The sequence below is a fragment of the Streptomyces sp. NPDC004561 genome, assembly GCF_053602155.1.
On record NZ_JBSGDB010000019.1, the window covers coordinates 1 to 41,399 of the forward strand.

Sequence of the window (41,399 nt, forward strand, 5' to 3'; positions counted from 1 at the left end):
CCGAGCACGAGCAGGATCAGCGCACCGGAGATGATGGCGTCGCGCTGGGTGGCGCCCCCGCGGTACGAGGAGTTCGCCGGGGCCGTGCGCGCCGTCTGCGACGACCTCGGGCAGCAGCTCATCCGGGACGCCGAGGGCGCCAGCAAGGACATCAAGGTCGAGGTGGTCAACGCGGCGACCGAGGAGGACGCCGTCGAGGTGGGCCGCTCCATCGCCCGCAACAACCTCCTCAAGTGCGCGATCCACGGCGAGGACCCCAACTGGGGGCGGGTCCTGTCCGCGATCGGCACCACGCGGGCCGCCTTCGAGCCGGACCAGCTCAACGTCGCCATCAACGGTGTCTGGGTGTGCAAGAACGGCGGTGTCGGCGAGGACCGCGAGCTGGTCGACATGCGCTACCGCGAGGTGCACATCGTCGCCGATCTCGCCGCCGGCTCCGAGACCGCGACGATCTGGACCAACGACCTGACCGCCGACTACGTCCACGAGAACAGCGCCTACTCCTCATGAGCACAGGAACGACTCGTAAGCACACCGCCCTGCCCAAGGCGCAGATCCTCATCGAGGCGCTGCCCTGGCTGACCCGGCACCACGGCAAGGTCGTCGTCATCAAGTTCGGCGGCAACGCCATGGTGGACGAGGACCTGAAGGCGGCCTTCGCCCAGGACGTCGTCTTCCTGCGGCACGCCGGACTCAAGCCGGTCGTCGTGCACGGCGGCGGCCCGCAGATCAGCGCCGCCCTCGACCGGCACGGCATCGTCAGCGAGTTCAAGGCGGGCCTGCGCGTCACCACCGAGGACGCCATGGACGTCGTACGGATGGTGCTGGCCGGGCAGGTCCAGCGCGAGCTGGTCGGCCTGCTCAACCAGCACGGCCCGCTCGCGGTCGGCCTCACCGGCGAGGACGCGCACACCATCACCGCCACCAAGCACCAGCCCGAGATCGACGGCGAACGGGTCGACATCGGGCGGGTCGGCGAGATCACCGCGATCGACACGGGCGCGATCGAGGCCCTGCTCGCCGACGGCCGCATCCCGGTCGTCTCCTCCATCGCCCGTAGTCAGGACGACGGACATGTCTACAACGTCAATGCTGATACGGCGGCTGCGGCACTCGCTGCGGCACTGGGGGCCGAGACCCTCATGGTCCTCACCGACGTCGAGGGCCTCTATGAGGACTGGCCGAACTCCGACGAGGTGATCAGCCGGCTCACCGCTTCCCAGCTGGAGAAGCTGCTGCCGGAGCTCAGCTCCGGGATGGTGCCGAAGATGGAGGGCTGTCTGCACGCCGTGCGCAACGGAGTGCACACCGCGCGTGTCATCGACGGCCGGGTCCAGCACTCCATCCTGCTGGAGATCTTCACCGACGAGGGCATCGGCACGATGGTCGTGCCCGACGAGAAGCCGGACGGACAGGGGGCGGCATGAGCAACGAGGAACTGACCGCGCGGTGGCAGGGCGCGCTCATGAACAACTACGGCACCCCGCGGCTGCCGCTGGTGCGCGGTGAGGGCATGACGCTCTGGGACGCCGAGGGCCGCTCCTACCTCGACTTCGTGGGCGGCATCGCCACCAACGCCCTCGGCCACGCCCACCCGGCGATCGTGGAGGCCGTCACCCGGCAGATCGGCTCCCTCGGCCATGTCTCCAACCTCTTCATGGCCGAGCCGACCATCGCCCTCGCCGAGCGGCTGCTCCAGCTCTTCGGCCGCGAGGGCAGGGTGTTCTTCTGCAACTCCGGCGCCGAGGCCAACGAGGCCGCCTTCAAGATCGGCCGGCTGACCGGCCGGACGCACATGGTCGCCACCGACGGCGGCTTCCACGGCCGGACGATGGGCGCCCTCGCGCTCACCGGGCAGCCCGCCAAGCAGGAACCGTTCCGGCCGCTGCCCGGCGACGTCACCCACGTGCCCTACGGTGACGCCCAGGCGCTGGCCGCGGCGGTCACCGAGGAGACGGCGCTGGTCGTCATCGAGCCGATCCAGGGCGAGAACGGGGTCGTGGTGCCCCCGGCTGGCTACCTCAAGGCCGCCCGCGCCATCACCGCCGCCACCGGCGCCCTGCTGGTCCTCGACGAGGTGCAGACCGGCATCGGCCGCACCGGGACCTGGTTCGAGTACCAGGCCCACGAGGGCGTGCTGCCCGACGTCGTCACCCTCGCCAAGCAGCTCGGCGGCGGTCTGCCGCTCGGCGCCACCGTGGCCTTCGGCCGCGCCGCCGACCTGCTCCGGCCGGGCCAGCACGGCACGACCTTCGGCGGCAACCCGGTCGCCTGCGCCGCCGGCCTCGCCGTGCTCGACACCATCGCCGGCGAGGGCCTGCTGGAGAACGTCAAGCGCCAGGGCGAGAAGCTGCGCGCCGGGATCGAGGCACTGAACCACCCGCTGGTCGACCATGTCCGGGGCGCGGGCCTGCTCCTCGGTATCGTGCTCACCGGGCCGTGCGCGCCGCAGGCGCAGCAGGCGGCCCAGGAGGCCGGGTTCCTGGTGAACGCGCCCGCCCCCGACGTCGTACGGCTCATGCCGCCGCTGAACCTGCGGGACGCCGAGGCGGGTGCCTTCCTCGAGGCGCTGCCGGGCATCCTCGACGCCAGCGGGGACGGACGATCCGGAGAATGAGACGACGATGAGCCAGGCGCAGGAACAAGACCAGCTGAACGGTGCCGGGCCCGCCGTACCGCAGACCCGCACCGCACGGCACCGCCGGATCGTGGACATCCTCAACCGGGAGCCGGTGCGCTCGCAGAGCCAGCTGGCGAAGCTGCTCGCCGACGACGGGCTGAGCGTCACCCAGGCGACGCTCTCCCGGGACCTCGACGAGCTGAACGCCGTGAAGATCCGCAACAACGACGGCGACCTGATCTACGCGGTGCCGAGCGAGGGCGGCTTCCGCACGCCCCGTGCCCCGCTGGGGGAGTCGGCCAAGGAGGAGCGGATGCGGCGCCTGTCCCAGGAGCTGCTGATCTCCGCGGAGGCCTCGGCCAACCTGGTCGTGCTGCGCACCCCGCCCGGGGCCGCCCAGTTCCTCGCCTCGGCCATCGACCAGGCAGAACTGCACGACATCCTCGGGACCATCGCCGGCGACGACACGCTGCTGCTGATCAGCCGGGATCCGAGCGGGGGACAGGCGCTGGCGGACCATCTGCTGCGGCTCGCGCAGAACGGGCACTGACCGGCATGCGAGGCCCGGCCCGGCGGCGGAGAATGGGAATGTGATCTTCCGCGAGGGGCGGGCAATCTCCTGGCGGCCGTCGGCCGTATACAGAAGTGTGTCGGGTCTGCGTTCCCCAGTGGGCCGGCTCCCGGACGAGGCTCTGCTGTCCGGACTGGCCACCGGAGATCCGGAACTGGCCGTCGTCTTCGTGCGGAGGTTCCAGCATCGGGTCTTCGGCGTCGCGATGGCCGTCACCGGGGACCGGCAGCTCGCCGAGGACGTCGCCCAGCAGACGTTCGAACGCGCCTGGCGGCATGCGCAGATATACGACTCGCGGCGTGGCTCGGTCACCACCTGGCTGACCACGATCGCGCACAACCTCGCCATCGACGCCGTGCGTGCACGGCGTACGGAGCCCGTGGCGCCCGAGGATCTCGATGGCCTCATCGGTGTCGTCACCGAGACCCCCGAGCAGTGGGCGCTGGCCGACGAGGCCTCCGCACAGCTCCGGGCCGCCGTGGCACGGCTGCCACGGGAACAGGCCCGGGCCCTCATGATGGCGGGCATCTACGGAATGACGGCCCAGCAGGTGGCCGACATGGAGCAGATCCCGCTCGGCACCGCCAAGACACGGATCAGGGCGGCCATGACGAAACTGCGCACCACACTGGCGGCTCCGAACCGAGGCGACCATGTCCAGTGACGCGAACTGCGAGAAGCTGAGGGAGATCGGCGCCGAGCTGGCGCTGGGCGTGCTGCCCGGCCGCGAGCGGGCGGACGCCGTCGCCCACCTGGACGGGTGCGCGGACTGCCGGGAGTCCGTTCGGCAGCTGACCCTGGTCGGCGACCGGTTGATCGGCCTGCTGCCGGAGGCTGAGCCGCCGCTCGGGTTCGAGACCCGGGTGGCGCGCAGCCTGACCCAGCAGGCGACGGCGCCGGAGGGACGCAGGTCCGCGTACGGCCGGGGTCCGGCGCTCCTGGGGCTGCGCGGCCGTGCGCGCCGGGCCAGGGTGCGCCTCGCGTCGGTGGCGGCCGCCCTCGCGGTCGCGGCGGGGTTCGCCGGCTGGGGGATCGGCAACGCCGTCGAGTCGGTCACCGCCTCGGCCCCGGCCGCCGTGGAGTCCGAGCCCATGCTGGTCGGGGACATGACCTCGACAGCGCTCGGCGGGCGGGCCGTCGGCGAGGTCTACGCCCACCCCGGCAGCCCCGGCTGGATCTTCGTGACCGTCGACGCGAGCCGGCACGGCTCCGCGTACAGCGGCACGGTCACCTGCCTTCTCGATCGCCGGGACGGTACGAGCGTCCGCGTCGGCGACTTCGCCGTGCGCAACGGACGCGGCCACTGGGGTGCCACCACCGCCCTCGACGCGACCGGGGTCTCCGGCGCCCGTCTGACCTCTGCCGACGGCACCGTCCTGGCCAGGGCCCATCTGCAGACGGCCCGGGTGCTGACCCGGCAGGCGCACCTGCTGATCCGGGAGGTGTGAGACCTCTCGGCGGCCGGCGTCAGCCGGGCAGTGTCCTCCTGAGGGCGGCGGCCAGTGCGGCGACCGTGGGCCGGGACGACGGGTCGGCCCGCAGACAGGAGTCGACCGCGGCGGCGAGAGCGGGCGGCAGGCGCCGCCGGGACGCCACCGGCGGGGCGGCGGCCTCCAACTGCGGATACCGGTCGTGCACGCCGTCCCCGCTCATGCGGACGTTCGCCTCCGACGCCGTCCTCGGGCGGCCGAACGGCGGCTCACCGCAGGCCACTTCGAACAGCGTGACACCGATGCCCCACACGTCGGCGGCGGCCGTGAGCGGTCCGCCCCGGGCCTGCTCCGGCGAGAGGTAGCCGTATGTGCCGAGGCCCGCGGGCGCGGGTCCCGGAGGCCTGGCGACACTCAGGTCCAGCACCTTGGCGTGGCCGCGGTCCACCACCACGTTGGACGGCTTGAGATCCAGGTGGAGCACGCCCCGGCCGTGGAGGTAGTGGACCGCCGAACACAACTGAACCCCGAGCAGCGCCACATCGGCCGCGGCCGGCCGCCGGCGCAACCGGTGCACGAGGTGGGACAGGGTCTCACCGGTCAGCGTCTCCAGGACGACCAGCGGCTCGGGCGACTCGAACGCCTCGTAGCCGCGGACCAGGTGCGGATGGGCGAACTCCCGCAGCCACCGCCCCTCGCGCAGCAGCCGCCGGCCCAGCCGCTCCTCGCCCCTGCGGTCCGGGCGCACCACCTTGACCACACAGCGGCAGTCCCGTTCCTCGCTCCAGGCGTCGTGGATGTCCAGCCAGCCGGTGCGCGTCAGATGCGCCAGGATCTCGTATCCCGGCGCGGGTCTCGCGCCCGGTGCCAGGGGCTCCGCGCCGCTCATGACAGCACCGCGCCCGCGCTGAGCCGGTGCAGCCGCGCGTACGCCCCGTCGCGCCCCAGCAGTTCGCCGTGCGCGCCGTCCTCCACGACCCGGCCGCGGTCGAGCACCACGATGCGGGTGGCGTCGCGGACCGTCAGCAGATTGTGGGAGATGACGACGGTGGTCCGCCCGGCCATGAGCCGGCGCAGCGGGTCCATGATCCGCCGGCCCGACCGGACGTCGAGCCCGGTGGTCGGCTCGTCCAGCAGCAGCACGGGCGCGTCCCTGATCATCGCGCGGGCGATCGCCAGGCGCTGGCACTGCCCGCCGGACAGGGTCCGGCCGCGCTGGCCGACCAGCGTGTCGTAACCGTCCGGGAGCCGCTCGATGAACTCGTGGGCGTCCGCGGCACGCGCCGCCGCGACGATGTCCGCGTCCGGCGCCTCCGGCCGGCCGTAGGCGATGTTCTCCCGCACGGTGCCGTGGAAGACGAGGGTCTCCTGGAGCACCACCGCGACGCTCTCCCGTACGTCGGACAGGCGCAGGTCCCGCAGATCGGTGCCGTCGAGCAGGACCGCTCCCCGCTCGGGGTCGTAGAAGCGCAACTGGAGCTTGGCGACCGTCGACTTGCCGGCCCCGCTCGCCCCGACCAGCGCCAGCGTCTCCCCGGGCGCCACCCGGAACGACACGTCCGACAGGGCCCAGGAGGAGGTGTCGGGGTAGCGGAACCAGACGCCGTCGAACTCCACCGCCCCGCGCGCCCGCCCGATCCGGCGGGCGCCCGGGGCCTCGGTGACCTGCGGCCGCTGGTCCAGCAGCTCGATGATCCGCTCGGCCGAGGCGGAGGCCGCGTACAGGGTGGTGCCGAGCCTGGACAGCCCGTGCACCGGCCCGTAGAGCTTGCCGATCAGGGCCAGGAAGACCAGCATCCCGCCCAGGGTGAGCTGCCCCTGGCTCAGCTTCCAGGTGCCCAGGCACAGCACCGCGATGCCGCCGGCCACCTCGATGAACTCGACGAGCGGGCTGTAGACGGCCCTGATCCGCGCCGAGGCCATCACCGCCCGGAACCTGCCGAGGCTCTCCCGCTCGAACCGGCGCTCCTCCCAGCCCTGCCGGTTGTACGCCTGCACCAGCGCGACGTTGCCCAGGACCTCCTCGGTGATCGCGCTGAGCGAGCCGCTGCGCCGCCTGCGTTCCCGCGACGCCTCCTTGATCAGCCGCGAGAAGTGCCGGGCGGCGCCCCAGAACAGCGGCACGATGACCAGCGCGAGGAGGGTCAGGTCCCAGCTCAGGTAGAAGAGGAGGCTGAGGAAGACGCCCAGGCTGATCACGTAGTACAGGGCGTCGGCCACGCCCGAGAGCAGGAACGTCTCCACCGCGTCGACGTCGCCCGTGACGCGGGACAGCACGTCCCCGAGCCGCCGGCGCTCGAAGAAGCCGAGCGACAGCCCCTGGACGTGCCGGAAGACGTCGGCGCGCAGGGAGAGCAGGAAGCGCTCGCCGACCCAGGTGGAGGTCACGTCGTCGGCGAACCGCAGGGCGCCGGAGCAGACGATGAGCCCCAGATAGGCCGGTGCGATCCACAGGAAGGGGCGCACGTCCCGGGGGACGAGCACGTCGTCGACGACGGTCTTGAACAGCCACAGCTCGGCGGCGTCGACGGCCGGGCCGGCCAGGCTGAAGAAGAGGAGGGGGACGAGCCAGCGGCGGCCGCCCCGGGTGTAGGGCCAGAACCGCCGGAACGCCTCGCGCGGCGGGACCACGGGAGCGGCCGCGACGACGGCGTCGGTGGTCTCGCCCACCGACAGCAGACGACGCAGGACATGCACCATGGGCCGCGTTCTTCGGGGATCGGCGGAGCGGACCGGTTCCTCCGGTTTCCGGTCCGCTCAGCCTGCCTGGTCGATCAGTAGCCGCCGTGGCCGTTGCGGTCACCGTTGCGGTCGCCGTGGCGGTCGCCGTGGCCGTGATCGCCGAAGTCGCCGTGGTCGCGACCGCCGAAGTCACCGTGGTCGCGACCGCCGTGGTCGTGGCCGTGTCCATGCCCCGAGGACTCGTCGCCGCGGCCGTGGTCCCGGTGCATGGCGGGCATGAGACTGCTGAAGATAGCCATAGCATTCCTCCCGAAACTTGCTGCACAGGAGATACGTCTCAGCACGGGTCTCGGATGCCTGTTTCGCGAAGAAAATGTAATTTTCATCCAAGTCGTGCGGCCAGACCCCCGGTGCACCGCACCTCGTCCCCGGCCGTGATCAGCAGGGCCTCCACCCCGGGCAGCGACTCCAGCCACGCCAGCCCGGCCCGCGAGCCCATCGCGAACGCGGCCGTGGCCCAGCAGTCCACCCAGGTCAGCCGGGGTCCCACCACCGTCACCGAGACCAGGTCCGTGACGGCCGGCCGGCCCGTGCGCGGATCCACGATGTGCGCACCCCGCTCGGCCGTGCCGGACGTGGCGACGGACAGCTCGGCCACCCCCGCCGTCGAGATCACCGCCGCGAGCCCGCCGGGGCGCAGCGGGTCGGACACGCCCACGCGCCACGGCCGCTGCGGCTCCGGGGTGCCGAGCAGCTGCACGTCCCCGCCGCCGTTCACGCTGACCCCGCACACCCCGGGCACCGCCGCCAGCAGCCGGGCCGCCCGCTCGGCGGACCAGCCCTTGACGATGCCGGTGGGATCGAGCGAGCCCTGGTACCGGGTGCTGAACCAGCCGTCGCTCACCCGCTCCGCCTCGGCCGCGAGGTCGAGCATCTCGGCCACCTCGGGAGCGCACCGGTCGACGGTCAGCTCTCCCCGGGCCAGCCGGGACACCTCGCTGTCCTCGCGGTAGGTGCTGAACAGCGCGTCCACCCGGTGCAGTCCGGCGACGGCCTCGGCGAGCGCCGCCCGTACCGCACGGGGTTCCCCGCCGCGGACGTCGATGGAGAAGACGGTCCCCATGACCTCCTCCGCGTGACGCACCGCGGCGGGAGCCTCGGCCTCGGCCACCGGGTCAGCCACCGGCCTGGTCCAGGGCCGACTGCAGCGACTGCCGGTAGCCGGTGCTGGTGTAGGTGGCGCCGGAGACGGCGTCGATCTTCGCGTTGCCGGCCACCACGGCCTCCTGGTTGAGCTTGGGGACGGCCATGGCCGTCTTCTGGTCGCTGAGTCCGCCCTTGGGCGCCTGGACCGCCTGTGCCTGGGTGATCTTCCTGTTGCTGACGGTGATGCGCACCTGCACCGGACCGTACTGGGTCTGCGCCACCTTTCCGGTGATCGTACGCGCCTGGGCGGCCCCCGAGGACGCCGAGGAGCCGGAGGACGACGACGATCCGGCGGACGCGGACTTCATCCTGTCCAGCGCCGACTGCAGCGACTTCTTGTACCCGGCGCTCGTGTACGTCGCCCCGGACACCGAGTCGATCCGCGCGCTCTGCGCCGCCACGGCCTCCTGGTTGAGCTTGGGGACGGCCATGGCCGTCTTCTGGTCGCTGAGTCCGCCCTTGGGCGCCTGGACCGCATGTGCCTGGGTGATCTTCCCCTTGCTGACGGAGATCCGTACCTGCACCGTCCCGTACTGGGTCTGCGTCGCGTCGCCGGTCACCGTGCCGGAGCCGGCGGAGGCCTGGGCGCCGCCCAGCTGGCCGCCCTGCGGCGACTCCTGTCCCGCCGCCGTCTGCTGCGGTGCGGCGCCCGCCGCCGACGCGGCCGCCGGATCCGACGCGGGCTTCAGCGACAGCATCAGCACGACACCGGACACGGTCGCCGCGGTGGCCAGTACGACCCGCCGAATGGGGTGGCTCTTCCTCATCTGTCCCTTGCTCCCGCTCACATCTCGAACGACTCGTGATGGATGCGGCGGGCGGGAACCCCCGCGCCGCGCAGTGCCTCGTACACCGACTGCGCGAACCCGGGGGGGCCGCACATGAAGACGTCGTGCCGGTCGATGTCCGGGATCTTCCGCTCGAGGTTCTCCGCGGAGATGTCCGGACGCTCGCCGTCGGGGCTGTTCACCGCGTACATCAGCCGGGCGCCCCGCTCGTCGGCGATCTTCGCCAGCTCGTCCCACAGGGCCAGGTCCTGCGTGGTGTTGGCCCGGTAGAGGAGGGTGATGTCCCCGGCCGCCCCGGGCAGCGTCTCGAACAGCGCGCGCATCGGGGTGATGCCGACCCCGCCCGCGACCAGCAGCACCTTGCCCCGGCTGCGGCGCTGCGCGGTGAGCGCGCCGTACGGGCCCTCGGCCCACACCCGGGTGCCGGGCGTCAGCTCGCGCAGCCGGGCGCTGTGGTCGCCGATCGCCTTCACCGTGATCCGCAGCATGTCCGGGCGGGGCGCGGCCGACAGGGAGTACGGGTGCGAGCTGAAGCGCATCCCCGGGGCCAGGAACCGCCAGCGGAAGAACTGGCCGGCCTCCGCGCCCATCCGGTGCAGCCGCCGCCCGCCGATCAGCACCGACACGATGCCGGGCGTCTCCTCGATGACCGCCTCGACATGCATCCGGTGACGGAGGTTCAGCCGGATGGGGGTGAGGATCCGGTACCAGACCACCAGCGCGGTGACCACGCCGTACAGGCCGTACCAGAAGGTCTTGGCGGCGGGCTCCACCGCGAAGTCGTTGCCGGTGGTGATCTGGTGCCAGAACGTCAGGAACACCGCCGCGTACGTCATCAGATGGACGTGGTACCAGGTGTCGTACGGCAGCCGGCGGCGAAACACGCCGATCGACGTCAGCCCGATGAGCACGAACAGACCGGTGCCGATGGCCGCCTTGCCCACGTCGGGCAGCTGGTTGATGGAGTCGATGGTCTGCTGGACGATGTCGGCGAGCGACTTGCCGGCCTGCCGCGCGTACCCCCACATGGTGAGGAAGACGTGCGCCACGATCAGGCAGAGCGTGTACCGGCCGCTCATCGCGTGCCAGCGGGCCACCCGGTCAGAGCCGACCCGCCGCTCCAGCGCCGGCACGCGCGCCATCTGGAGCACGACCAGCGCCATCAGATAGCCGGCCAACAGGCCGGTGATCCGGCCCGCGTTGAGGATCCTGCTGGTGTCGTCGGAGACCGCCGGCGTGTTGTGCCACCAGAGCCACAGCACGGCCGCCGCGCCCGCCCACACGGCGAGCAGCAGCGGAACGGCCGGGCTGCGGCGCGGGCGGATGCGGCGCATCGTCTGTCGGCGGGCGGCACGTCCGCCTGCGAGCGTGGTGGTCACGGTTCCTCCGTGGGGACTTGACCGTCGGCCCACTGGTACGTGCCGCGTGCGCCGTGTGTTCAGAGGCCCGCGGAGTCCAGTGCGGACTGGAGCGACTGCTTGTAACCGGTGCTGGTGTACGAGGCGCCGGACACCATGTCGATGTTCGCGCTCTGCGCGGCCAGCGCCTCGCGCCGCAGCTGCGGCAGCGCGTAGCTGTTGATCTCCTGGTCGCGCGGATTGTCCTGCGGATACTGAATCGGCGTCACCTCGGTGAGCCTGCCGCTCTTGATCGTCACCCGTACCTGGACCGGCCCCCAGCGGGTCTGGACGGTCTCACCGGTGACGGTCTTGGAGACGCTGGAGCCGGAGCCCCCGGACGAGCTGCCCGACGACCCGCTCGACGAGCCGCCGGACGACCCGCTCGACGACCCGCCGGACGAGCCGGACTGGGCCGGCGCGCTCGCGCTGCTGCGCGGCGCGGGGGCGGAGGCGCCGACGGCGAGCCCGGGGCTCGTGTGCGGCTTCAGCGACAGCAGCAGCACCATCCCGGAGACGGTGGCGGCACTGGCCAGCACGATCCGGCGGAGCGGTCGGTTCTTCTTCAACGCGTGCACTTCTGCGGCCTCACAGCTCGAACGACTCGTGGTGGATATTGCGGTCCGGAACCCCGGCCGCCCGCAGTGCCTCGTACACGTCCCGCGCGAAGCCGTGCGGCCCGCATATGTAGACGTCGTGGCCGCGCAGCCCGGGGAAGGTCGCCCGCAGGGACTGCGCGGAGATGTCCGGGCGCTCGCCCTGCGGCCCGTTCAGCGCGTACAGCACCCGGCCGCCGCGCCAGCGGGCGATCGCCTCCAGCTCGCCGCCCAGCGCCAGGTCCTCGGCGGAGCGCGCCCGGTACAGCAGGGTGGCCTCGCCGGGCAGCGTCTCGAACAGCGCCCGCAGCGGGGTGACGCCGACGCCGGCCGCGATCAGCAGCGAGTGGTGGCTGGTGGCCCGGTCGGCGGTCATGGAGCCGTACGGGCCCTCCGCCCACACCCGGGTGCCGGGCCGGAGCAGGGACACGGCCGCGCTGTGGTCGCCGAGCGCCTTCACCGTGATGCGCATCAGGTCCGGGCGCGGCGGCGCCGACAGGGAGTACGGCGTGGACGTCCAGCCCATGCCCTCGCCGAGGAACCGCCAGCGGAAGAACTGGCCCGGCCGCGCCCCCAGCTCGTCCAGGTGCCGCCCGCGGACGACGACCGAGTACACACCCGGCGCCTCCTGGTGGACCGAGTCCACGCGCAGCCGGTGGCGCCGGTTGAGCCGGACCGGGGCGAGGATCCGGAACCACACCACCAGCGCCGCGACCCCCAGGTACAGCGCGTACCAGACGGCGGTGGCGACCGGCTTGCCGTTGAACTCCTCGCCCAGCGCCAGCTGGTGGAAGAAGGCCAGGAAGACGGCCGCGTAGGTGAGCAGGTGGACGTAGTACCAGAACTCGTAGCTGGTACGGCGGCGGGCGGCCCGTATCGAGGTGACGCCGACCGCGAACAGGATCACCGTGCCGGCGGTGGCCATCAGCATGTCCGGGTAGTCCAGCACCACGGTGACCGCCTCGTGCCACAGCGAGGCCCGGTCCTGGGCGGCGTACCCGGCGAGGATCAGCGCGACATGGGCGACGAGCAGGCAGATCGTGTACCGGCCGGCCATCGCGTGCCAGCGGGCCACCCGGTCCGAGCCCACCCGGGTCTCCAGCAGCGGCACCCGGGCCATCAGGCCGACCAGCACCGCGCAGGCGTACCCGCACAGCAGCCCGGCGATCCGCCCGGCCCCGGTCAGCCAGCCCGCCGTGCCGACCACGGACCCGGTGTCCGCCCACCAGAGCGCGACCACGGCCGCCGCCCCCGCCCACAGCACGGCCAGCACGGGCCCCGCGGGGGAACGCCGTGCGGTCCCCGGCAGGGGCGGGGCCGTCCGCCTCGTATCCACGGTGGTCATCAGAGCCGTTCCCTTCGTCCGTCAGCCATGCCACTGTGCGGGCCGAAGTTCTGAGGGACCTCTGAAAGGGCCTCTCCACAGGGGTCTCGGAGCGGTTTCTCAGAGAGATCTCAGACACCCGCCCGGCCACTCAGAGGAAACTCAGAGGGGGCGGGGCGGCCGGTCGCCCCGCACAGGAGCGATGCTGGTAGGCGCGATGAACACGACCCGTTCCGGCCGCCCGGCCCTCACCCGCCCCGACGGCACCCCGCTGCGCGTCCTCGTCGTCGACGACGACCCCGACCTCGCGGAGGTGCTCACCGGCGCCCTGCGCTACGAGGGCTGGGAGGTGCGCGCCGCCGGCGACGGCGCCGCCGCGCTCGCCGCCGCGCGCGAGCTGCTGCCCGACGCCGTCATCCTGGACGTGATGCTCCCGGACACCGACGGCTTCGCCGTGCTGCGCCGTCTGCACGAGGCGAAGCCCGACGTGTGCGTGCTCTTCCTCACAGCTCGGGACGCGGTCGAGGACCGCATCGCGGGCATCACGGCGGGCGGCGACGACTACGTCACCAAGCCCTTCAGCCTGGAGGAGGTCGTCGCCCGGCTGCGCGGACTGCTGCGCCGCGCCGGCATGGCCCGCCAGCAGGAGGACGGCCCGCGGCTGGTCGTGGGCGACCTGGTGATGGACGAGGAGGCCCGCGAGGTGACCCGGGCCGGTGAGCTGGTCGAGCTCTCACCCACCGAGTTCGAGCTGCTCCGCTTCCTCATGCGCAACCCGCGCCGCGTCCTCAGCAAGGCGCAGATCCTCGACCGGGTCTGGTCCTACGACTTCGGCGGCCGGGCCCACGTGGTCGAGCTGTACATCTCCTACCTGCGCAAGAAGATCGACGCGGGCCGCACGCCGATGATCCACACCGTGCGCGGGGCCGGCTACGTGCTGAAACCGGTGACCGGGTGAACCGCCTGCGGGGCCTGCCCCGCCCCCGCACCCTGCGCGCCCGGCTCACCTTCGGCCTGGTGGTCCTGCTGGCCGTGAGCTGCGCCGCCGTGGGACTGGCCGCCGTCGTCGAGCTGAACGGATTCCTCACCCAGCGGCTGGACGAACAGGTCGCCCAGGTCGGCACCCGGTTCCCGGAGAGCCTGGAGCACAACGGGCTGGTGCGCAACGACCGCGACGGCGACGAGTACGGCGACACCCGCCGGATGGCCACCGGCACCTTCGGCGCCCGCCTGCTGGGCGGCGCCGTCACCAACAAGGGCCTCATCCGCTCCGGCGACCCCGCCGCGGACCTGAACGTGGCCCTGCGCGCGCAGGACGCCCGGCGGCTGGCCCGGGTACCGGCCGACGGCCGCCCGCACACTGTCGCGCTCTCCGCCCTCGGCGACTACCGGGTCGTCGCCTCCGCCGGCCGGGACGGCGACGTGCTGCTCGTCGGCCTCCCGCTGGAGCCGGTCGAGGCCACGGTCCACCGGCTGGAACTGGTCGCCGGGGTCGTCTTCGGGCTGGCGCTCGTGATCACCGGCGTGGCGGGCGCCCTCTGGGTCCGCTGGTCCCTGCGCCCCCTCAGCCGGGTCACCGCGACCGCCGCCCGGGTCAGCGAGCTCCCGCTCGCCAGCGGCGAGGTCGCGCTGCCCCCGCGTGCCCCCGACGCCGACCCGCACAGCGAGGTCGGCCAGGTCGCCGCGGCCCTCAACCGCATGCTCGGCCATGTCGAGGGCGCGCTGACCAAGCGGCACGCCAGCGAGGAGCGGCTGCGCCGCTTCGCCGCCGACGCCAGCCACGAGCTGCGCACCCCGGTCGCCTCGGTCCGCGGCCACGCCGAACTGGCCCTGCTGCACCCGGGCCCGGTGCCGCCGGAGGTCACCCGGGCCCTGGAGCGCATCGCCGCGGAGTCCTCCCGGATGGGCCTGATGGTCGACGACCTGCTGCTGCTGGCGCGCCTCGACGCCGGCCGCCCGCTGGAACGACGTCCGGTCGACCTGACCCGTCTGGTCCTGGACTCGGTCACCGACGCCCGGGCCGCCGGCCCCGAGCACCGCTGGACCCTGGACCTCCCGGAGGACCCGGTCACGGTGACGGGGGACGCCCACCGGCTGCACCAGGTGGTGGCCAACCTGCTGGCCAACGCGCGCCTGCACACACCCCCGGGCACGAAGGTCACGGTGACGCTGGAGAGCGCCGACGGCACGGCCCTCCTCCGTGTCCACGACGACGGCCCCGGTGTCCCCGAGGACGTCCGCCCCGGCGTCTTCGAACGCTTCACCCGGGCCGAGCACCGCCGCCGCCCCGACGCCTCCGCCACCGGGGCGGGCCTCGGCCTGTCGATCGTCGCGGCCGTGGTGGAGGCGCACGGGGGCGATGTGGCACTGGAGAGCAGGCCGGGGGACACGGCCTTCACGGTGCGGTTGCCCGCCTGACGGACGGCCGACGGGCTCAGTACCGGGTGACGGCCGTGGCGCCGCCGTCCGTGCCGATGGCGATGTGCGGCTTCCTGGCGGGGTCCGCCCACCGCAGGAGCTGCCGCATGGCGTCCTCGGGCACGGAGACACACCCGGCGGTGGCTCCGCGCCCGTTCACATGGAGGAAGATCCCGGCGCCGCGCCCCCGCACCGGCCGGTCGTAGTTGAAGCCGATGACGAGGCCGTACGCGTACTGGGCGCTGTAAGTGATCAGATGCTCGGACTCGGCGGCACGGCAGTCGGCCGCGAGGGGGTCGGTCCAGCGGTTGTACGCCGTCGAGTCGTTGTCCTGGCACCACCAGGAACCCTCCCGCACGGGCCGGTACGCGACCCTGGTCCCGTCCGGTGCCGCCTTGATCCCGAAGGCGAACGGAAGGCCGTACAGCCCGGTCGGAGTGGTGTTCGTGCCCTGCTTGCGCGAGCCGCCCTCGACGAGACCGCTCGCCCCGAAGCGGGCCGGGGCGGACCCGGCCCGCGCCCACTGCCCGTCCCGCAGGTCCCACCAGGTGAGCGTGCCCGACGTCGAGCCGGTGCCCGGGGCCTGAGCGGTGATCAGCTGACTGCCCCCGCCCGTGTCCGCCATCCGCGCGGGCAGCGGCTTCGGACCTGCGGCCGGCGCGGACCCGAGCAGGCCGAGGGAGGAGGTGGCGACGAGGGCGAGGACCACGGCGGGGCGCATGGCTCAGACGCTAGACGGCGGCAGCGGCAACGGCAGCCCGGGTAGTCCGTCCAGGCTCGTCGCGATGTGCTCCTTCTTCTCGAAGTACGTGCTCAGCGAGGCGTCGTCCTCGCGCGCGAAGCGCTTTCGGTGCAGGTCGCGGTCCTCCTCGTACGCCATGAAGGGGATGGCGTAGCCGCAGGTGTCGCGCACGAGTTCGGCGCGTACGACGATGACCGCCCGCAGTCCGTGGGCGGCCGGGTCGATGTCCGGGAAGTGGGTGAGCAGGCGGGGGAAGCGCGGGTCGTCGCGGAAGACCGGCTCGCCCCGGCCGTGCACGCGCACGATGTTCGGCGGGCCCTGGAAGGCGCACCACATCAGGGTGATCCGTCCGTTCTCCCGCAGATGGGCGATGGTCTCCGCGTTGGAGCCGGCGAAGTCCAGGTAGGCGACGGTGAGTTCGTCGAGCACCGCCCAGGAGCCCTTGAGACCCTTGGGGGAGAGGTTGACCGTGCCGTCGCCGGAGAGCGGGGCGGTCGCGGTGAAGAAGAGGGGCTGCTCCTCGATGAACGTGCGGAGCCTGCCGTCGATGCGCTCATAGGTCTTTCCCATGTCCAACGACTATCGCCGGAACTCGTTCGCCTGTCTAACGATTTCCCGGTTTCCCCCACCTTTCACGGCACCCCCGCCGGGGAGATTGACGAATCATGCAGAGTTCTGCATACTCATGCATGTCAGCGAATGCACTGTGAGGAGAAACCCGTGACCGAGCGCGTCGTACTCGCCTACTCAGGCGGTCTGGACACCTCCGTCGCCATCGGCTGGATCGCCGAGGAGACGGGCGCCGAGGTCATCGCCGTTGCGGTCGACGTCGGCCAGGGCGGCGAGGACCTGGACGTCATCCGCAAGCGCGCGCTCGCCTGCGGTGCCGTCGAGGCCGAGGTCGCCGACGCCAAGGACGAGTTCGCCGACGAGTACTGCCTCCCGGCGATCAAGGCCAACGCCCTCTACATGGACCGCTACCCGCTGGTCTCCGCCCTCTCCCGGCCGACGATCGTCAAGCACCTCGTCGCCGCCGCCGAGAAGCACGGCGCCACCACCGTCGCCCACGGCTGCACCGGCAAGGGCAACGACCAGGTCCGCTTCGAGGCCGGCATCGTCGCCCTCGCCCCCGACCTGAAGTGCATCGCCCCGGTCCGCGACTACGCGATGACCCGGGACAAGGCCATCGCCTTCTGCGAGGCGAAGCAGCTCCCGATCGCCACCACCAAGAAGTCCCCGTACTCCATCGACCAGAACGTCTTCGGGCGCGCCGTCGAGACGGGCTTCCTGGAGGACATCTGGAACGCCCCGATCGAGGACATCTACGAGTACACCTCCAACCCCGCCACCCCGCGCGAGGCCGACGAGGTGATCGTCACCTTCAAGGAGGGCGTCCCGGTCGGCATCGACGGCAGGCCCGTCACCGTCCTGCAGGCCATCCAGCAGCTCAACGAGCGCGCCGGCGCCCAGGGCATCGGCCGGATCGACATGGTCGAGGACCGCCTCGTCGGCATCAAGTCCCGCGAGGTGTACGAGGCCCCCGGCGCGATCGCCCTGATCACCGCCCACCAGGAGCTGGAGAACGTCACCGTCGAGCGCGAGCTGGCCCGCTACAAGCGCCAGGTCGAGCAGCGCTGGGGCGAGCTGGTCTACGACGGCCAGTGGTTCTCCCCGCTCAAGCGCGCCCTGGACGGCTTCATCGACGAGGCCAACCAGTACGTCTCCGGCGACGTCCGGATGACCCTGCACGGCGGCCGCGCGGTCGTCACCGGCCGGCGCTCGGAGTCGTCCCTGTACGACTTCAACCTCGCCACCTACGACACCGGCGACACCTTCGACCAGGCCGCGGCCAAGGGCTTCATCGACATCTACAGCCTGTCGTCGAAGATCGCCGCCAAGCGGGACCTGGCGTAACCCCGACGGGTCACACGCGCGGGTCCACCTCACACGCATCCGCCTGACAGCCGCCTCCCCGCCTGGAAGGGTGGGGAGGCGGCGGCACATCAAGAGCCCGCACATCCACAGCTTCGAGGAGCAACGCAAGTGAGCAGCAACAGCGGTGACGTACGGCTCTGGGGCGGCCGTTTCGCCGACGGTCCCGCCGAGGCCCTGGCGAAGCTCTCCGCGTCCGTCCACTTCGACTGGCGGCTCGCCCCCTACGACATCGCCGGTTCGCGTGCCCACGCGCGCGTGCTGCACAAGGCGGGCCTGCTCACCGACGACGAGCTGACCCGCATGATCGCCGGCCTCGACCGGCTGGAGGCCGATGTCGCCGACGGCTCCTTCGTCGGCACCATCGCCGACGAGGACGTCCACACCGCCCTGGAACGCGGCCTGCTGGAGCGGCTCGGCCCCGACCTCGGCGGCAAGCTGCGCGCCGGCCGGTCGAGGAACGACCAGGTAGCGACCCTCTTCCGCATGTACCTGCGGGACCACGCCCGGATCATCGGCGGCCTGATCGCCGAACTCCAGGACGCCCTGATCGGCCTGGCCGAGGCCCACCCCGACGTGGCGATGCCCGGCCGCACCCACCTCCAGCACGCCCAGCCGGTGCTCTTCGCCCACCACGTCCTCGCCCATGTGCAGTCCCTCTCCCGGGACGCCGAGCGGCTGCGCCAGTGGGACGAGCGCACGGCGGTGTCGCCGTACGGCTCGGGCGCCCTCGCGGGCTCCTCGCTGGGCCTGGACCCGGAGGCGGTCGCCCAGGACCTCGGCTTCGAGCGCGGCAGCGTCGGCAACTCGATCGACGGCACGGCCTCCCGGGACTTCGTCGCCGAGTTCGCCTTCATCACGGCGATGACCGGCGTGAACCTCTCCCGGATCGCCGAGGAGATCATCATCTGGAACACGAAGGAGTTCTCCTTCGTCACGCTGCACGACGCGTTCTCCACCGGCTCGTCGATCATGCCGCAGAAGAAGAACCCGGACATCGCGGAGCTGGCCCGGGGCAAGTCCGGCCGGCTGATCGGCAACCTGACGGGCCTGCTGGCCACGCTGAAGGCCTTGCCCCTCGCCTACAACCGCGACCTCCAGGAGGACAAGGAGCCGGTCTTCGACTCCTGCGACCAGTTGGAGGTGCTGCTCCCGGCGTTCACCGGCATGATCGCGACCCTCACGGTCAACCGCGAGCGCATGGAGGAACTGGCCCCGGCCGGGTTCTCGCTCGCCACGGACATCGCCGAGTGGCTGGTCAAGCAGGGCGTGCCGTTCCGGGTGGCCCACGAGGTCGCGGGGGAGTGCGTGAAGGTCGCCGAGGCCGAGGGCAAGGAGCTGGACGGCCTCACGGACGAGCAGTTCGCCAAGATCTCCGCGCATCTCACCCCCGAGGTGCGCACGGTCCTCAACGTGCCCGGCGCCCTGGCCTCCCGCAACGGCCGCGGGGGCACGGCCCCGAGCGCGGTCGCCGTCCAGCTGACGGAACTGAAGACTGACGTCGCGGCCCAGCACGAGTGGGCGGCGGCCGGGAAGTAGAGCCGAGCCCGGCGCCGCCGGGCTTTTGGGCGGACCCCGAGGGCATCGCGGGTTACGTTGGTCGGAAGCTGCACGGAGCCGACCGAACGGAACCAGTGATGCCCTTCTCCCGCCTGGCCACCGCCACCACCCCCACCTGCCACATCGGCCTCGGCCTCGCCGCGGTGGGCCGTCCCGGCTACATCAACCTCGGCCGGGACCGGGACCTCGGGGAGAACCGCAGCGTCGAGGCACTGCGCGAGCGCACCCATGAACTCCTCGACGCCGCCTACGCGCAGGGCGTGCGCTACTTCGACGTCGCCCGCTCCTACGGCCGTTCGGAGGAGTTCCTCGCCGACTGGCTGAACGCGCGCCCGGACCTCGACGACGTGGTCGTCGGCAGCAAGTGGGGCTACACGTACACCGCGGGCTGGTCCGCCGACGCCGAACAGCACGAGGTCAAGGACCACGGCCTCGGCACCTACGAGCGGCAGCGCGCCGAGACCGACGCCCTGCTCGGCGACCGGCTCGACCTCTACCAGATCCACTCGGTGACCCCGGACAGCCCGGCCCTCACCGACAAGGAACTGCACGCCCGGCTGGCCGAGGCCGCCGCCGGCGGCCTGACCGTCGGCTTCTCCACCAGCGGCCCCGCCCAGGCCGACGCGATCCGCGCGGCCCTCGCGGTGACGGTCGAGGGGGAGCCCCTCTTCCGTACCGTCCAGTCGACGTACAACGCCCTGGAGACCTCCGCCGGGCCCGCCCTCGCCGAGGCGCACGACGCCGGTCTGACCGTGATCGTCAAGGAGGGCATGGCCAACGGCCGGCTCGCCGAGCAGCACGCCCCGGACGTCCTGAAGGCCGTGGCCGAGGAGACGGGGCTCGGCTGTGACGCCGTGGCCCTGGCCGTCGTCCTGCGCCAGCCGTGGGCCGGCGTGGTCCTGTCCGGCGCGGCCACCGTCACCCAGCTGGTCTCCAACCTGCACGCCCCCGTCGTCGACCTCGACGTGGACCAGCTGACCCGCCTAGCCACCCTCCGCGAGGACCCTGGCGCCTACTGGGAGACGCGCGGACAGCTGCCCTGGCACTGACGGACACTCCCGCCGAGCGGCGCATATGAGTCACGCATGCCCATGATGAGACATTGATGTCTCACATGGGCTATGCTTGTCTCATGGCCTTGGATCGTGACCACGTGCTGCGCAGCGCCGCCGCCCTGCTGACCCGCAAGTCCACCGCGACCATGGACGAGGTCGCCAAGGCCGCCGGCATCAGCCGGGCCACGCTGCACCGCCACTTCGCCGGGCGCGACGCGCTCGTCCGGGCCCTGGAGGCGCTCGGCATCGCGGAGTGCGAGGCGGCGCTGGAGGCGGCACGGCTGGACGACGGCCCGGCGGGGGAGGTCGTCCACCGGCTGGTCCGCGCGATCGAACCCGCGGCCGGCCTGCTCGCCTTCCTCTACACCGAGAACCAGCTCTTCGAGGGCGAGCAGCAGAACGAGGGCTGGACCCGGATAGACGAACGCCTCATCGCCCTCTTCCGGCGCGGCCAGGAGAGCGGCGAGTTCCGCATCGACCTCACCCCCGCCTGGCTAGCCGAGGCGCTGTACGGCCTGCTGGCCTCCGGCGCCTGGGCGGTGGCCGAGGGCCGGGTCGCCGCGAAGGACTTCACCCACATGGTCGTCGAGCTGCTGCTCGGCGGCGCCCGACGCACCCGCGCGTGACGAAGAGAGGAATCATGACCAGCACCCTGCAGCCGGCTCGCGCGGCGGAGGTGGAGAAGCGCCCGGGCCGCTGGCTCGCGCTCTCCGTCCTCGTCCTGGCCGTGCTGCTGGTGGCCGTGGACGCCACCGTCCTCGGCCTGGCGACCCCCTACATCAGCGAGGACCTCGACCCCTCCGGCACCCAGCTCCTGTGGATCGGTGACGTCTACTCCTTCGTCATCGCCGGTCTGCTGGTCTCCATGGGCAGCCTCGGCGACCGCATCGGCCGCAAGCGGATCCTGCTCGGCGGCGCCACCGCGTTCGGCGCGATCTCCGTGCTCAACGCCTACGCGACCACCCCCGAGCTGATGATCCTGGCCCGGGCGCTGCTCGGTGTCGCGGGCGCGACCCTGATGCCGGCCACCCTCGCCCTGATCCGCAACCTCTTCCACGACCCGCGCGAGCGCAGCCTCGCCGTCGGCATCTGGGGCGCCACCGCCTCGGCCGGCACCGCCGTCGGCCCCATCACGGGCGGCTTCCTGCTGGAGCACTTCTGGTGGGGCTCGGTCTTCCTGATCAACCTGCCCGTGATGGCGGTCCTGGTCCTGGTCGGCATCCGGTCGCTGCCCGAATCCCGGAACCCTGATCCCGGTCCGTGGGACCTGCTCAGCGTCCTGCTGTCGCTCGTCGGCATGATCGGCGTGGTGTACGCCGTCAAGGAGGCCGCCACCCACGGCCTCACCTGGGCGACGCTCGCCGCCGGCCTGCTGGGCGCCGGCGCCCTGTACGGCTTCGTCCACCGTCAGCTGACCATGCCGGCCCCGCTGCTGGACATGCGCCTGTTCCGGCGCCGCGGGTTCAGCGGCGCCGTGCTCGCCGACCTGCTGACCGTCCTCGGCATGTCCGGCCTGGTGTTCTTCCTCTCCCAGTACCTGCAACTCGTCCAGGGCAGGCGCCCGTTCGAGGCGGGCCTGGCCGAACTGCCCGCGGCGGTCGGCGCCGTGGTGGCCGGTCTGGTCGCGGGACGCGCGGCCCGGCGCTTCTCGGTCCGCGCGGTGGTCTCGGGCGGCCTGGGCGCGATCGGCCTGGCACTGGCCGCGCTGACCTGGCTCGGCCGGTCCACCGGCTACCCGGTGCTCGGCGCCGCCCTGCTGGTGGTGGGCGTCGGCGCGGGACTCTCCTTCACGGTCACCGCCGACGTGATCCTCTCCAGCGTGCCCAAGGACCAGGCGGGCGCCGCCTCGGCGGTCTCCGAGACGGCGTACGAACTGGGCGCGGCCCTGGGCATCGCCCTCCTCGGCACCATCGTGACCGGCGTCTACCGCGGCTTCACCGGCCCGGCCGGCACCCCGCCGGCGGCCCACGAGTCACTGGGCGCCGCGGTGGAGGCATCGGCCCACATGCCCCCGCACAGCGCGGGCGCCCTGCTCGACGCGGCCCGCGACTCCTTCGTCGACGGCCTCCAGCTGGCCTCCGGGGCGGGAGCGGCGGTCCTGCTCGGAACGGCGCTGGCGGCCTGGTTCCTGCTGCGGGGACAGCGGCTGGAGAGCGCGGAGTGAGGTGGCCCGCCCCGCGTCGGGGGGCGGGCCGAAGCCTCACTTCTTGTAGCCGAGCACGGTCATCATCCCGCTCTCCGAGTGGTACTGGTTGTGGCAGTGCAGCATCCACAGCCCAGGGTTGTCGGCGTCGAAGTCGATCACCAGCTTGCGGTGCGGCAGCACCATCGAGGTGTCCTTGCGGGCGCCCACCGCGTCCAGCCCGGTGAGCGAGAAGGTGTGCCCGTGCAGATGCATCGGATGCCACATGTCGGTGGCGTTGATGAGGGTGAGCCGCACCCGTTCGCCGGCGTGGACCTCGTGCCGCTGGCGCACGTTGTAGACATGGTGGTCGAAGCCCCAGTCGAACTTCTTCATGCCACCGGTGATGCGGATGCGCATCTGGCGGTCGGGCCGGCGGTCGGTCAGGGCCACCGACTCGTCCGGTACCAGGCGCCGCGCCGGGACCACGTCGCCGTCCAGCTCGTCCGGGCGGACATTCGGCGCCGGAAGGTTTCTGCCCTTGTCGGTGCGGAGTACCGCGAGCGCGCCGCCCTTCTTGCCCTCGGCGAGGGCGACGAGCGGGAAGAAGCCGTCCTGGGCGGTGACGAGGACGTCGTACCGCTCGGCCATGCCGATGAGCAGGGCGTCGGTCTCCTTGTGTTTCACGGGATAGCCGTCGGTGTGCGTGACGGTCATGGTGTGACCGCCGAGCGCGACCCGGAAGGCGGTCTCCGAACCCGCGTTGATGATGCGCAGCCGGATGCGCTCGCCCTTGCGGCAGCGGAACACCGAGGGGCTGGTGGGCAGGCGCCCGTTGGCGAGGTAGTACGGGTAGTCGACGCTGCCGCCCTCGCCGTGCAGCATGCCGCTGTGGGAGTCGTGCAGCACCCGGGAGGGGCCCGACGGCTTCCTGGACGGCGTGGACTTGGCGTGGGCCGACCTGCTCGGACTCGGGTGGTCGTGCCCGGGCCCCATGCCCATGCCGCCCATGCCGTCCATCTTCCCGCTCGCGCCGGGCTTGAGCTGCTCGAGCACCCCGTCGGGGGTGGAGCCGCCCACGCCGTCGAGCCAGTCGTCGAGGACGACGATCCACTCCCGGTCGTAGTGGAGCGGCTCCCTGGGGTCGTCCACGATGAGCGGCGCGTACAGCGCGCGGTCGGGCTGCATCCCGACGTGCGAGTGGAGCAGGTAGGTGCCCGGATGCTTCACCGTGAACCGGTACGCGAAGTCGTTCCCGGAGGGGATGGCCCGCTGGGTCAGGTCGGGGACGCCGTCCATGTCGCAGCGCAGCCGCACCCCGTGGGAGTGCAGCGTGGTGGTGGCGGGCAGCCGGTTGGCGAGCGTCAGGTCGAGCACGTCGCCGGCGGTGACACGGACCAGCGGGCCGGGCACCGTCTCGTTGTACGCCCACGTCCGGACGGCCCGCCCGCCCAGGTCCAGCCTGGCCTCGGCAGCGGTGAACCGGTGGCTGCGCACCCGGCCCGCGCCGCGTTTCCGCTCGGCGGCGAGGACCTCCGGGTCCGACGGGTTGACGTACCCACGGGGCCCCGCCGGAACGAAGACGCCCTCGGTGCCCGCGCCGTGGGGGCCGGAGTGGGGCTCGGAGCCGAAGCTGCAGGCCCCGAGAAGGCCCGCACCGGTGGCTGCGATGGAGGCACGGAGCAGGGTTCGCCGCGAAGGTGTGTCCATGTCTAAATAAGACATGTTGTGTGCTCATATGTGCGGGAGGCTAGGCGCTGCGTTCCGTGTGTCGAGGCCAGATTCCACCGGCAGGCGGACGGCAGCGGGTCGCGCCCGCCGTCCGGGGACGTCCTAGGCGGCCTTCGCCTTCGTGGCGTACATGTCCACGTACTCCTGCCCGGACAGCCGCATGACCTCGGCCATCACGGAGTCGGTCACCGCCCGCAGCACATAGCGGTCCCGGTCCATGCCCTCGTACCGGGAGAACTCCATGGCCTCGCCGAACCGGACGGTGACCTTGCCGGGACGCGGGATGCCCCGGCCGCCGGGCTGCAGCTTGTCGGTGCCGATCATGGCGAAGGGAACGACGGGGGCGCCGGTCATCAGGGTCAGCCGCGCGATACCGGTGCGGCCCCGGTACAGACGGCCGTCGGGCGAGCGGGTGCCCTCGGGGTAGATCCCGAACATCCGGCCCTCCTCCAGGATCCGCCGCCCGGTCATCAGTGCGGCCACACCGCCGTTCGCACCGTCCCGGTCCACCGGGATCATGCCGACGCCGGTGAAGAACCAGGCCATCAGCCGGCCCTTGACGCCCTTGCCCGTGACGTACTCGTCCTTGCCGATGAAGTGGACCTGACGCTTGGTGACCACCGGCAGCACGATCGAGTCGATGAACGTGAGGTGATTGCCGGCCAGGATCACCGGACCGTCCCCCGGGATGTTCTCCACGCCCTCCACCCGTGGGCGGAACATCAGGCGCATGATCGGTCCGAGCACTGCCTTGATGAGCGCGAAGCGGGACAACGGGTCCTCCGATGTCGAGGGGGCGATATGTGTCTGTGCAGGTGAGGACATTACTCGCGGGTCCCGGGGAAGCGCACATCGAGTGCGCCCGGTTCACCGAGGTCTTACGAACTGTTGACGTGCGTTTACCTGCGGTGACATACCGGGAACGACGTGGACACGTCTGCGGCGATGTGACGGACATCGCCCGGATCCCTCACTCGTACGGCTACCCGGACCATGCCGACGAATGCCGACGGACCGTCATCACTCGCCGCACGCAGGTCACACCGCGTCACCCCGGTGTTCGGCCCGAAGCCTTACTGCCGTCATCTGCGTCGCCCTACGATCGCCGGACCCGAGACAGAGGCGGCAGGAGGGCGCTCATGGGAAGCGACCAGACGAACGAGCAGGCACAGATGACGGGACGGCGGGCACTGCTCGGCGCAGCGGTGCTCGGCGCGGGCGGAGCGGTCCTCGGACTGCCCGGCGCGGCGAGAGCCGCCGAGACCCGTACGGCCGGGCGCGCCGGGCGCGGGCTGAAGAGCCTGCCGGTGCCGGCGATCATCGGGCACCGGGGCGCCGCCGGCTACCGCCCCGAGCACACCTTCGGCTCGTACGACCTGGCCCTGGACCTGGGCGCCGACGTGGTCGAGGCGGGCGACCTGGTGCCCACCCGGGACGGTCACCTCGTCTGCCGCCACGAGCCGGAGATCGGCGGCACCACGGACGTCGCCGCCCACCCCGAGTTCGCCGGCCGCAGGACCACCAAGGTCGTGGACGGGGTCTCCACCACCGGCTGGTTCACCGAGGACTTCACGCTGGCCGAGCTGAAGACGCTCCGTGCCGTCGAGCGCATCCCGGCCAACCGCCCGCACAACACCCTCTACAACGGCCGCTGGGGGATACCCACCTTCGAAGAGGTCCTGAGGTGGCAGGACGAGCAGACCCGCAGGCGCGGCCGGCAGGTCTGGATCTACCCCGAGACCAAGCACCCCACGTACTTCCGCAAGCTGGGCCTCGGTCTCGAGGAGCGGGTGGCCAAGCTGCTGCACAAGTACGGCAAGGACGGCCGCAACTCCCCGGTCATCCTGCAGTCGTTCGAGCCCGGCAGCATCCAGAGGCTCAACCAGCTCGTCGACAACCCGCTCGTCGTCCTGCTCTCCTCGGTCGGCAGCCGGCCCTACGACTTCGTCGAGGCGGGCGACCCGCGCACGGTCGCCGACCTCATCACGCCCAGGGGCCTGCGGGAGATCGCCGGCTACGCGCAGGGCATCGGCCCGACCCTCGACCTCGTCGTCCCGAAGAACGCGGACGGCACGCTGGGCGAGCCGACCACCCTGGTCTCCGACGCGCACCGGGTCGGCCTGGTGCTGCACCCGTACACCATGCGCAACGAGAACCCCTTCCTGCCGGCCGAGTACCGCAAGGGCGGCGCGGCCGACGGCTACGGCGACCCCTTCGGCGCCTTCCGGACGTACTTCGCGACCGGCATCGACGGCGTCTTCACCGACAACGCCGACACGGGCGTCCTCGCCCGCGCCGACTTCCTGGGCGACTGAGCCCCGCGTCAACCCGCGCGCCCGCGCGCACCCCGTTCGGGCTGACTGTGCGCCGCCCCGTAAACCCCTTGCCGGGGCGGCGCGTCGTTCCGCATATGACGCACGACCTGGTAGCCGCCCTGCGCCCCCTGCTCACCGCCGAGGCCTCCGCCGAGGCACATGCCGCCGGAAGCGAGCCGGGCGACCTGGAGCAGGCCGTCTGGCTCCGCCTGCTGGAGCGGCTGGCGACCCACGGGCCGCCGCTGGACCCGCAGCGCTGGCTGCGCAGGGCGGTCCGCGCCGAGGCGCGCCGCAGCCGCCGCACCACCCGCCTGGAACGGCCGTACGACGTCGAGCCGGCCGACGCCCTCGGCCCCGGACCCGAGCAGCACGTCCTCGCGGCCGCCCGGTACCGCGCCCTGCGCGACGCGGTCCGCCGGCTGCCCGGTCGCTGTCCCCGGCTCATCGAGGCGCTGCTCTCCCCGAAGGACCTCACATACCGGGAGATCGCGGGGGAGTTGGGTATCTCACAGGGCAGTCTCGGCCCGGAACGCTCCAGATGTCTGGGATGTCTTCGGCGATTGCTCACGCCGGAGGTTGCTTCCCTCGAAGCGCGGGGATAGGAGTGAGGGACGACAGGTGATCAGGTGAGCGGGAGGCATGCGCACATGGGCATGAGCGTGACCATCTCGGTGGCGACCGAACAGGACGCGGAGCAGATCTTCAGGCTCCAGTACCTGTGCTTCCAGAGCGAGGCGGCGCTGTACGGCAACTACCGCATCGACCCGCTCGTCGAAACCCTGGACTCCGTCCGTCAGGAGGTCGCCTCCGACTGCGTGTTCGTCGCGCGGCTCGGCGACGAGGTGGTCGGCTGTGTCCGCGGCAAGGTGACCGAGGCCGGCGCCGCCGACATCGGCAAGCTCTGCGTCCACCCGCGCCTCCAGGGGCACGGCATCGGCGCGCGGCTGCTGCGCGTGGCGGAAGCGGCGCTGGTCGAGGAGCGGGGCGCCACCAGGTTCCGGCTCCACACCGGTCACCGCAGCGAGGGCAACCTCCGTCTGTACCGCCGGTCCGGCTACGAGACGGTGGGCCGGTCCAAGGGCGCGGACGGAGTCGAGCTGATCATCCTGGAGAAGCAGGCGGGGGCCTACGCGACTACGGCGTGACGGCGGCGCGCGCCTTCCGCAGCCAGTACATCGCGGACAGCGGCAGCAGCACGGGGATGAAGACGTACCCCATGCCGTACTGCGACCACACGGTCGCGTCCGGGAACGCGGACGGCTCGACCACGGTCCACGTGCCCACGATCAGCACACCCGCGAGCTCGGCGGCGCAGCACACCAGGGCCGCCCGCCGGGCCGTCTCCCCGCCGCGCACGAGCGTGTACGTGATGAACCCGTACACCACACCGGCCACCGCCGACAGCACATAGGCCAGCGGCGCCCGCTGGAAGTCCGTCGCGATCTGGTACACCGAGCGCGACACGGCGCCGACCACCATCACGCCGTAGAACCAGACGAGCAGCATGCCCGGCCCGCTGATCAGCCGGGCCGGCTTCTCCTCCACCGCCGTCATCTCAGCCTCCCCAGATGTCGTAGAGCCGCACCTCGAGCACGGCCAGCACCACGCCGCCCGCCGCGGCCGTCACCGAACCCCAGCGGGTCCGCTCGGCCAGCGACATGAACCCGGCCGCCGGGACGCACGCGAACGCGCCCAGCAGATAGGCCACGAAGATCGTCGTGCCCTGCGCCGGCTTCTCGCCCCGGACCAGCTGCACGATGCCGACCACCAGCTGGACCACGGCCAGCAGGGACACCACGGCCATGCCGATGAAGTGCCAGTCCTTGGTCGGCTGATCACGGTAGGCGGCCCAGCCGCACCAGGCGGCGAGCAGCAGCGCGGCGACGCCGGTCACCAGCGTCAGGGCATTGAGCATGCGGTGACCTTATTACGGCGGAAATGGGCCACCGCCGCCGACCCCGCCGTACGCCGTAGGGTCTAGACCATGACGATCCACGCACACGCCCTTCTGTTCGACAACGACGGCACCCTCGTCTCCTCCCTCGACTCCGTCGAGCGCTGCTGGACCCGCTGGGCCCGGGAGTACGGGATCACGGCCGAGGAGTTCGGGCGCGTGGAACTGCACGGGCGCACGGCGGTGGAGATAGTCGGCGACCTGCTCCCCGCCCGCCTCGTGCCGGAGGCCGTCGCCCGGGTCGAGCAGCTGGAGGTGGAGGACGTGCCGAACGGCGGCGTGCGGCTGCTGCCCGGCACCCGGGACTTCCTGGACGCCCTGCCCGCCGACCGCTGGGCCGTGGTCACCTCCGCCACCCACCGCCTCGCCGAGGCCCGCCTCGGCGCCGTGGACATCTCGCCGAAGATCCTGGTCAGCGCCGACGACGTCACCCGCGGCAAGCCGGACCCCGAGCCCTATCTGCTCGCCGCCCGGCAGCTGGGCGTGGACCCGGCCCACTGCGTGGTCTTCGAGGACGCCCCCGCCGGGCTCCGGGCCGGTCGCGCGGCGGGCATGACCACCGTGGCGTTGGCCACAACCCACAGGGCGGACGAGCTGGACGCCGACCTGGTGGTGGAGAACCTGTCGGCCCTGTCGGCACTGGTCACTCACGGGGGAGTGGAGATCTCCGTCCGCCGCTGAGTCAGGGGCCGAGGGTGTCCGCCGCTGTCCACTATGCGGACAGTGGTGACCGGTCAGCAGCGCGTGTCTGCTTTACTGGCTCCCATGACCACGACGAGCTGCCGCATTCCTGCGACCGAGGCGAACATGACGCCCGGTGCTCGTTGTATGTGTCCGTGTCGAATGTGCGCCTTCTAGAGGGCCCCCGCACCACCTGAGCCTCGCGCCCCGAAGCGAGAGCCGTGGCCTGTCCGACGTCCGATTCCGGCCGTCCGTGACCCGAGGCCGCCCCGCGCACACGACGTTCTCCCCGGCCGACCGTTGCCCGAGAACCGTGCCGCGTCCCCGACAGAACGCACGAAACGCACCGTGCCCGGGCACACCCACGCCCGGACACTCGACAGTGACGGAAATCCTGTGATCACCACATCGGGCCTCACCAAGGTCTACCGCTCCCGCGGCCGCGAGGTCACCGCCCTGGACGGCGTCGATCTCCATGTCCGCGAAGGCGAGGTCTACGGCGTCATCGGCCAGTCCGGCGCCGGCAAGTCCTCCCTGATCCGCTGCGTCAACCTGCTGGAGCGCCCCACCGCCGGCACCGTGACCGTCGCCGGACAGGACCTCACCGCCCTGGCCGGCCGCGGATCGCGCGCCGGGAAGGAACTGCGCCGGGCGCGCAGCCGGATCGGCATGGTCTTCCAGCACTTCAACCTGCTGTCCTCGCGGACCGTGCAGGACAACGTGGAGCTGCCGCTGGAGATCCTCGGCACGTCGGGGAGGGAACGTTCCCGCAAGGCGCTCGAACTCCTCGACCTGGTCGGCCTCGCCGACAAGGCCAAGGCCTATCCCGCCCAGCTCTCCGGCGGCCAGAAGCAGCGCGTCGGCATCGCCCGCGCCCTGGCCGGCGACCCCAAGGTGCTGCTCTCCGACGAGGCCACCAGCGCCCTCGACCCGGAGACCACCCGCTCCATCCTCCAGCTGCTGCGCGACCTGAACCGGCAGCTGGGCCTGACCGTCCTGCTCATCACCCACGAGATGGACGTCGTGAAGTCGATCTGCGACTCCGCCGCCCTCATGGAGAAGGGCCGGATCGTGGAGTCCGGCACGGTCAGCGAGCTGCTCGCCACCCCCGGCTCCGAACTGGCCGCCGCCCTCTTCCCGGTGAGCGGCGAGCGCACGGGCGCCGAGCGGACCGTCCTCGACGTGACCTTCCACGGCGAGGCCGCGACCCAGCCGGTCATCTCCCAGGCCTCGCGCACCTACAACGTCGACATCTCCATCCTGGGCGCCGCCATCGACACCGTCGGCGGCCTCCAGATCGGCCGTATGCGCATCGAACTGCCCGGCCACTACGAGGACAACGTGGTGCCGATCGGATTCCTGCGCGAACAGGGCCTGCAGATCGACGTGCTGGGCGAGGAGCCCGTTCTGGTGAAGGAAGGTGCCAAGTGACCTGGTCCGAGATGCAGCCGCTGCTGTCGCAGGCGTGTTCCGAGACGTTCTCGATGGTCCTGTGGTCCACCCTGATCGCCGTCTCCGTCGGCCTCCCGCTCGGCCTGCTCCTCGTCCTCACGGACCGGGACGGCCTGCTGCAGAACGTCGTCGCGAACAAGGTGATCGGCCAGATCGTGAACATCGGCCGCTCCATGCCGTTCATCATCCTGATGGTCGCCCTGATGAGCTTCACGCGCTGGGTCACCGGAACGACGATCGGCACGACCGCCGCGATCGTGCCGCTCGCCATCGGCGGCATCCCGTTCTTCGCCCGCCTGGTCGAGACGGCCGTCCGCGAAGTGGACAACGGTCTCGTGGAGGCGGTGCAGTCCATGGGCGGCAACACCTGGACCATCGTCCGCAAGGTGCTCGTCCCCGAGTCCCTGCCCTCGCTGATCGCCAGCACCACCACCACGATCATCGCCCTCATCGGCTACTCCGCCATGGCCGGCACCGTCGGCGGCGGCGGCCTCGGCGACCTCGCCGTCCGCTACGGCTACCAGCGCTTCGAGACCGAGCTGATGTGGATCACCGTCGCGATCCTCGCCGTCGTCATCTCCCTCATCCAGTTCGCCGGCGACCTCGCGGCCCGCTCCCTGCACAGCCGCGGCGGCCGCTCCGGGCCGGCGCCGAAGCTCCGCCTGCTCAAGGCCGAGGAGCCCGCGGCCGCCGACGTCGGCAAGGCCGCGTAGCACCCAAGACTCCCCGTATCACCCTCGACGGGGTCGCACCACCCTTAAGGAAAGGCACTTTTCGTGCGTAACACCGCCAAGCTCACCACCGCCGTCCTCGCCGCCGGAGCCCTCGCCCTCGGGCTGACCGCCTGCGGCTCCGGCAAGTCCTCCGGCTCCGCCGACCACAGCGGCCCGCTGGTCGTCGCCGCCAGCCCCACCCCCCACACCGAGATCCTGGACTTCGTCAAGAAGAACCTGGCGAAGAAGGCGGGCCTCGACCTGGAGGTCAAGGAGTTCACCGACTACATCACGCCGAACACGGCGACCGAGGACGGCTCGGTGGACGCCAACTACTTCCAGAACAAGCCGTACCTGGACGACTTCAACAAGAAGCGCGGCACCGACATCGTGCCCGTCGTCACGGTGCACCTGGAGCCGCTCGGCCTGTACTCCCACAAGGTCAAGAAGGCCGACGCCCTCAAGAGCGGTGCGACCATCGCCGTCCCGAACGACGCCGTCAACGAGGCCCGCGCCCTCAAGCTGCTCGCCGACAACGGGCTCATCACCCTCAAGTCCGGCGTCGGCAACGAGGCCACCCCGCAGGACATCACCAAGAACCCCAAGAACCTCCAGTTCAAGGAGGTCGAGGCGGCCCAGACCCCGCGCTCCCTGGACGACGTGGACGCGGCGGTCGTCAACGGCAACTACGCCATCTCCGCGGGCCTGAAGCCGGCCAAGGACGCCCTCGTCCTGGAGTCCGCGAAGAACAACCCCTACGGCAACTTCCTCGCCGTGAAGAAGGGCGACGAGAAGGACCCGCGGGTGAAGAAGCTCGCCAAGCTCCTCACCTCGCCCGAGGTCAAGAAGTTCATCGAGGACAAGTACCAGGGCTCGGTCATCCCCTCCTTCTGATCCTTCCGGTCCTCCTGATCCGCCCGCGGCACGTATACGGCGTTTCGTGACGCACGGGGTCCACTCCCTCACCGGGTGTGGACCCCGTTGTGCGGTTCAGTGGTTTCATGCTGCATGCTGGGCAGTTCAGCAGGCCGGTGCCCCCGGTCCTGATGGTCTCTCGAGGTTTTTCCGAAGGTTACGGAGCGGCGCATGACTAGCACCTTCCCCAACATCTCCATCAGCACGGAGCGGTTGGTGCTGCGCCCCCTCGACGAGGACGACCTGCGCGCGCTGTCCGAGATGATGAACGACGAGCAGATCGCCGCCTGGACCGACGTGCCCCAGCCGTTCACCGAGAGCGACGCGCGCCACTGGATCACCGAGTACGCGCCCGCCGAGCGCACCGCCGGCAACGGCCTGGACCTCGCCGTCACCGAGTTCCTCACCCAGCGTCTGGTCGGCGTCGTCCAGCTCACCAGGACGAACTGGAAGATCCGGTCCACCGAGCTGTCGTACGCCATCGCGCCCTGGGCCCGCGGCGAGGGCTACGCCTCCGAGGGCGCACTCGCCACCGCCCAATGGCTCTTCCGGGACCAGAAGTTCGAGCGGGTCGAGATCCGCACGGCCGCCGACAACACCGCCTCCCAGCAGGTCGCCCAGAAGATCGGCTGCATCAGCGAGGGCGTCCTGCGCAACGCCTGCATAGTGCGCCACCGCACCGAGGACGGCACGTGGACCGACGCGCGCACCGACTTCATCGTGTGGAGCCTCCTGCCGGAGGACCTGGAAGGCGCGGACGACCAACTCGCCGACTCCGGCGGTCCCATCTCGTACTCCGACTGGAACTGACCACCGGGGCGGACCGCGCCCCGGCGCGCGCCCGACAGCTTCGCCAGGTACCCTCACGGAGCCTGGCCACAGGCCCGCAACCCTGACGACCTGCGACATCCTGGAGACACACGACGATGGCCGACCGGGTCACGGTGATCGGCTGGGACGGCTCGCCGCTGACCGCCGCGGCACGCTCCGCCCTCGGCGCCGCCACGCTCGTGGCGGGCGCGGTCCACCACCTGGCGCTGCCCGAGGTGCCGCCCGCCGCCGAGCGCATCCGCCTCGGCAGCCCGGCGCTCGCCGCCCGCCGCATCGCCGCCCACCGCGGCAGCGCGGTCGTGCTCGCCGACGGCGACCCCGGCTTCTTCGGCGTCGTACGCACCCTGCGCGCACCGGAGTTCGGCCTGGAGGTCGAGGTCGTCCCCGCCGTCTCCTCCGTGGCCGCCGCCTTCGCCCGGGCCGGCATGCCCTGGTCCGACGCCCAGGTGGTCGTCGCCCACCCGCGCACCCTGCGCCGGGCCGTGAACGTCTGCCGCGCCCACACCAAGGTGGCCGTCCTCACCGCACCGGGCGCCGGACCCGCCGAACTCGGCCTGCTGCTGGAAGGGGTCCACCGGACCTTCGTCATCTGCGAGGAACTGGGCACCGAACGCGAACAGGTAAGCGTCGTCACCTCCGACAAGGCCCCCGACCACACCTGGCGCGACCCCAACGTCGTCATCGTCATCGGCGGGCCGGCCGGCGCGAGCGAGGGCGGCGGCTGGATCGCCGGCCGCGACCCCGGCGCCGGGCCGCGCGGCTGGGTCCAGCCCGACGAGACCTACGGCGGCGGCCTCGGCGAGGGCGAGACGGAACTGCTCCGCGCCGCCCAACTCGCCCGTCTCGGGCCCCGGGTCGGCGACCTCGTCTGGGACATCGGCTGTGGCAGCGGCGCGTTCGCCGCCGACGCCGCGCGCGCCGGAGCGGCCGTCATCGCCGTCGACCACGACCCGGCGGCCTGCGCCCGCACCGATGCGGCCGCGCGCCGCTTCGGCGTCCAGCTCCAGGTGGTGTCCGGCAGCGCCCCGCACGTCCTGGAGAACCTGCCCGAACCGGACGTCGTACGGGTCGGCGGCGGGGGAGCGGCCGTCGTCTCGGCGGTCGCCGACCGGCGCCCGCAGCGCATCGTCACGCACGCGGCGACCCGCGACGCGGCCGAACTCATCGGCCGGGACCTGACCGAGCACGGATACCGCGTCGAGTGCGCCCTGCTCCAGTCCGTCGAGCTCGACACCCGCGCCTGGACCGAGACCGAGCGGAGTGTCGCGTTCCTGCTCAGCGGGGTTCTCCTGGATCGCGCCCCGTGATCCTGTTGTCGTACCGCGCGCGGTAGGCTGGCCGATCGTTGTACCGCACCGGGTGGCCCGGAACTTCGTTCGCCAATGTCCGGAAAACGCGCCCGTTTTGGGCTGGGTGTGGTACGGCGGAACCCGAGGACGCGCAACGTGGCGCAGTCCACAGCGGACTGTCGCGGATCATGCTGTCGCGACGGCGGAACGGCCGGGACAATGCCACCGAATGGCTTTGTCGCCTTTTCCGGCGGGTCGTTCGTGCCGCTGGGCACGGACGCTCGTTCTTCACTACGGGGCGGTCGGCGCGCCGTTCCGGGTGAGCTGGTCGTAGGAGCACTAACCGATTGGGCGAGGGGTACGCATGACCGACACCGGCCAGGTCCCGGGCGAGGGACAGCCGGAGAGCGCAGGCATGGTGGAGCAGCCGGGCGTCCCCGCGCACGGTTCGTACACCTACCTCTCCGAGGCGCCCGCCGAGGACGAAGACCTGCTGCTGCCGGGCGCCCAGGGCGCGTGGGGCAACGAAGTGCCGCCGCCCGCCCCGGAACCGGTGGTCGAGGCCTTCCACGAGCCGGGCCCGCACGAGACGTCCGGCCGCGACAGCGGCTCCGTCGACCTCAGCGGCGTCCGCCTGCCGAATCCGGCCCCGGCGTCCGTGCCGCCGTCGCCCATCCTCTCCGCGCCGCAGGAGCCGCCGGCCGCCGCGCAGACGCCGCGCCGGCCCCTGCACCTCGGCCCGCCGATCCCGGACGCCTTCGCGAGCCCGGTGCGCTCCCTCGCCGACCGCGGCCCCGCCGGCGCGCCGGTCCGGCAGCCCGGTCCGGTTCCGGCCGGGCCCGAGTACCTCGACGCCCAGCCACTGCGCGAGATGGCCCCGCAGAGCGCGGCCCCGTGGGGCGCCGTGCCCACGGAGGCGGGCCAGGGCGCCGCTCCGGCCGCGGTGGCTCCGGCCGCGGTGGCCCAGGTCGCAGCTCAGGCACCGACTGCCGAAACGGTTGACCCGGCCGTCGCTCCGGCGGACGACGTCTCCGCCGAGCCGGTCGGCCCGTCCGGGGCCGCACAGGCCGCCGTGGCCCGTCTGGCCACCCAGGCGGCCGAGCAGGCACCGGCCCCCGCGCAGGTGGTGCGGGGCCACGACGGCGCCCAGCCCGCGCACGGTCACGACGGGGTGTACACGTCTCCCCCCGGACAGGTCCCCGGCCCCGAGGACGCGCCCGGCACCCCCGACGCACCGGCCGACGCCACGGCTGCCGTGGACGGCGGCCTCGTCGCGGACCACGCGCCCGTGGCTCGGTCCGGGCAGCCGGCGGACGGCGCGGAGAACGCCGGGACCGCGCAGACCGGGCAGCCCGCCGCAGTGCCCCAGGCCCTCCAGGTCCCTCATGCCGAGGAGTCCGGACCGGCCGCAGCCGCGCCGGCCGCCGGCGAGCCGGACGAGGCCGTGGTGCCGGTGGCCGCTCCTGCGGCGAGCCCGAGCGCCGAGCAGGCCGCGGTGGACCACGCCCAGGAGACGGCCGTTCAGCAGGTGCCGGGCGAGGCCGTGGCCGCGGACGCCCAGGTCACCGCCGGTGCCGAGGTGGCCGAGGCCGCCCCGCCGGTCGAGGGTGCGCAGATCGCCGACGCGGCGCAGGGACCGGCGGTCGCCGAGGCCGCCACCGTCGCGGCGGAGGGCGCGCCGGAGGCCGTCGTCGCCGTGCAGCCGGCCGCTGTGTCGGTCGAGGCCGCGCCCGTCACCGACGCCGCGCCTGTCACCGACAGCGTGCAGCCGCCCGAACCGGCCGGCGCGCCGGAGCCCGTCGCCGTGGCTCCCGCGCCCGAGGCGGGGGCGGGCGAGGTGCCCGCGCCGACCGCGCCGGACCTCTACCAGGCCCAGGGCCCGCAGCCGGCCGAACCCGTGGCACCCGAGGCCGATGCCGCGCCCGGCGTGCCGCACCAGCTCCAGCAGCCGGAGCGGCCGCAGGTCCTGCTCCACCCCCATCAGTCGGCCCTGGACGCGCTCCACCAGGCCGCTCCCGCCGCCGAGCCGGTTCCATCTCGACCAGCGGTCGCGGTGGCCCCGGACGGGTCGCCGCGGCCCGGATCTCAGTTTCCGCGCCCGTTCTCCGCGGCCCACGCCTCCACCACGTCCGCCGCCCGGTCGAAGGCGGCCGGGCGGCCCAGGAAGTCCAGGGTGTGCGTGGTCAGCAGCGGCGGTGTGTCACGGGCGGCCCGGTCCTTGCGGACGAGCACCAGTGCCTGCCCCTGCACCGAGCGCGGCAGCCCCAGCCAGTGCACCGGCTGCTGCACGATCCGCACGGCGACCACCCGTGCCCACGGGACCGTGCGCGTCACCAGGAAGCCGACATGGCGCAGCCCGCGCCCGCTCACCCACACCCCCATGCGCAGCAGCCGCAGGGCGCTCGCGATGATCACCAAGCCCCCGCCGAGGACCCCTCCGGCGGACGACACCGAGCCGGTCAGGGCGATGAGGACGGCCGCGAACAGCACGAACGAGGCGAGCAGCAGCACCAGCGCGGCCACGCCCACCCGCCAGGGCCCCGGGCGGTAGGGACGCCGCCAGCGGTCCCGGTCGTCGTACGGCAGGGCGCTCTCGGAGGCCGCCTCGAAGGTGCGGTCGGCCGTCAGGAAGGGCAGGGGCACGGCTGGTCCTCACTCGGTCCTCGCGTGGGCTGTGCCCGGTGAGGCTATCCGGCCCGGTTGCCGCCCACCAGCCTTGAGCGGCCGGAAGGGTCAGTGCCCCTGGGACGCCTGGGACTGCTGCACCGGCGTACTCGACGGCGTGGACAGGGCCGGCATGCCGAGGATCACGGAGCCCACGAGCCCGGCCACGATGGTGAGACCCAGGAGCCAGCGCCCGGCCGTCTCGCCGACGGACGAGCGGCCACGGGGCGGGGGAGTCACGTTGCTCCGGAACCTGTCGGCTTCGGCGAGGAAGGCGAAGGGTACGGGCTCGCGCCGACGGAACATCGCGGATGCCGCTCCTTTCGGGGTTTGGGGTCGAATCGTGGTTTGGGGTCGAACGTGCAGCCCTCACCGATACAGACGCTCGAGTGACACAAAAGGTGCCCATGTCCGAAAAAATCGTCGGTGAGTTTTCTGAGGTGAGGTACTGCTCCGGCCCCGGCGGGTGCCCCGTAAGGTGGGCGCGAACCACAGCAGTGATGGGAAGGACCCCAACCCCCGTGACCACGCCCGAGTCGCTCACGTTCCGCAGCGACGTCACCGTCGAGCTGGTGAAGTCCAGCGCTTCGGACGCCGACGTCCTCTTCGCCGCCCGCGTCTCCACCGCCGGCGAGCAGTCCCTGGACGAGCTGGGCAAGGACCCCGAGCGCTCCAAGGGCCTGATCAACTACCTGATGCGCGACCGGCACGGCAGCCCGTTCGAGCACAACTCGATGACGTTCTTCGTCAGCGCCCCGATCTTCGTCTTCCGCGAGTTCATGCGGCACCGGGTCGGCTGGTCGTACAACGAGGAGTCCGGCCGCTACCGGGAGCTGCAGCCGGTCTTCTACGTCCCCGACGAGTCCCGCAAGCTCGTGCAGCAGGGCCGCCCGGGCAAGTACGTCTTCGTCGAGGGCACGCCGGAGCAGCACACGGCGGTGCGCGGCACCCTGGAGGACTCCTACGAGCAGGCGTACACGGCGTACCAGAAGCTCCTGGCCGAGGGCGTCGCCCGCGAGGTCGCCCGCTCGGTGCTCCCCGTCGGCCTGTACTCCTCGATGTACGCCACCTGCAACGCCCGGTCCCTGATGCACTTCCTCGGCCTGCGCACCCAGCACGAGCTGGCCAAGGTGCCGTCCTTCCCGCAGCGGGAGATCGAGATGGTCGGCGAGAAGATGGAGGCGGAGTGGGCGAAGCTCATGCCGCTCACCTACGCCGCCTACAACGCGAACGGGCGTGTGGCCCCGTAACGAAGCCCTGTTCCCCATCAGGAACGGATGTACGGGTCAGCCTGGCGAAGTGTCCGTATTGCGGCATTTAGAGAACTTCATCTAGCCTGATCAAACGGACCCGGCACTGCTTGAACCCCCGAGCAGGCAGTGCCGGGTTCCATGTTTGTCCTGACTTTCCCGTCACCCCGAGGGCAGACCACGCATTGAGCACCGAGTAGCGTGTTACCCATGGCTCCGACCTCGACTCCGCAGACCCCCTTCGGGCGGGTCCTCACCGCCATGGTCACGCCCTTCACGGCGGACGGCGCACTCGACCTCGACGGCGCGCAGCGGCTCGCCGCCCACCTGGTGGACGCAGGCAACGACGGCCTGATCGTCAACGGCACCACCGGCGAGTCCCCCACCACCAGCGACGCGGAGAAAGCGGACCTCGTACGAGCCGTGCTGGAGGCGGTCGGCGACCGCGCCCACGTCGTGGCCGGTGTCGGCACCAACGACACCCACCACAGCGTCGAGCTGGCCCGCGAGGCCGAGCGCGCCGGCGCCCAGGGCCTCCTGGTCGTCACGCCGTACTACAACAAGCCCCCTCAGGAGGGCCTGTACCGGCACTTCACGACCGTCGCCGACGCCACCGGCCTGCCGGTCATGCTCTACGACATCCCCGGCCGCAGCGGCGTCCCGATCAACACCGAGACGCTCGTACGGCTCGCCGAGCACCCCAGGATCGTCGCCAACAAGGACGCCAAGGGCGACCTCGGCCGCGCCAGCTGGGCCATCGCCCAGTCCGGCCTCGCCTGGTACTCCGGCGACGACATGCTGAACCTGCCCCTGCTCTCCGTGGGCGCGGTCGGCTTCGTCTCCGTCGTCGGCCACCTGGTCACCCCCGACCTGCGCGCCCTCGTCGACGCGTACGTCTCCGGCGACGTCGTCAAGGCCACCGAGATCCACCAGAAGCTGCTCCCGGTCTACACGGGCATGTTCCGCACCCAGGGCGTCATGACCACCAAGGCCGCGCTCGCCCTCCAGGGCCTGCCCGCCGGACCCCTGCGCTCGCCCATGGTCGAGTGCTCGCCCGAGGAGATCGCCCAGCTCAAGATCGATCTTGCCGCCGGCGGGGTACAGCTCTAGCAACAGACTTGGCACCACCCGAGCTTCACAACTGAAGAGACAACCGCATACGCGGGCCACCGGTGCCCGCACCCCACAACGACAACTGCTTCCGCACGAACGTCATGCACGCCACGTGCCGTACCGGTACGTGGCGTGTGTGGTGAGGAGAGTCTTTTGAGTCATCCGCATCCTGAACTCGGCCCGCCCCCGCCGCTCCCCGAGGGTGGCCTGCGGGTCACCCCGCTCGGCGGTCTCGGCGAGATCGGCCGGAACATGACGGTCTTCGAGTACGGCGGCCGCCTGCTGATCGTCGACTGCGGAGTGCTCTTCCCCGAGGAGGAGCAGCCCGGAATCGACCTGATCCTGCCGGACTTCTCGTCCGTCCGGGACCGCCTCGACGACATCGAGGGCATCGTCCTCACCCATGGGCACGAGGACCACATCGGCGGTGTCCCCTTCCTGCTCCGCGAGAAGCCGGACATTCCGCTGATCGGCTCCAAGCTGACCCTCGCCCTCATCGAGGCCAAGCTCCAGGAGCACCGGATCCGCCCGTACACCCTCGAGGTGGCGGAAGGGAACCGCGAGCGCATCGGCCCCTTCGACTGCGAGTTCATCGCCGTCAACCACTCCATCCCGGACGCCCTGGCCGTCGCCATCCGCACCCCCGCCGGCATGGCGGTGCACACCGGCGACTTCAAGATGGACCAGCTCCCGCTGGACAACCGGCTCACCGACCTGCACGCGTTCGCCCGGCTGAGCGAGGAGGGCATCGACCTCCTGCTCACCGACTCCACGAACGCCGAGGTCCCGGGCTTCACCCCGCACGAGCGCGACATCTCCAACGTGCTGCGCCAGGTCTTCGCCGGCGCCGGCAAGCGGATCATCGTGGCGAGCTTCGCCAGCCACGTGCACCGCATCCAGCAGATCCTGGACGCGGCGCACGAGTACGGCCGCCGGGTCGCCTTCGTCGGCCGGTCCATGGTCCGCAACATGGGCATCGCCCGGGACCTCGGCTATCTGAAGGTCCCGCCGGGCCTGGTGGTCGACGTCAAGACGCTCGACGACCTGCCCGACCACGAGGTGGTCCTGGTCTGCACGGGCTCCCAGGGCGAGCCGATGGCGGCGCTGTCCCGCATGGCCAACCGGGACCACCAGATCCGCATCGTCGACGGCGACACGGTCATCCTCGCGTCCTCGCTGATCCCCGGGAACGAGAACGCGGTCTACCGCGTGATCAACGGCCTGACCCGCTGGGGCGCCAACGTCGTCCACAAGGGCAACGCCAAGGTGCACGTCTCCGGCCACGCGTCCGCGGGCGAACTGCTGTACTTCTACAACATCTGCCGCCCGAAGAACCTGATGCCGGTCCACGGCGAATGGCGCCATCTGCGCGCCAACGCCGAGCTGGGCGCGCTGACGGGCGTCCCGCACGACCGCATCGTCATCGCCGAGGACGGCGTGGTGGTCGACCTCGTCGAGGGCAAGGCCAAGATCTCCGGCAAGGTCCAGGCCGGATACGTCTACGTCGACGGCCTCTCCGTCGGTGACGTCGGCGAGCCGGCCCTCAAGGACCGCAAGATCCTCGGCGACGAGGGCATCATCTCGGTCTTCGTGGTCGTGGACTCCTCGACCGGCAAGATCACCGGGGGTCCGCACGTCCAGGCCCGCGGTTCCGGCATCGAGGACTCGGCGTTCGCCGACGTCCTCCCGAAGGTCACGGAAGTCCTGGAGCGATCCGCCCAGGACGGCGTGGTGGAGCCCCACCAGCTCCAGCAACTCATTCGGCGCACCCTCGGCAAGTGGGTCTCCGACACCTATCGCCGCAGGCCGATGATCCTGCCGGTGGTCGTGGAGGTCTGACACACCGTCGGCTCGAACCGGGAGCGGGGCGCCTCGATTTGCATCGGGGCGCCCCGCTCCAGTACGTTTACGGCTCCGCCCAACGGGAACCCCCAGCACTTCACGTGCTGGACATGGTGCCCGGAGCGGGTGGGAAAACCGGCTCAGAACTTCTGATAAAGTCGGAACCGCCGGAAAGGGAAACGCGAGAGCGGGAACCTGGAAAGCAC

The 41,399-nt window shown here is 71.9% G+C and carries 41 protein-coding genes and 1 pseudogene; 26 read left to right on the forward strand and 16 right to left on the reverse strand.

All coding sequences use genetic code 11. From position 1 onward, the window contains the following. The 6 genes from ACWEN3_RS04455 to ACWEN3_RS04480 all read left to right on the forward strand — a co-directional run. Positions 1 to 510 (forward strand): bifunctional ornithine acetyltransferase/N-acetylglutamate synthase (locus ACWEN3_RS04455; protein WP_452965520.1); only part of this gene is annotated, 510 nt, incomplete at its 5' end. Further along, positions 507 to 1,427 (forward strand): acetylglutamate kinase, encoded by a 921-nt coding sequence (gene argB, locus ACWEN3_RS04460; protein ID WP_452965523.1) that lies wholly within the window; start codon positions 507 to 509, stop codon positions 1,425 to 1,427. The genes ACWEN3_RS04455 and argB, both read left to right, overlap by 4 nt. Then, positions 1,424 to 2,617 (forward strand): acetylornithine transaminase, encoded by a 1,194-nt coding sequence (locus tag ACWEN3_RS04465; RefSeq protein ID WP_452965526.1) that lies wholly within the window; start codon positions 1,424 to 1,426, stop codon positions 2,615 to 2,617. The genes argB and ACWEN3_RS04465 overlap by 4 nt, the downstream gene beginning before the upstream one ends. 7 nt (positions 2,618 to 2,624) lie before the next feature. Continuing rightward, positions 2,625 to 3,170: an arginine repressor gene (locus ACWEN3_RS04470; RefSeq protein WP_452965528.1), complete on the forward strand. Its 546-nt coding sequence runs from the start codon at positions 2,625 to 2,627 to the stop codon at positions 3,168 to 3,170. A gap of 97 nt (positions 3,171 to 3,267) precedes the next feature. Continuing rightward, entirely contained in the window at positions 3,268 to 3,855 is a 588-nt protein-coding gene (locus ACWEN3_RS04475) for an RNA polymerase sigma factor (protein ID WP_452965531.1), read from the forward strand. After that, positions 3,845 to 4,639, forward strand: coding sequence for a hypothetical protein (locus tag ACWEN3_RS04480; protein WP_452965534.1), 795 nt, complete (start codon positions 3,845 to 3,847; stop codon positions 4,637 to 4,639). Before ACWEN3_RS04475 ends, ACWEN3_RS04480 begins: the two co-directional genes overlap by 11 nt. A gap of 19 nt (positions 4,640 to 4,658) precedes the next feature. Here ACWEN3_RS04480 and ACWEN3_RS04485 read toward each other — a convergent pair whose 3' ends face one another. From ACWEN3_RS04485 to ACWEN3_RS04520, 8 genes are all read right to left on the reverse strand, one after another. Continuing rightward, entirely contained in the window at positions 4,659 to 5,510 is an 852-nt protein-coding gene (locus tag ACWEN3_RS04485) for a serine/threonine-protein kinase (RefSeq protein ID WP_452965537.1), read from the reverse strand. Continuing rightward, positions 5,507 to 7,321: an ABC transporter ATP-binding protein gene (locus tag ACWEN3_RS04490; protein ID WP_452965538.1), complete on the reverse strand. Its 1,815-nt coding sequence runs from the start codon at positions 7,319 to 7,321 to the stop codon at positions 5,507 to 5,509. Before ACWEN3_RS04490 ends, ACWEN3_RS04485 begins: the two co-directional genes overlap by 4 nt. A gap of 74 nt (positions 7,322 to 7,395) precedes the next feature. Then, positions 7,396 to 7,602 (reverse strand): hypothetical protein, encoded by a 207-nt coding sequence (locus tag ACWEN3_RS04495; protein WP_452965540.1) that lies wholly within the window; start codon positions 7,600 to 7,602, stop codon positions 7,396 to 7,398. A gap of 83 nt (positions 7,603 to 7,685) precedes the next feature. Beyond that, the gene (locus ACWEN3_RS04500; protein WP_452965616.1) at positions 7,686 to 8,426 is read right to left on the reverse strand and encodes an FAD:protein FMN transferase; all 741 of its coding nucleotides are present in this window, start codon (positions 8,424 to 8,426) and stop codon (positions 7,686 to 7,688) included. 52 nt (positions 8,427 to 8,478) lie between these two features. Further along, positions 8,479 to 9,276 carry an FMN-binding protein gene (locus ACWEN3_RS04505; RefSeq protein WP_452965543.1) on the reverse strand — a complete coding sequence of 266 codons (798 nt, stop codon included), beginning with the start codon at positions 9,274 to 9,276 and terminating at the stop codon, positions 8,479 to 8,481. Between the two features lie 17 nt (positions 9,277 to 9,293). Beyond that, positions 9,294 to 10,676 (reverse strand): ferredoxin reductase family protein, encoded by a 1,383-nt coding sequence (locus ACWEN3_RS04510; protein ID WP_452965546.1) that lies wholly within the window; start codon positions 10,674 to 10,676, stop codon positions 9,294 to 9,296. Positions 10,677 to 10,735: 59 nt separating this feature from the next. After that, positions 10,736 to 11,272, reverse strand: coding sequence for an FMN-binding protein (locus tag ACWEN3_RS04515; RefSeq protein WP_452965549.1), 537 nt, complete (start codon positions 11,270 to 11,272; stop codon positions 10,736 to 10,738). A gap of 10 nt (positions 11,273 to 11,282) precedes the next feature. Next, a complete protein-coding gene (locus ACWEN3_RS04520) occupies positions 11,283 to 12,635 on the reverse strand; it encodes a ferredoxin reductase family protein (RefSeq protein ID WP_452965552.1) in 1,353 nt (450 codons plus the stop codon). Between the two features lie 196 nt (positions 12,636 to 12,831). On the opposite strand from ACWEN3_RS04520, the gene ACWEN3_RS04525 reads away from it, so the two are divergent. Both ACWEN3_RS04525 and ACWEN3_RS04530 read left to right on the forward strand, forming a co-directional pair. Further along, positions 12,832 to 13,572 carry a response regulator transcription factor gene (locus ACWEN3_RS04525; RefSeq protein ID WP_452965554.1) on the forward strand — a complete coding sequence of 247 codons (741 nt, stop codon included), beginning with the start codon at positions 12,832 to 12,834 and terminating at the stop codon, positions 13,570 to 13,572. Positions 13,573 to 13,577: 5 nt separating this feature from the next. Continuing rightward, positions 13,578 to 15,032 (forward strand): sensor histidine kinase, encoded by a 1,455-nt coding sequence (locus ACWEN3_RS04530; protein WP_452965619.1) that lies wholly within the window; start codon positions 13,578 to 13,580, stop codon positions 15,030 to 15,032. A gap of 16 nt (positions 15,033 to 15,048) precedes the next feature. On the opposite strand, the gene ACWEN3_RS04535 is transcribed toward ACWEN3_RS04530, so the two are convergent. Together ACWEN3_RS04535 and ACWEN3_RS04540 are read right to left on the reverse strand one after the other, a co-directional pair. Continuing rightward, positions 15,049 to 15,753 (reverse strand): L,D-transpeptidase family protein, encoded by a 705-nt coding sequence (locus ACWEN3_RS04535; protein ID WP_452965557.1) that lies wholly within the window; start codon positions 15,751 to 15,753, stop codon positions 15,049 to 15,051. A gap of 3 nt (positions 15,754 to 15,756) precedes the next feature. Next, on the reverse strand, positions 15,757 to 16,344 hold the full coding sequence (locus tag ACWEN3_RS04540) for a pyridoxamine 5'-phosphate oxidase family protein (protein ID WP_452965559.1): 588 nt from the start codon (positions 16,342 to 16,344) through the stop codon (positions 15,757 to 15,759). A 150-nt stretch (positions 16,345 to 16,494) separates the two neighbouring features. Here ACWEN3_RS04540 and ACWEN3_RS04545 point away from each other — a divergent pair, with 150 nt between their 5' ends. From ACWEN3_RS04545 to ACWEN3_RS04565, 5 genes are all read left to right on the forward strand, one after another. Next, positions 16,495 to 17,688 carry an argininosuccinate synthase gene (locus tag ACWEN3_RS04545; protein ID WP_452965562.1) on the forward strand — a complete coding sequence of 398 codons (1,194 nt, stop codon included), beginning with the start codon at positions 16,495 to 16,497 and terminating at the stop codon, positions 17,686 to 17,688. Between the two features lie 129 nt (positions 17,689 to 17,817). Continuing rightward, a complete protein-coding gene (gene argH / locus ACWEN3_RS04550) occupies positions 17,818 to 19,245 on the forward strand; it encodes an argininosuccinate lyase (RefSeq protein ID WP_452965565.1) in 1,428 nt (475 codons plus the stop codon). A gap of 98 nt (positions 19,246 to 19,343) precedes the next feature. Next, a complete protein-coding gene (locus tag ACWEN3_RS04555; protein ID WP_452965568.1) occupies positions 19,344 to 20,315 on the forward strand; it encodes an aldo/keto reductase in 972 nt (323 codons plus the stop codon). 83 nt (positions 20,316 to 20,398) lie between these two features. Continuing rightward, a complete protein-coding gene (locus ACWEN3_RS04560; protein ID WP_452965570.1) occupies positions 20,399 to 20,947 on the forward strand; it encodes a TetR/AcrR family transcriptional regulator in 549 nt (182 codons plus the stop codon). Positions 20,948 to 20,961: 14 nt separating this feature from the next. After that, a complete protein-coding gene (locus ACWEN3_RS04565; protein ID WP_452965572.1) occupies positions 20,962 to 22,485 on the forward strand; it encodes an MFS transporter in 1,524 nt (507 codons plus the stop codon). Positions 22,486 to 22,521: 36 nt separating this feature from the next. Here ACWEN3_RS04565 and ACWEN3_RS04570 read toward each other — a convergent pair whose 3' ends face one another. Next, positions 22,522 to 24,153, reverse strand: a complete 1,632-nt coding sequence (locus ACWEN3_RS04570) for a multicopper oxidase family protein (RefSeq protein ID WP_452965575.1) — start codon at positions 24,151 to 24,153, stop codon at positions 22,522 to 22,524. Positions 24,154 to 24,276: 123 nt separating this feature from the next. Then, entirely contained in the window at positions 24,277 to 24,948 is a 672-nt protein-coding gene (locus ACWEN3_RS04575; RefSeq protein WP_452965578.1) for a lysophospholipid acyltransferase family protein, read from the reverse strand. Positions 24,949 to 25,313: 365 nt separating this feature from the next. On the opposite strand from ACWEN3_RS04575, the gene ACWEN3_RS04580 reads away from it, so the two are divergent. From ACWEN3_RS04580 to ACWEN3_RS04590, 3 genes are all read left to right on the forward strand, one after another. After that, entirely contained in the window at positions 25,314 to 26,489 is a 1,176-nt protein-coding gene (locus tag ACWEN3_RS04580; protein ID WP_452965581.1) for a glycerophosphodiester phosphodiesterase, read from the forward strand. A 95-nt stretch (positions 26,490 to 26,584) separates the two neighbouring features. Then, positions 26,585 to 27,091, forward strand: coding sequence for a sigma-70 family RNA polymerase sigma factor (locus ACWEN3_RS04585; RefSeq protein ID WP_452965584.1), 507 nt, complete (start codon positions 26,585 to 26,587; stop codon positions 27,089 to 27,091). A 45-nt stretch (positions 27,092 to 27,136) separates the two neighbouring features. After that, positions 27,137 to 27,634 carry a GNAT family N-acetyltransferase gene (locus tag ACWEN3_RS04590; RefSeq protein ID WP_452965622.1) on the forward strand — a complete coding sequence of 166 codons (498 nt, stop codon included), beginning with the start codon at positions 27,137 to 27,139 and terminating at the stop codon, positions 27,632 to 27,634. Here the strand turns inward: ACWEN3_RS04590 and ACWEN3_RS04595 are convergent. Then, positions 27,624 to 28,043 (reverse strand): hypothetical protein, encoded by a 420-nt coding sequence (locus ACWEN3_RS04595; protein ID WP_452965587.1) that lies wholly within the window; start codon positions 28,041 to 28,043, stop codon positions 27,624 to 27,626. The two genes, ACWEN3_RS04590 and ACWEN3_RS04595, sit on opposite strands and share 11 nt — an antisense overlap. A 1-nt stretch (position 28,044) precedes the next feature. Beyond that, entirely contained in the window at positions 28,045 to 28,404 is a 360-nt protein-coding gene (locus tag ACWEN3_RS04600) for a hypothetical protein (RefSeq protein WP_452965589.1), read from the reverse strand. A gap of 69 nt (positions 28,405 to 28,473) precedes the next feature. Here ACWEN3_RS04600 and ACWEN3_RS04605 point away from each other — a divergent pair, with 69 nt between their 5' ends. From ACWEN3_RS04605 to ACWEN3_RS04635, 7 genes and pseudogenes are all read left to right on the forward strand, one after another. After that, positions 28,474 to 29,124: an HAD family hydrolase gene (locus ACWEN3_RS04605; RefSeq protein WP_452965592.1), complete on the forward strand. Its 651-nt coding sequence runs from the start codon at positions 28,474 to 28,476 to the stop codon at positions 29,122 to 29,124. 396 nt (positions 29,125 to 29,520) lie between these two features. Next, positions 29,521 to 30,555 carry a methionine ABC transporter ATP-binding protein gene (locus ACWEN3_RS04610; protein WP_452965594.1) on the forward strand — a complete coding sequence of 345 codons (1,035 nt, stop codon included), beginning with the start codon at positions 29,521 to 29,523 and terminating at the stop codon, positions 30,553 to 30,555. Beyond that, a complete protein-coding gene (locus ACWEN3_RS04615) occupies positions 30,552 to 31,289 on the forward strand; it encodes a methionine ABC transporter permease (RefSeq protein WP_452965596.1) in 738 nt (245 codons plus the stop codon). The genes ACWEN3_RS04610 and ACWEN3_RS04615 overlap by 4 nt, the downstream gene beginning before the upstream one ends. A 63-nt stretch (positions 31,290 to 31,352) precedes the next feature. Further along, on the forward strand, positions 31,353 to 32,183 hold the full coding sequence (locus ACWEN3_RS04620) for a MetQ/NlpA family ABC transporter substrate-binding protein (protein ID WP_452965598.1): 831 nt from the start codon (positions 31,353 to 31,355) through the stop codon (positions 32,181 to 32,183). Positions 32,184 to 32,375: 192 nt separating this feature from the next. Further along, entirely contained in the window at positions 32,376 to 33,014 is a 639-nt protein-coding gene (locus ACWEN3_RS04625) for a GNAT family N-acetyltransferase (protein ID WP_452965600.1), read from the forward strand. Between the two features lie 116 nt (positions 33,015 to 33,130). Continuing rightward, positions 33,131 to 34,342 carry a precorrin-6y C5,15-methyltransferase (decarboxylating) subunit CbiE gene (gene cbiE, locus ACWEN3_RS04630; protein WP_452965603.1) on the forward strand — a complete coding sequence of 404 codons (1,212 nt, stop codon included), beginning with the start codon at positions 33,131 to 33,133 and terminating at the stop codon, positions 34,340 to 34,342. 346 nt (positions 34,343 to 34,688) lie between these two features. Beyond that, positions 34,689 to 35,309 (forward strand): annotated as a pseudogene (locus ACWEN3_RS04635) (nicotinate-nucleotide--dimethylbenzimidazole phosphoribosyltransferase); the annotation flags it as partial. 1,100 nt (positions 35,310 to 36,409) lie between these two features. Here the strand turns inward: ACWEN3_RS04635 and ACWEN3_RS04640 are convergent. After that, positions 36,410 to 36,967, reverse strand: coding sequence for a hypothetical protein (locus ACWEN3_RS04640; protein WP_452965623.1), 558 nt, complete (start codon positions 36,965 to 36,967; stop codon positions 36,410 to 36,412). Positions 36,968 to 37,057: 90 nt separating this feature from the next. Further along, a complete protein-coding gene (locus ACWEN3_RS04645) occupies positions 37,058 to 37,294 on the reverse strand; it encodes a hypothetical protein (protein WP_452965605.1) in 237 nt (78 codons plus the stop codon). A 194-nt stretch (positions 37,295 to 37,488) separates the two neighbouring features. Here ACWEN3_RS04645 and thyX point away from each other — a divergent pair, with 194 nt between their 5' ends. The 3 genes from thyX (at position 37,489) to ACWEN3_RS04660 (ending at position 41,190) form a co-directional block, all read left to right on the forward strand. Further along, a complete protein-coding gene (thyX, locus tag ACWEN3_RS04650) occupies positions 37,489 to 38,238 on the forward strand; it encodes an FAD-dependent thymidylate synthase (RefSeq protein ID WP_452965608.1) in 750 nt (249 codons plus the stop codon). A 210-nt stretch (positions 38,239 to 38,448) separates the two neighbouring features. After that, positions 38,449 to 39,348 (forward strand): 4-hydroxy-tetrahydrodipicolinate synthase, encoded by a 900-nt coding sequence (gene dapA / locus ACWEN3_RS04655; RefSeq protein WP_452965611.1) that lies wholly within the window; start codon positions 38,449 to 38,451, stop codon positions 39,346 to 39,348. 156 nt (positions 39,349 to 39,504) lie between these two features. Next, entirely contained in the window at positions 39,505 to 41,190 is a 1,686-nt protein-coding gene (locus tag ACWEN3_RS04660) for a ribonuclease J (protein ID WP_452965613.1), read from the forward strand. Positions 41,191 to 41,399: the final 209 nt, after the last annotated feature.

Bases quoted from the DNA above. Each gene is read 5' to 3' on its own strand.
- ACWEN3_RS04520 (WP_452965552.1), bottom strand. From the start codon at position 12,635: ATGACCACCGTGGATACGAGGCGGACGGCCCCGCCCCTGCCGGGGACC.
- thyX (WP_452965608.1), top strand. From the start codon at position 37,489: ATGGGAAGGACCCCAACCCCCGTGACCACGCCCGAGTCGCTCACGTTC.
- argB (WP_452965523.1), top strand. From the start codon at position 507: ATGAGCACAGGAACGACTCGTAAGCACACCGCCCTGCCCAAGGCGCAG.
- ACWEN3_RS04465 (WP_452965526.1), top strand. From the start codon at position 1,424: ATGAGCAACGAGGAACTGACCGCGCGGTGGCAGGGCGCGCTCATGAAC.
- ACWEN3_RS04490 (WP_452965538.1), bottom strand. From the start codon at position 7,321: ATGGTGCATGTCCTGCGTCGTCTGCTGTCGGTGGGCGAGACCACCGAC.
- ACWEN3_RS04505 (WP_452965543.1), bottom strand. From the start codon at position 9,276: ATGAGGAAGAGCCACCCCATTCGGCGGGTCGTACTGGCCACCGCGGCG.
- ACWEN3_RS04500 (WP_452965616.1), bottom strand. From the start codon at position 8,426: ATGGGGACCGTCTTCTCCATCGACGTCCGCGGCGGGGAACCCCGTGCG.
- ACWEN3_RS04565 (WP_452965572.1), top strand. From the start codon at position 20,962: ATGACCAGCACCCTGCAGCCGGCTCGCGCGGCGGAGGTGGAGAAGCGC.
- ACWEN3_RS04600 (WP_452965589.1), bottom strand. From the start codon at position 28,404: ATGCTCAATGCCCTGACGCTGGTGACCGGCGTCGCCGCGCTGCTGCTC.
- ACWEN3_RS04480 (WP_452965534.1), top strand. From the start codon at position 3,845: ATGTCCAGTGACGCGAACTGCGAGAAGCTGAGGGAGATCGGCGCCGAG.
- ACWEN3_RS04485 (WP_452965537.1), bottom strand. From the start codon at position 5,510: ATGAGCGGCGCGGAGCCCCTGGCACCGGGCGCGAGACCCGCGCCGGGA.
- ACWEN3_RS04605 (WP_452965592.1), top strand. From the start codon at position 28,474: ATGACGATCCACGCACACGCCCTTCTGTTCGACAACGACGGCACCCTC.
- ACWEN3_RS04470 (WP_452965528.1), top strand. From the start codon at position 2,625: ATGAGCCAGGCGCAGGAACAAGACCAGCTGAACGGTGCCGGGCCCGCC.
- ACWEN3_RS04595 (WP_452965587.1), bottom strand. From the start codon at position 28,043: ATGACGGCGGTGGAGGAGAAGCCGGCCCGGCTGATCAGCGGGCCGGGC.
- ACWEN3_RS04570 (WP_452965575.1), bottom strand. From the start codon at position 24,153: ATGGACACACCTTCGCGGCGAACCCTGCTCCGTGCCTCCATCGCAGCC.
- ACWEN3_RS04555 (WP_452965568.1), top strand. From the start codon at position 19,344: ATGCCCTTCTCCCGCCTGGCCACCGCCACCACCCCCACCTGCCACATC.
- ACWEN3_RS04645 (WP_452965605.1), bottom strand. From the start codon at position 37,294: ATGTTCCGTCGGCGCGAGCCCGTACCCTTCGCCTTCCTCGCCGAAGCC.
- cbiE (WP_452965603.1), top strand. From the start codon at position 33,131: ATGGCCGACCGGGTCACGGTGATCGGCTGGGACGGCTCGCCGCTGACC.
- ACWEN3_RS04560 (WP_452965570.1), top strand. From the start codon at position 20,399: ATGGCCTTGGATCGTGACCACGTGCTGCGCAGCGCCGCCGCCCTGCTG.
- ACWEN3_RS04535 (WP_452965557.1), bottom strand. From the start codon at position 15,753: ATGCGCCCCGCCGTGGTCCTCGCCCTCGTCGCCACCTCCTCCCTCGGC.
- ACWEN3_RS04495 (WP_452965540.1), bottom strand. From the start codon at position 7,602: ATGGCTATCTTCAGCAGTCTCATGCCCGCCATGCACCGGGACCACGGC.
- ACWEN3_RS04580 (WP_452965581.1), top strand. From the start codon at position 25,314: ATGGGAAGCGACCAGACGAACGAGCAGGCACAGATGACGGGACGGCGG.
- ACWEN3_RS04585 (WP_452965584.1), top strand. From the start codon at position 26,585: ATGACGCACGACCTGGTAGCCGCCCTGCGCCCCCTGCTCACCGCCGAG.
- ACWEN3_RS04525 (WP_452965554.1), top strand. From the start codon at position 12,832: ATGAACACGACCCGTTCCGGCCGCCCGGCCCTCACCCGCCCCGACGGC.
- ACWEN3_RS04590 (WP_452965622.1), top strand. From the start codon at position 27,137: ATGGGCATGAGCGTGACCATCTCGGTGGCGACCGAACAGGACGCGGAG.
- dapA (WP_452965611.1), top strand. From the start codon at position 38,449: ATGGCTCCGACCTCGACTCCGCAGACCCCCTTCGGGCGGGTCCTCACC.
- ACWEN3_RS04625 (WP_452965600.1), top strand. From the start codon at position 32,376: ATGACTAGCACCTTCCCCAACATCTCCATCAGCACGGAGCGGTTGGTG.
- ACWEN3_RS04540 (WP_452965559.1), bottom strand. From the start codon at position 16,344: ATGGGAAAGACCTATGAGCGCATCGACGGCAGGCTCCGCACGTTCATC.